39 protein-coding genes and 3 pseudogenes are annotated in these 47,260 nt (G+C 71.4%); 18 read left to right on the forward strand and 24 right to left on the reverse strand.

Features of this window, described 5'->3' with window-relative positions:
- Nucleotides 1-120: 120 nt before the first annotated feature.
- Complete coding sequence (locus tag ABZU74_RS28230) at nt 121-609, reverse strand: hypothetical protein (RefSeq protein WP_355429935.1); 489 nt, start codon at nt 607-609, stop codon at nt 121-123.
- Between the two features lie 281 nt (nt 610-890).
- On the opposite strand from ABZU74_RS28230, the gene ABZU74_RS28235 reads away from it, so the two are divergent.
- Entirely contained in the window at nt 891-3,041 is a 2,151-nt protein-coding gene (locus tag ABZU74_RS28235) for a tetratricopeptide repeat protein (RefSeq protein WP_355429938.1), read from the forward strand.
- Nucleotides 3,042-3,045: 4 nt separating this feature from the next.
- On the opposite strand, the gene ABZU74_RS28240 is transcribed toward ABZU74_RS28235, so the two are convergent.
- Nucleotides 3,046-3,987, reverse strand: a complete 942-nt coding sequence (locus tag ABZU74_RS28240; protein ID WP_355429941.1) for a threonine/serine dehydratase — start codon at nt 3,985-3,987, stop codon at nt 3,046-3,048.
- A 15-nt stretch (nt 3,988-4,002) separates the two neighbouring features.
- Nucleotides 4,003-4,776 carry a proline hydroxylase gene (locus ABZU74_RS28245; RefSeq protein ID WP_355429944.1) on the reverse strand — a complete coding sequence of 258 codons (774 nt, stop codon included), beginning with the start codon at nt 4,774-4,776 and terminating at the stop codon, nt 4,003-4,005.
- Between the two features lie 221 nt (nt 4,777-4,997).
- Here ABZU74_RS28245 and ABZU74_RS28250 point away from each other — a divergent pair, with 221 nt between their 5' ends.
- On the forward strand, nt 4,998-5,246 hold the full coding sequence (locus tag ABZU74_RS28250; protein WP_355429947.1) for a hypothetical protein: 249 nt from the start codon (nt 4,998-5,000) through the stop codon (nt 5,244-5,246).
- Between the two features lie 83 nt (nt 5,247-5,329).
- Nucleotides 5,330-6,013: a hypothetical protein gene (locus tag ABZU74_RS28255; RefSeq protein ID WP_355429949.1), complete on the forward strand. Its 684-nt coding sequence runs from the start codon at nt 5,330-5,332 to the stop codon at nt 6,011-6,013.
- 44 nt (nt 6,014-6,057) lie between these two features.
- Here the strand turns inward: ABZU74_RS28255 and ABZU74_RS28260 are convergent, their stop codons facing one another.
- Together ABZU74_RS28260 and ABZU74_RS28265 are read right to left on the reverse strand one after the other, a co-directional pair.
- Nucleotides 6,058-7,506: an ATP-binding protein gene (locus ABZU74_RS28260; RefSeq protein ID WP_355429952.1), complete on the reverse strand. Its 1,449-nt coding sequence runs from the start codon at nt 7,504-7,506 to the stop codon at nt 6,058-6,060.
- 102 nt (nt 7,507-7,608) lie between these two features.
- A complete protein-coding gene (locus ABZU74_RS28265; protein WP_355429955.1) occupies nt 7,609-8,106 on the reverse strand; it encodes an NUDIX domain-containing protein in 498 nt (165 codons plus the stop codon).
- A 111-nt stretch (nt 8,107-8,217) separates the two neighbouring features.
- Between ABZU74_RS28265 and ABZU74_RS28270 the strand changes: the two are divergent.
- Nucleotides 8,218-8,484: pseudogene (locus ABZU74_RS28270) on the forward strand (DinB family protein); the annotation flags it as partial.
- Between the two features lie 386 nt (nt 8,485-8,870).
- Here the strand turns inward: ABZU74_RS28270 and ABZU74_RS28275 are convergent.
- A pseudogene (locus ABZU74_RS28275) lies at nt 8,871-9,202 on the reverse strand (hypothetical protein).
- A gap of 148 nt (nt 9,203-9,350) precedes the next feature.
- Here ABZU74_RS28275 and ABZU74_RS28280 point away from each other — a divergent pair.
- A pseudogene (locus tag ABZU74_RS28280) lies at nt 9,351-10,761 on the forward strand (helix-turn-helix domain-containing protein).
- Here the strand turns inward: ABZU74_RS28280 and ABZU74_RS28285 are convergent.
- The 4 genes from ABZU74_RS28285 to ABZU74_RS28300 form a co-directional block, all read right to left on the reverse strand.
- Nucleotides 10,762-11,328: an NUDIX hydrolase gene (locus ABZU74_RS28285; RefSeq protein WP_355429958.1), complete on the reverse strand. Its 567-nt coding sequence runs from the start codon at nt 11,326-11,328 to the stop codon at nt 10,762-10,764. It abuts the pseudogene before it with no gap.
- A 135-nt stretch (nt 11,329-11,463) separates the two neighbouring features.
- A complete protein-coding gene (locus tag ABZU74_RS28290) occupies nt 11,464-11,718 on the reverse strand; it encodes a Smr/MutS family protein (protein ID WP_007465523.1) in 255 nt (84 codons plus the stop codon).
- A gap of 119 nt (nt 11,719-11,837) precedes the next feature.
- Nucleotides 11,838-12,206, reverse strand: coding sequence for a tetratricopeptide repeat protein (locus ABZU74_RS28295; protein WP_124771401.1), 369 nt, complete (start codon nt 12,204-12,206; stop codon nt 11,838-11,840).
- Nucleotides 12,207-12,325: 119 nt separating this feature from the next.
- Nucleotides 12,326-13,096 carry an ROK family protein gene (locus ABZU74_RS28300; protein WP_355429961.1) on the reverse strand — a complete coding sequence of 257 codons (771 nt, stop codon included), beginning with the start codon at nt 13,094-13,096 and terminating at the stop codon, nt 12,326-12,328.
- A 62-nt stretch (nt 13,097-13,158) separates the two neighbouring features.
- Between ABZU74_RS28300 and ABZU74_RS28305 the strand changes: the two genes are divergently transcribed.
- The 3 genes from ABZU74_RS28305 (at nt 13,159) to ABZU74_RS28315 (ending at nt 15,953) form a co-directional block, all read left to right on the forward strand.
- Nucleotides 13,159-14,796, forward strand: a complete 1,638-nt coding sequence (locus ABZU74_RS28305) for an ABC-F family ATP-binding cassette domain-containing protein (protein ID WP_355429964.1) — start codon at nt 13,159-13,161, stop codon at nt 14,794-14,796.
- 38 nt (nt 14,797-14,834) lie between these two features.
- The gene (locus tag ABZU74_RS28310) at nt 14,835-15,143 is read left to right on the forward strand and encodes a hypothetical protein (protein WP_112699090.1); all 309 of its coding nucleotides are present in this window, start codon (nt 14,835-14,837) and stop codon (nt 15,141-15,143) included.
- A gap of 84 nt (nt 15,144-15,227) precedes the next feature.
- Entirely contained in the window at nt 15,228-15,953 is a 726-nt protein-coding gene (locus ABZU74_RS28315) for a methyltransferase domain-containing protein (protein ID WP_355429967.1), read from the forward strand.
- An 80-nt stretch (nt 15,954-16,033) separates the two neighbouring features.
- Here the strand turns inward: ABZU74_RS28315 and ABZU74_RS28320 are convergent, their stop codons facing one another.
- Both ABZU74_RS28320 and ABZU74_RS28325 read right to left on the reverse strand, forming a co-directional pair.
- Nucleotides 16,034-17,050 (reverse strand): LacI family DNA-binding transcriptional regulator, encoded by a 1,017-nt coding sequence (locus ABZU74_RS28320; protein ID WP_355429970.1) that lies wholly within the window; start codon nt 17,048-17,050, stop codon nt 16,034-16,036.
- A gap of 125 nt (nt 17,051-17,175) precedes the next feature.
- Complete coding sequence (locus tag ABZU74_RS28325) at nt 17,176-18,678, reverse strand: amino acid permease (RefSeq protein WP_355429973.1); 1,503 nt, start codon at nt 18,676-18,678, stop codon at nt 17,176-17,178.
- Nucleotides 18,679-18,881: 203 nt separating this feature from the next.
- Here ABZU74_RS28325 and ABZU74_RS28330 point away from each other — a divergent pair, with 203 nt between their 5' ends.
- Nucleotides 18,882-20,543, forward strand: a complete 1,662-nt coding sequence (locus ABZU74_RS28330) for a family 10 glycosylhydrolase (RefSeq protein ID WP_355429975.1) — start codon at nt 18,882-18,884, stop codon at nt 20,541-20,543.
- A gap of 179 nt (nt 20,544-20,722) precedes the next feature.
- Nucleotides 20,723-21,262 (forward strand): phospholipase, encoded by a 540-nt coding sequence (locus ABZU74_RS28335; RefSeq protein WP_355429978.1) that lies wholly within the window; start codon nt 20,723-20,725, stop codon nt 21,260-21,262.
- Nucleotides 21,263-21,362: 100 nt separating this feature from the next.
- Here ABZU74_RS28335 and ABZU74_RS28340 read toward each other — a convergent pair whose 3' ends face one another.
- On the reverse strand, nt 21,363-24,203 hold the full coding sequence (locus tag ABZU74_RS28340) for an adenylate/guanylate cyclase domain-containing protein (protein ID WP_355429981.1): 2,841 nt from the start codon (nt 24,201-24,203) through the stop codon (nt 21,363-21,365).
- Nucleotides 24,204-24,355: 152 nt separating this feature from the next.
- Nucleotides 24,356-24,571 (reverse strand): zinc ribbon domain-containing protein, encoded by a 216-nt coding sequence (locus ABZU74_RS28345; RefSeq protein WP_355429984.1) that lies wholly within the window; start codon nt 24,569-24,571, stop codon nt 24,356-24,358.
- Nucleotides 24,572-24,626: 55 nt separating this feature from the next.
- Between ABZU74_RS28345 and ABZU74_RS28350 the strand changes: the two genes are divergently transcribed.
- The 3 genes from ABZU74_RS28350 to ABZU74_RS28360 all read left to right on the forward strand — a co-directional run bounded on the left by ABZU74_RS28350 (nt 24,627) and on the right by ABZU74_RS28360 (nt 30,472).
- Nucleotides 24,627-26,012, forward strand: a complete 1,386-nt coding sequence (locus tag ABZU74_RS28350; protein ID WP_355430033.1) for a lytic murein transglycosylase — start codon at nt 24,627-24,629, stop codon at nt 26,010-26,012.
- 72 nt (nt 26,013-26,084) lie between these two features.
- Nucleotides 26,085-27,101 carry a GNAT family N-acetyltransferase gene (locus tag ABZU74_RS28355; protein WP_355430036.1) on the forward strand — a complete coding sequence of 339 codons (1,017 nt, stop codon included), beginning with the start codon at nt 26,085-26,087 and terminating at the stop codon, nt 27,099-27,101.
- A gap of 92 nt (nt 27,102-27,193) precedes the next feature.
- Nucleotides 27,194-30,472, forward strand: coding sequence for a lamin tail domain-containing protein (locus tag ABZU74_RS28360; RefSeq protein WP_355429987.1), 3,279 nt, complete (start codon nt 27,194-27,196; stop codon nt 30,470-30,472).
- 68 nt (nt 30,473-30,540) lie between these two features.
- On the opposite strand, the gene ABZU74_RS28365 is transcribed toward ABZU74_RS28360, so the two are convergent.
- The 6 genes from ABZU74_RS28365 to ABZU74_RS28390 form a co-directional block, all read right to left on the reverse strand.
- Nucleotides 30,541-31,116 carry a helix-turn-helix transcriptional regulator gene (locus tag ABZU74_RS28365; protein WP_355429989.1) on the reverse strand — a complete coding sequence of 192 codons (576 nt, stop codon included), beginning with the start codon at nt 31,114-31,116 and terminating at the stop codon, nt 30,541-30,543.
- 413 nt (nt 31,117-31,529) lie between these two features.
- Nucleotides 31,530-32,513, reverse strand: coding sequence for a porphobilinogen synthase (hemB, locus tag ABZU74_RS28370; RefSeq protein ID WP_355429992.1), 984 nt, complete (start codon nt 32,511-32,513; stop codon nt 31,530-31,532).
- A gap of 20 nt (nt 32,514-32,533) precedes the next feature.
- On the reverse strand, nt 32,534-34,114 hold the full coding sequence (locus ABZU74_RS28375) for a uroporphyrinogen-III synthase (protein ID WP_355429995.1): 1,581 nt from the start codon (nt 34,112-34,114) through the stop codon (nt 32,534-32,536).
- Nucleotides 34,111-35,079 carry a hydroxymethylbilane synthase gene (gene hemC / locus ABZU74_RS28380; protein WP_355429997.1) on the reverse strand — a complete coding sequence of 323 codons (969 nt, stop codon included), beginning with the start codon at nt 35,077-35,079 and terminating at the stop codon, nt 34,111-34,113. Before hemC ends, ABZU74_RS28375 begins: the two co-directional genes overlap by 4 nt.
- On the reverse strand, nt 35,076-36,473 hold the full coding sequence (locus tag ABZU74_RS28385; RefSeq protein ID WP_355430000.1) for a glutamyl-tRNA reductase: 1,398 nt from the start codon (nt 36,471-36,473) through the stop codon (nt 35,076-35,078). The genes hemC and ABZU74_RS28385 overlap by 4 nt, the downstream gene beginning before the upstream one ends.
- A complete protein-coding gene (locus tag ABZU74_RS28390; protein WP_030329747.1) occupies nt 36,470-37,240 on the reverse strand; it encodes a redox-sensing transcriptional repressor Rex in 771 nt (256 codons plus the stop codon). The genes ABZU74_RS28385 and ABZU74_RS28390 overlap by 4 nt, the downstream gene beginning before the upstream one ends.
- Before the next feature lie 484 nt (nt 37,241-37,724).
- Here ABZU74_RS28390 and ABZU74_RS28395 point away from each other — a divergent pair, with 484 nt between their 5' ends.
- On the forward strand, nt 37,725-39,029 hold the full coding sequence (locus ABZU74_RS28395) for a sensor histidine kinase (RefSeq protein WP_355430003.1): 1,305 nt from the start codon (nt 37,725-37,727) through the stop codon (nt 39,027-39,029).
- Nucleotides 39,030-39,088: 59 nt separating this feature from the next.
- A complete protein-coding gene (locus ABZU74_RS28400) occupies nt 39,089-39,742 on the forward strand; it encodes a response regulator transcription factor (protein ID WP_030329744.1) in 654 nt (217 codons plus the stop codon).
- Here the strand turns inward: ABZU74_RS28400 and ABZU74_RS28405 are convergent.
- The 3 genes from ABZU74_RS28405 to ABZU74_RS28415 are packed head-to-tail and all read right to left on the reverse strand — an operon-like array spanning nt 39,723 to nt 42,362.
- The gene (locus tag ABZU74_RS28405; protein ID WP_355430005.1) at nt 39,723-40,385 is read right to left on the reverse strand and encodes an HAD hydrolase-like protein; all 663 of its coding nucleotides are present in this window, start codon (nt 40,383-40,385) and stop codon (nt 39,723-39,725) included. The genes ABZU74_RS28400 and ABZU74_RS28405 overlap by 20 nt on opposite strands.
- Before the next feature lie 20 nt (nt 40,386-40,405).
- Entirely contained in the window at nt 40,406-40,660 is a 255-nt protein-coding gene (locus tag ABZU74_RS28410) for a glutaredoxin family protein (protein WP_030329740.1), read from the reverse strand.
- On the reverse strand, nt 40,650-42,362 hold the full coding sequence (locus ABZU74_RS28415) for an AMP-binding protein (RefSeq protein WP_355430008.1): 1,713 nt from the start codon (nt 42,360-42,362) through the stop codon (nt 40,650-40,652). The genes ABZU74_RS28410 and ABZU74_RS28415 overlap by 11 nt, the downstream gene beginning before the upstream one ends.
- 498 nt (nt 42,363-42,860) lie before the next feature.
- On the opposite strand from ABZU74_RS28415, the gene ABZU74_RS28420 reads away from it, so the two are divergent.
- From ABZU74_RS28420 to ABZU74_RS28430, 3 genes are all read left to right on the forward strand, one after another.
- Nucleotides 42,861-43,817 (forward strand): ECF subfamily RNA polymerase sigma factor, BldN family, encoded by a 957-nt coding sequence (locus ABZU74_RS28420; RefSeq protein WP_355430011.1) that lies wholly within the window; start codon nt 42,861-42,863, stop codon nt 43,815-43,817.
- Nucleotides 43,818-44,106: 289 nt separating this feature from the next.
- Nucleotides 44,107-44,976, forward strand: a complete 870-nt coding sequence (locus ABZU74_RS28425) for a DUF5667 domain-containing protein (RefSeq protein WP_355430013.1) — start codon at nt 44,107-44,109, stop codon at nt 44,974-44,976.
- 128 nt (nt 44,977-45,104) lie between these two features.
- Nucleotides 45,105-45,974, forward strand: a complete 870-nt coding sequence (locus ABZU74_RS28430; protein ID WP_355430016.1) for an HAD-IB family hydrolase — start codon at nt 45,105-45,107, stop codon at nt 45,972-45,974.
- A 57-nt stretch (nt 45,975-46,031) separates the two neighbouring features.
- Here the strand turns inward: ABZU74_RS28430 and ABZU74_RS28435 are convergent, their stop codons facing one another.
- Complete coding sequence (locus ABZU74_RS28435) at nt 46,032-46,913, reverse strand: lysophospholipid acyltransferase family protein (protein WP_355430039.1); 882 nt, start codon at nt 46,911-46,913, stop codon at nt 46,032-46,034.
- Nucleotides 46,914-47,260: the final 347 nt, after the last annotated feature.

The raw sequence follows: 47,260 nt of genomic DNA on the forward strand, positions 1-47,260 counted from the left end.
CGCTTTTCTCGGTGGGGCCCCCCCTCTGTGCTGCTCTGGCGGCCCCCCCCACGTCCCCCCCCCTATGCACGGCGGGCCCCGGCGGGGCGCCCCGCCGGACCACCGTTTCCCCTCTTCCGGTCAGCCCACCGGTTCGGGTTGGCCGGAACCGATCCGGTGCCAGCGATTACCGTCGTGATCGGTGAAGGTGAGGTCCACCAGGACGGTGTCGCCCGGGCGGAGCCGGTGCTCCGCCGCGACGGTGACGAAAAGGTCGTGTACGTCGCGGCCGGGAATCCGACGGATCTGTTTCGCCGGGGCCAGCCCGACCGGCGGGGCGTCCGGATCGTCGGGCGGGACGAGCCGAGTCAGCACCACCACGTCCAGCACCGGGGCGTCACTCTCGTTGGCCACGGCGATCCGCAGCACCGAGTTGCCGCGGATCTCGACCACCGCCGAGATCAACCGGGCCTGAGTGGCCCGAATCCGCAGTTCGTCGTTGCGACGAGAGCGGATTTCCCGCCGCAATCCGAGGTAGACGAAGAGCACGCTGGCGATGGATCCGACCGCGCCGAACCAGTCCGGCACGGATCCCCAGTCGATGACGTCCTGGATTGGCGACCAGTTCATAGGTCCATCGTGGATGCACCTGTCGAGTGTCGGGCACGGCGGATCGGCCGGAACCGGCTGCGAATTGGGAATTCCGGCACCGATTCCGGTCAGCCGGGCGGCCTAAACGGAGAGTGTGCAACCCGGTACGGGGATGGATACGCTTGCGGTCTACATGGTGCGGGTGGCAATCCCTCCGACTGTCCATCAGATGGACATGATCTTTCGCCGCCGGCCCATTGTGAATTCGCCACCGAAGGGGGACCGCATTGACTGCGGACGTTCCACCCGAGGATGCCGGCGTGCCTCGGCCTGCGTACGACCGGCCGAGTCGGGTCTCCGTCGATCCACCGCTCGGGCGACTGGACAGCCCACTGCACGGGCGCGAGGACCTGATCGACGAAATCGTCCAGCCGGGGGAGATTTCCGGGGGTCGCCCCTCGGTGCACATCCTGTGCGGCATGGGGGGCTCCGGCAAGAGCCACGTCGCGCTGGAGATCGCCCGCCGGGCCCGGGCTGACGGCCGGACGGTCTGGTGGGTGCAGGCCGGGCGGCTCAACTCCGGAATGCGGGAGGTGGTCAGCCAACTCGGCGCGTCGGAGACCCAGGTCGACCAGGCCTGGGCCGGGATGATCAGCGCCACCGACCTGGTGTGGCGCTACCTCAACCAGGCCGCGCAGCCCTGGCTGCTGATCTTCGACAGTGCTGACGAGCCCGCCAGCCTGGGCCCCACCGACGGGGTGCTCGCCGACGGCACCGGCTGGCTGCGCAGCCCGGAAGCCGACGACGGCATGGTCATCGTGACCAGTCGGGACGGCAACCGGGCCACCTGGGGCACCTGGTCGACGTTGCACCAGGTGCGCCCGCTCGACGCCGACGCCGGCGCGCAGGTGCTGATCGACCGGGCCGGCGCCCAGGCCGGGGGGCTGGCCGACGCCCGGGAGCTGGCCCGGGAGCTGGGCGGGCTGCCGCTCGCCCTGCGTGCGGCCGGCAACTACCTGCGGTCGGTAAACGCCAGCCCGGTCTGGCGTGGCTCGTCCACAATCACCACCTTCGCCGACTACCGGACGGCGGTGCAGCGTCGGTTCCGCTCGCCGCGCGACGCCACCGACGTCGACCTCGACGAGTCCCTCGGCCTGGAGATCGTCCGCGAGGTCGACGACATCTCGCTGGACCTGCTGGCCCGCCGCCAGCTCCAACAGAGCCGGCCACTGCTCAACGTGTTGGCCTGCCTGAGCATCTCCCCGGTGCCCTACGAGGTGGTGCTCAAGCCGGCCATCCTGGCCGAGTCGCCACTCTTCAAAGGGCTCACCGCCCGGCAGCGGGTGAAGGTGCTGGAGGGCATCGGCAACCTGGCCCTTGTCGACTTCGACGTCCAGGAGGAGGTCACCGACCCGGCGTTCGCGCACGTGCTCTCGCTGCACCCGCTGGTGCACGCCATGTTCCGCGACCGCGACGAGGTCCGTGAGCAGATCGCCGAATACCACGGCCTGGTCATGAAGCTGCTGCTCGCCGCCACCGAAGGGCAGAACCCGGACGACTCGGCGGCCTGGACCAACTGGGACGTGCTGGTGCCGCACCTGGTCGAGGCCGTGCGGGAATACCTGGTGCCGCAGCAACACAAGCACGACCCCGAGACGGTACGCCGTGCGCTGGAGCTGACCCGACTCACCGCCCGCTACCTCATCGCGGTCGGCCTACCCGGCTCGGCCTTCGACATCCTCGACCCGATCGTGCGCGGTTGCGCCGCGTACGACCACGACCTGGACCGGCCGCAGGTGCTGGCGTTGCGCCACGAGCTGGGCCGCACCTGGCTGGAGCGCAACCAGCCGGAGATGGCCGACCGGGTGCTCCGCGAGGTGATCGCTGACCGCACCAGGGTGCTGGGCAGCGACGACGCCGACACCCTGGCCAGCCGGCACAAGCTCACCAAGGCGATCATGGCGCAGCGCCAGTGGCCGGAGGCCGAGCTGGAGCTGCGGCAGATCGTCGCCGCCGAGGACCAGGTCCGTGGCCCGGAGCACTGGGACACCATGATCGTGCGGCACAGCCTGGCGCTGGCGGTGCTCGCCCAGCAACGGGCGCCCGAGGCCGAGGAGATGCTGCACGCCATCCTGGAGGTCCGCTACCGGTTGTGGCCGCTCAACCAACCGGAGACCTGGCAGGCCCGGCACACGCTGGCCCGCTGCATGCAGGCGCAGGGCCGACTTGCCGAGGCGGAGGCCGAACTCCGGGCCACCCTGGCCACAGTGGAACCCCGGCACGCCGACCGCAGCGAGGTGCTCGCCATCCGGTCCACCCTGGGCCTGGTGCTGCTGCTGGAGGAACAGGTCGACGCGGCGATCGAGGTGTACGAGCAGTTGCTGGCCGACCGCCGGCGCCTACTCGGCGACACCCACCTCGACACCCTGCAGGTGGAGCACGCACTACGCCGCCTGCGTAACGGCGGTTGACCGGTCAGTGCGGCGCGACCGGGCCCAGGTCACTCGGGTCGGTGTTGCCACCGCAGATGATCACTGCCACCCGCTCCCCCGGCTGGGGCACGTAAGCGCCGCCGACCAGCGCGGCCAGCGCGGCGGCGCCGCCCAACTCGGCGGCAACCCGCAGCTCCGACCACAGCAACCGGCGCGCCCGCACCAGATCCTCGTCGCGGACCAGCACCGACACCACCTCGGTCCGCCTGGCGGTGTCAAAGGCGATCTCGCCGATCCGCCGGGCACCCAGCGAATCGGTGGCGATGCCACCCACCTCGATGTCGACCGGCCGACCCGCCTTGAGGGCCGAGTGCAGGGTGGGGATCTGCTCGGGCTCGACAGCTACGACGCGTACCGACCCGTCGAACCAACTGGCGATACCCGAGACCAACCCGCCGCCACCGACCGCCACCAGCACGGTGTCGATCCCGTCCACCTGCCGCTCCAACTCCCGGCCGACGGTCCCCTGACCGGCCACCACCTCCGGCTGGTCGTACGCGTGCACGACAAGCGCGCCGGTCTCCCCGGCGCGCTGGGTGCTCGCCGCCAACGCCTCGGCGTAGTGCTGGCCCACCTGGCGCACCTTGGCCCCCAGCCCGGCCAACCGCTGCACCTTCACCGGGGAGGCGGTCACCGGCACGAAGACCTCCGCCGGCACGCCCAGCGACCGGGCCGCGTACGCGACGGCGAGGCCATGGTTGCCGCCAGACGCGGCGATCACCCCCGCCGAGGGCAACGGCCCCTGGAGCATCCGGTTGAACGCGCCACGCGGCTTGAACGAGCCGGTGTGCTGATGCAGCTCCAACTTGAGGCTGAGCTGCCCGGGCACACCCAGATCGGCACCGTCGACGGCGATCACCGGGGTTTCCCGGACCCGCCCCTCGACCAGGGCCGCAGCCGCCTCGACGTCGCTTCTGTCCACCATGGGGAACGCCCTTCGCTACGACCAGAGGGCCAGTCGACCATCGTCGGTGAGCCCGACGAAACATCCTATGGAGATCCGTCGGCCATCCGACGCGGGACGCACCGTGTGATAGTTCCGCGGATCAAACAGAAAGCCCTCGCCGAGCGTGGGGCGCAACGTCAACGACTGCGTGTCGGCGGCCACCGCCTCCTGGAAGCCGTACCCGCCGGGAATCCGCAGCGGCTCGTCGTCCGGCTGCCAGCGCCGCCGCCACAGCACGGTCTCCCCACCGGCCGGCGGCACCCGGATGTAGATGTTGAACGCCAACTGCGCCACCACCTCGCCGTCGAGCAGCCGACCCTCGTACTCCCGGACCGCGTCGTCGAAGTGCACCTGGAGCCCCGCGTTGATCTCGCGGACGATGCCGACGTGCATCTCCCGCCCCTTCCGCCGCCCCGGTGCGACGTCCGGCCAGGCGCCGCGGAACGCGGCGAGGCACAGCTCCCGGGGCGAGTCCGCCAGGCCCAGCGTGGACCAGCTCTTCTCGGCCGCGTGGGCCGCGTCCCAGTAGTCGTCGCGGAGTTCACCGGCGGCCCGGTGGTCGTTGATCGCCGGGCCGAACTTGGCGACGACGGGAAAGACCCGGCTCTCGTCGTAACGGTCCATCGGCGCGTTCGCGAGGGCCGCAGTGATCGCCTGACAGCGGGCCGCGGAGAGCAGCCCCGGCACCCGGACGGCGGCCAGCCGCCCCGCGACGAGCCCGGCGACATCCGCACGGGTGATCGACTCTGATTCGACGGAAACGAACAAGGGATCGGTTCTGCTCGAATGCTGCACGGCGGTCCTCCCGAAACGAAGATCCCTCACCGGACTTGTCGCGCCCCCCGATCCGCGCACCGTGCAATGTACAAACCGCAGGCAAGGTGAGGTGCCCGCAGTTCCGGGCGAGTTGGCGCGGCCACCGCTACCATCGGCGCAACCGGGGTACGCGACACCGAACCGTACGGCGGAAGGTTTCCACCGATCGGGGAATGGTGACGATTCTCGGCGTGACGCATGATGCGACTAGTTCGAACGCTGACAAGGAGTTCGAGATGGCAGGCGCCGGCCCGACGGATCTTGACATGCACGTCGACCGCCTGGAAATGGCGCGTCGAATAGCCCGGGAAATGATCGAGTCCGACCATCAGGCCCTGGAGCTGGCCGTCCGGCAGCGACCACAGTGCTGGTCCCGACGCCCCGCCGGCCACGGCACCCGCGCCGACGCCCTAGCGGGCTGACCCCCCACACAGCTACCCCCCGACGCCCCGACAGCGCTGCTAGCCTGACGCGTCGCTACAGCTAGCACGGGGGACGGTGCGGCATGAACTGCGCGAACTGCGGGAGCCAGCTCGACCATCCTGGGCAGGGGCACACCTGCCTCGGCGGTGCCACGCCACCACCCCAGCCACCCGCGCACTGGCAAGCGGCCCAGTGGGTCCTGGTGGCGCTCGCGGCGCTCTTCGCCGGGCTCTCGTTGGTCCGAGCTGCGATCACCGCCGACCTGCTGACGCCGCCGAGCGGCGAGGTCATCAGCGCCCTGTCGATCGCCGGGCCGCTGGCCCTCTTCGCCGCCTTCCTCACCTGGTCGAATGTCACCAGGCGCGTCATCGACGCACATTCGATCGCTGCGGCGGCGGTCCGGCACTGGGCGATCGGAGCCGGTGCTCTGCTCCTCTTCCTGTCGTACCTCCTGCCGGTGAAGACCCCGACCGCCTTTCACATCGTCCGGGCGGCCGCCGCGATCCTGCTCGCCGTCGGCGCCCTGATCACCCACCGCAGAGCCACGCGCCGGCTCGCTGACCCGGCCACCCCTGCGGGAGGCATCCCGCCACGAGACATGAACGAAGCTCGGCCGGGACAGGTGCCCCAACAGGTGGGGAGCCAGCCCGCCCGGCCGCCGCTGGACATCGAGACGCAGCCGGAGGACTGGAACGCCTCCCTGTGGGACCCCGAGATCCAGCAGGACATCGATCGCCGGCGCCGCCAGCAGACGCCACCCGCCTGACCCACCCACAGAACCCCGGGCGGCAAGCACATCGCTTGACAGCGTCAGACCGACCACGCCTGGACGATGTCGTCAGCCCCCCAGACCAGGTCCACGGCCCCGGCCGGGAGGTCCGCTCCGGAGCGACTGACCACGACCAGGCCGCTGACCCCGGGCTGAAAACCCGGGATCAGCGGGGCGTGACGCCGCAGTTCGTCGAGATGGTGCCGGTCGAACGGTCCGTCCTGCCATTTGATTGAGCCGGCGAAGGCGATGCGGGAAGCGATCGGGGCGCGATCGGCTCCGACGAGATCGATCTCCGGGTTGGACTGCCGGTTCCACCAGCCGCCGACTTCCCACGTGTCGGTCCAGGGCAAGCCTCCGGCGCCGGCTGAGATGGCGAGCGCATCGCGGATGATCGGCTCGACGGCGTTACCCCGCCAGGAGGACCACCGACTGTCGAGCACGGCCCGAGCGGCCGCCGTCCGATCGCGCAGAACCAGTTGATGCACGTCGCGCAGAATGGCCAGGTACAGACGCAGGTTGCTGTCGGCGATCCGGTACTGGGCCAGTCTGCTCGGCTTGGTGGACAGCGGCTTGTCGACAGCGAGGACTTGTTTCTCCTCGACGAGCCGATGAAGCAGCGGGGACAGGGTGCCGGAGCTGACCGGGCCGCCGCGGTCCCCGGCGGCAGCGGCGATATTGCTGAACGTACGGCTACCTGCCCCGCCCACCGCTTCCAAGATGCGCCGGGCAGTGTCCGGGGCAGGAAACTCCGACGCCAGGGACTGTTCGGGGACGGTGAACAACGCTGAAGTCTTGTTAGAGATCTCCTGACTCAGGAAATCGGTGGGTGGCGTTCCCGGGGACCACTCCAAGGCGACACCGGGCAACCCACCGGTGATCAGGTGCGCGTCGATCGCGTCGGCGCCACTCAACCCGGTGACGGCGGCGGTTTCGGCAAGATTGAACGGGCCGAGGACCATGTTCGTGGCCCTGCCGTAGAACGGCCGGTCGTACTCGGTGAACCGCTGCATCATGTGCAGATCACTGCCGAGCAGCAGTAGTAGTACGGGTTTGCTGGAGATGAGCCGGTCCCAGGCAACCTGAAGGTGCCCGTCGAAGGTCGTGTCCTGCTCGGAGATCCAGGGCAGTTCGTCGAGGACGACCACACTCGGCGTATCGGGCAGCACACCCGCCAAGACCCGCAGTATGTCTCCCCAGCCACCAGCCGGCGGCTGGGACGGCAGAAGGTCACGACCGCCGGAGCTGAGCAGGGACGAGTCGCGCAAGGCACCGAGAAAGTAGTCGACCGCCTCGATGCTCGATGCGCCCTTGACTGCCGTGTAGAAGCAGTACGGCAGATCGACCCGGTCACACAACTCCTGCACCAGCCGCGACTTGCCCACCTGCCTGCGGCCGCGCAAGGCGACCGAGCGACCCTCGCCGGTGCGCCTCACATGATCAAGCTGCTTGGCGAGCAGGTCGAGTTCCGTGCGCCGACCGACGAACATCAACCCTCCCGAAGCTAGATTCAATCTTACTTCGGAGCAGTCTACCTAAAGTCGTAGGTGACTACGGGTGTGCGCCACAACCGGTCAGGCAGGAGGTGTGGTTCACAGGCCGAGCGCGACGGGCTGGGTTGGCACTCCGCTATTGATCAATTCGGTCAACGGCGTGGCGAGATCGCGGGGCGAGAACAGTTCCGGACCGCGGTGTTCCCTGATTTCCGACAGCGACCACCAACGCCAGCCGATGACGTGCTCGGCGGCGAGTTCCTCATCGCTCATCGCACCGCGCGGCGTGAACGACGTGGTCCAAACGAGGAAGTAGTCGTTCAGGACGCCATCGTGGCCGGGTGCGAACCCGGCGGCGACTATCTCCTGGCGCCAGACCTGAGGCGGGTCGACATCGAGAGCAAGACCGACCTCTTCGCGCAGCTCTCGCCGCAGGGCGGTCAGTGGCGTCTCGCCGTCTTCGACGCCACCCCCGGGAGTGATCCAGACGGCGATCGTGCCAGCCGGATCGGGAATGGCGAGTCGGAGCAGCAGAACGCGGTCGTCCTCATCGACGACTACCGCACGCGCCGAACGCCGCAGGTTCACCGTCGACATCAGGACACCCTACGGGTCAGACCGTGCGGGCCGACGGGATCGTGGTGCACCTCCGCACGCTGATCGCTCCCGCCGATCAGTGCGGTCCTTCGCTGTAGGTAACGTGCGGCAATGGCTAGGAGCGAGCGAATCGCGGACCAACTGGACCGGCACTGGCACAAGAACCTGCGGCCGCGGCTGCACGGCCTTGTCGATGAGGAGTACTTCTGGGAGCCGGTGCGTGGCTGCTGGAGCATCCGCCCACGTGGCACGTCGGCCGCACCGGTGTCGGCAGGTTCGGGGAAATGGACGATGGACTCCGCGTCCCCTGACCCGATGCCGGCGCCGGTGACCACGATCGCCTGGCGGCTGGCCCACATCATCGTCTCCTGCCTGGGCGCAGGACCCCCGCCGGCACCCAGGTCAGATCCCGCGAGGCGCAGACCAGTTGAGCACCCATGTAGAGCGTCAGGGAAACGTGTGCGCCCTCGTACTCAGCGCGTAGTTCTTGCTGTCGAGTCCGGCATGGCCAGGCCGCGTTGCAGCCCCCGCAGGTCCAGATCGGCATTACCGGGCCGTGGGTGGTCACCGTGGGCCGCCAATAAGGTGTGCGAAGTGCCCCCGCCTCTGGAGCCACCGCAGTCGCTCTGGGCAGGGATGGGGCCGACCGCATCGGCACAGGTCAAGTCCGACGTCGTCGTGCCGGGTCAGGAGTACGTCGGCAGCGTCGATTTGAGCCTGGGCGTGGTCGATGAGGGCGCGCAGACCGTGAATAGCACCCACCTTCACTCCGTCAGGCCTGCACGGCTACGGTGCCAGCATGCCTCCGCCATGACCGCGGCTAGGTTGATGTCGCCCGTGGCGATGCGGCTCGGCGACATCGAGCCACAGCGGTGACGCGACGGCCTGCTCGCCGTTAGCGGTTCGCATGCCTTCTACGGCGAGGCGGGCCAGGCGGCACGACACGGGTTGGTTGTCGTGCACGCAGCCGACGATGAGGTCATGGCCGGCACGGTCGGGAGTGTCCTTCCCACAGTGCTCGGCACAGACGCCACAGCAGCCGGTGGCGGCAGCCGTCAGGCGGCTCGACCGGTGGGTTCTCGACATCGAACAACATGCCCAAGACAGTCCCGCCGGCTGCGGTCTCGCGGCCATGTCCGCTAGCCATGTCACGGTGACATGAGCGGGCTCGACCTGCCAGGGCACCGGATTTAGGCTCCATGTTGAGCACGATGCGTAGTCACTCGACGACGGTGGGAGCGGCTGTGCTACTCGACCATCTTCGGATTCCGGACAGCTTCTGGGCGCGAGAGGACGTTAAGACCGCGGTGCGTGTCCGCGACATCGGCACTCTGTTCCGGCTGCTCGTCCGGCATACGGGGGCGAGTCAGACGCGCATCGGGGCCGTGGTCGGCCTGGAACAGGGCTGCGTCAGCCGGGTGATCGCCGGCCGGAAGGTGACCTCCATCGACGTGCTGGAGCGGATCGCCGACGGCTGCGGCATGCCTGATGAGACCCGAATGTCGCTCGGCCTTGCACCGCGCCACCAAGCAGGCCACCCCACCCCCGAAAGCCCGCAGGGTGATGTGCCAAACGACCGATCCTGGCGCGAGGACGTTCGCGCCGCCACGCAACTGTGGGAAGGCGACGTGAACCGCCGAGACATGCTCCGTCAGACAGTGTTCAGCTCCGCTGGCTACACCCTGCCCGCGCTGCGCTGGTTCACCCCCCCCCACTACACGACCCGTCACACAGAATGGTCGCCGATCAGTCGGTCAACCCGACATCGACACCATCCGCGAAATGACCTCCACCTACCGGCGACTCGACAACCAGCACGGCGGCGGCCACGCCCGCGAAACCCTCGCCCGCTACCTCAACCGCGAGGTCACGCCCCTGCTAACCGAGGGCCGCTACGATCCGGCGACTGGCCGCAAGCTACTGGTCGCCGTCGCCGAGCTGACTCAGCTCGCCGGCTGGCAGGCGTACGACATGGCCGAACACGGCCTCGCCCAGCGCTACCTCACCCACGCCCTCGACCTCGCCCGAGCCGCCGACGATGCTGGCCTCGGCGCCGAAATTCTCGCCGCGATGAGCCACCAAGCCACCTACCTCGGTCACAATGCTACCGGCGTCGATCTCGCCCGCGCCGCCCGGCAGACGGCACAACACGCCGGCCTCGCGGTGCTGACCGCCGAGGCACTGGTCATGGAAGCTCATGCCCACGCCGCCGCGCGCGATGAACGCGCCTGCACCACGGCACTGCACCAGGCAGAACAGACCCTCGACCGGGCCGACCGCAGTAGCGACCCGCAATGGCTCGGCTACTTCGACGAGGCATACCTGTCAGCCAAGTTCGGCCACTGCTTCCATGCCCTCGGGCACCGCCAGCAGGCCGAACGCTTCACCGTCCGCTCACTGCGGATGGACGAACGCTACATACGAGGCAAGGCCTTCAACCTCACGCTCCTCGCCTCCATCCACGCCCACCACGGCGAGCCCGATCGCGCCAGCGCCATCGGGGCCCAAGCGCTCGCGCTGACCTCTCAACTGCGGTCAGCCCGAGCCGTCCGCTACCTACGCGACCTGCAAACCGAACTCACGGCGTACCGCCGTCGGCCAGCCGTCCGACACTTCATCAACCGTGTCGACGTGGCCCTCGGTCAACGCCGCTGACTACAGCTCACCCCGGGCTTTGCGCGCGACCAGTTCCAACACGGCGATCACCGTGCCGGATCCCACGATCTCCCCCCGGGACACGAGGTCGCGCGCTTCCGCCAACGGCATCCAGGCCACCCGCTCGGCCTCGTTGACGTCCACCGGCGAACCAATATGTGTCGCCTCGCGCGCAAGGAACAACAGATTCTCCGCGTCCGCAGTTGCCACCCACGGCTGGAACGACAGCATCGGTTCGACCGGGCCCGGACGCCATCCGGTCTCCTCCTCAACCTCCCGGACCGCGCAGCTCGCCGGGTGCTCACCGTCGTCGACGTAACCCCCAGGCAGCTCCCACACCCACCTGTCGAACACGAACCGGTGCCGCCGCAGCAGCAGCAGGCGCTCCTGTTCGTCAAGCACCGCGACCATTGCTGACCGGGGCGCCCGGATCACGTACTGCTCGAAACGGACTCCGTCCGGCAGCTCCACGTCGGCAATGCTCAACCGCGCCCGCCGGCTGCCATCCACGACCCGCTCACCGTGAATCGTCCACCGCGTCGGCTCGGTAACCTGCTCCTCCGTCACCTGCCCAGTATCCGACCACTGGCGCAGACGCATCGCCGCGCCTCATCACGAAGATGAGGCTCCTCGCACGTCGCTGCTGCCATGGCTCAAGGGCCCTTCAGCGTTTCCGAGACAGCAGGCGCGAGGCATCCGTCGCTACTTCCAGCGGAAGTGGACAAAGAGTCGGCCGAAGTTCTTCGAGTCCTTCTCCACCCGGTGGTAGAGCTGCTTGACGTCCTTCTGGTCGAGGAACCGCAGCACCCGCTTCTTGAGCTGGCCGGACCCCTTGCCGGGGATGATCTCGACGAGGGTGGCCTTCTTCGCCACCGCCTCGTCCATGATCCCGCGCAACGCCCGGTCGATGTCCTGGCCCTTGTTGAAGATCTCGTGCAGGTCCAGCTTGAGCTTCATGCCGCAGCCCCCGGCCGGTCAGGTCCCATGTCCGCCATCCTAGGCACGTCCGCCAGGTCGTCCGACGACGACGAAGGGGCGGCCCCGGAGGACCGCCCCTGCCATGTCACGCCGCACGTTCAGCGCCGGCCGCCCAGTCGGGTCTCCACCCGCTCCAGCGCGGTCCGGTAGTCGTCGTTGGCCGCGTACATCGCGGCGGCGATCCGCAGGTGCCGCAGCGCGTCGGTGTGCCGGTTCAGCCGTTCCAACGTCCGACCGAGCACGTGGTGCGCGTAGTGGTCGCTCGGGTCCCGCTCGATCAGCTCGCGCAGGTGCTCCTCGGCCCGGTTGAGCTGGGCCGACTGGAAGTACGCCCGGGCCAGCAGTTGCCGGACCGCCGCGTTGCCGGGTTCGACGTCGATGATCGGCTCCAGCAGTCGGGCTGCCCCGCTGGGGTCACCGGTTTCGAAGAACATGGTCGCCCGCCGGTAGTCCGCCAGAAGATCCATCTGCCACCTCCTCGGGTCGCACCGTCACCTGTTCCGACGCTGGCACAACACCAGGAGTTTGGCGACTGTTCCCGGGGTCGAGATCGGGTCAGTTCGGGCCCCCGACGGCCGCCGAAGGGTCAGGTGCGGGCGTCCCGGCGTCCGACGGAGAGCTCCCAGGCGCGGACGCCGCCGACGATTCCGGCCGTGTTCGGCACCACCACCACGTCGTCACCCATCCGGGCCAGCTGCTCGGGCCGGATCAGCCGGGAGTTGCCCCCGCCCAGGTAGAGCCGGTCCCAGCGGAACACCGGGCGGAGCCCGTCCACCACCTGCCGGATTCGACGGGACCAGAAGGCGTCGCCGAGCCGCCGCCGTTCCGGCTCGCCGACGTACGTGTCGTAGGTGGTGCCCCAGCGCACCGGCGCGTGCGACAGCTCCAGGTGCGGTGCGAGCACCCCGCCGTCGAAGAGCGCGCTGCCCAGCCCCGTCCCCAGGGTCAGCACCAGCTCGCAGCCGGTGCCGGCGACCACTCCGGCGCCGTGCACCTCGGCGTCGTTGAGCACCAGCGCCGGCACCCCGAACGCGTCGGCCAGCGCGCCGCGCGCGTCCCAGCCGGACCACTCCGCGAGCAGGTCCGGGTCGACCCGGCTGCGCGGGCCGCTGCGGGTCACGTAGTGCGGCGTGCTCACCACCACTCCGTGCCGGATCATCCCGGGTACGCCGACCGTGAGCCGGTCCGCAGTCGGCAGGCGCCCGCCCAGATCCACCAGGGTCCGGACAAACAGCGCAGGCGGCAACGGGTACGGGGTGGGCACCCGCAACGGCCGGGCCCGCATCGTTCCCGCCTCGTCGAGCACGGACGCCTTGATGCCCCCGCCGCCGCAGTCGATCGCCAGTGTGGTCACCACGTCGTTGAGTCTGCCCGCTGCCGGCCGGTCGTATGCGGGCGGCCGGATAGGCTGCCGTCCTGATGAGCGCCACGATGATCGTCAAGGACCTGGCCGCCGGGCACGGCGACCGCCCGCTCTTCGCCGGATTGGACCTGGTGGTCGCTCCCGGCGACGTGGTCGGGCTGGTCGGGCCGAACGGGGCCGGCAAGTCGACGCTGCTGCGTACCCTCGCCGGATTGTTGCCGGTCGAGGCCGGCAGCGTGCGGCTCAGCCCGCCCACCGCGAGCGTCGGCCACCTGCCGCAGGAGCCGGAACGGCGACCGGGCGAGACGGTACGGGACTTCCTGGCCCGCCGGACCGGGGTGACCGCCGCGCAGGCGGCGTTGGACGCGGCGACCGAGGCGCTGACCGCCGGAACGGCCGGCGCCGACGACGCGTACGGCGACGCGCTGGAGCGCTGGCTCGCCCTGGGCGGCGCGGACCTGGACGAACGCGCCGAGCAGGTGAGCGCCGACCTGGGGCTCGCTGTCGACCTGGACCACCCGACGACCGGGCTCTCCGGCGGCCAGGCGGCCCGGGCCGGGCTCGCGTCGCTGCTGCTCAGCCGGTACGACGTGTTCCTGCTCGACGAGCCGACCAACGACCTGGACCTGGCCGGCCTGGAACGGCTGGAGGAGTTCGTCACCGGGCTACGGGCCGGCACCGTGCTGGTCAGCCACGACCGGGAGTTCCTCACCCGCACGGTGACCCGGGTCCTGGAGCTGGACCTGCCTCAGCAGCAGGTGCACCACTACGGCGGCGGCTACGCGGCCTACCTGGAGGAGCGCGAGGTGGCCCGCCGGCACGCCCGCGCGGACTTCGAGGAGTACGCCGACACCAAGGCCGGGCTGGAGGCTCGGGCCCGCACCCAGCGTGGCTGGATGGAGAAGGGCGTGAAGAACGCCCGCCGCAAGGCCACCGACAACGACAAGATCGGCCGTAAGTTCCGCAGCGAGTCGAGCGAGAAGCAGGCCGCCAAGGCCAAGCAGACCGAACGGCTGATCGAACGACTCGACGTGGTCGAGGAGCCCCGCAAGGAGTGGGAGCTGCGGATGGAGATCGCCGCCGCGCCCCGCGCCGGCGCCGTGGTGGCCACGCTTCGAGGTGCGGTGGTACGCCGGGGCGGCTTCACTCTCGGCCCGGTCGACCTCCAGATCGACTGGGCGGACCGGGTCGCGGTCACCGGGGCGAACGGCTCCGGCAAGTCGACGCTGTTGGCCGCATTGCTGGGCCGGCTGCCGCTGGACGCCGGCACCGCCTCGCTCGGCCCGGGCGTGGTCGTCGGTGAGGTCGACCAGGCCCGAGGGCTGTTCCTCGGCGACGCCCCGCTGATCGACGCGTTCCAGGCTGCCGTACCCCACATGTCGCCGGCGGACGCGCGGACCCTGCTGGCCAAGTTCGGCCTGCGGGCGGCGCACGTGCCCCGACCGGCGGCCACCCTCTCCCCCGGCGAGCGGACCCGGGCGGCGCTGGCTCTGCTCCAGGGTCGTGGGGTCAACCTTCTGGTGCTGGACGAGCCCACGAACCACCTGGACCTGCCCGCCATCGAGCAGCTCGAATCGGCGCTGGCCAGCTACCCCGGAACGCTGCTGCTGGTCACCCACGACCGGCGGATGCTGGCCGCCATCGAGACCAACCGGCGACTGCGGGTCGACGCCGGGCGGATCGCCGAGGATTGATCCATGCCGACGGGCCGACGCGGGGTGAGAATGACGCCATGCTCAAGTGGGAGTACGCCCTGTTGGTCCGCCGCCGTCAGGCCGCGACCAACGACCTCGGCTGGGAGGTCGTCTTCGTCTGGTACGGCCCGGACGGCTCAATGGTCGACGTGACGCCGTACGGCGACACCGCGCTGGCCCACCTGAACCGGGCCGGCGACCAGGGCTGGGAGCTGGTCGCGATGAGCGAGGACCCGTCCCTGCCCGGCAACCACGAACTGCACCGCTACCACCTCAAGCGGCCGAAGCCCGCCGACCCGCCGCCCCGCCAGAGGATGCGCGGGGGCCGCCGCACCCTTTCCGGCTGACCGTGCGCGGGCCGCGCCGACCAGGTGGACGAGCGGGGCATAACGGGCACGATTGCGGGTAACGCGCGGCGGGAGGTGGCCCGAATGGTCGCTTTGGCACAGACTCCGCCCTCGGCCGACCGGCTGCGGGCGATCGACGAATTCCTCGCCCAGGCGTGGGCGGACCAGGTCCGCCACGATGATCGGTTGCGGCACCTGGCGGTCGAGGTGCGGTTCGACCGGGGGGTGGCCCATCTGAGCGGCGACGTGGCCGAGCCCGCCCAGCTACGGCTGGTGCGGGACCTGGTGGGGCGGCTGGCCGGTGTCTACGGCGTCTGGTGCCGGGTCGGCATCGGCGGGCGGGCGCCCGTGGTCGTGGACCTCGGTTGCGGGCCGAGCAAGCAGTGGTCGAGCAACCTGGGGCTGGACATCTACCCGGCGCCCGGCGTGGACGCCGTCGCGGACCTGTCCGGCTCCCTGCCGCTCGCCGACAACTCGGTGGACGTTCTCTTCGCGGTGCACATCCTGGAGCACCTGATCGACTTCCTGCCGCTGGTCGACGAGTGTCATCGGGTGCTCCGCCCCGGAGGCGTGCTGCACGTGATGAGCCCCTGGTGGGGGCATGTGAACGCGGTGGCCGACCCGACCCACGTCCGGCTGATGGACGTGCAGACGTTCAAGGGGATCTGCCAGCTCCGGCCACCGGGCGCCCCGCGGTGGTACCCCCTGCACGCCGGCTGCGACGGCGCCTCGATCTTCGCCGACCTGACCCCCCTCCGCCCGGACGCCGACCCGGCACCCCAATCCCACCTGGCCCGCTTCTTCGACTGACCACTGACCACCCACCCACCCACCGTTGATCATGAAGTTATTGCGGCGACACGCCGTCATGCATGGCAACAACTTCATGATCAACGCGAGGGCTGGGTGGTGGTGGACTCGCGGAGTTGCAGGCGGTACGGGGCCGTGAGTTGCTGGGCGGGGACGGTGCGGTCGCCATCCAGGCGGTCGGCGAGGAGGCGGATGGCCAGGCGGGCGATCTGCTCCTTGTCCGGGGCGACGGTGCTCAGGGTCGGGATGGCGAACCTGCCGTCCTCGATGTCGTCGAAGCCGACCACCGCCACATCCTCGGGCACCCGCAGGCCGGCCTCGTGCAGAGCGCGCACTGCCCCCAGGGCGAGGGTGTCGTTGAAGCAGAAGACGGCGTCGGGGCGTACCCCGGAGGTGAGCAGGCCGCGCATCGCGGCCGAGCCGTCGGCGCGGTGCCAGCCCGGCGCGGACGCCACCAGGGCCTGGTCGTAGTCGAGCCCGGCGGCGCGCAGCGCGTCGCGGTAGCCGGCCAGGCGCAGCCGGGCGCTGGTGCCCTCGTCGGTGTGCTGCGCGCCGACGGCCGCGATCCGGCGGCGACCCACCTGGATCAGGTGGCTGGTGATCTCCCGGGCCGCAGCCACGTTGTCGATCACCACGCGATCCGCCGGGCAGTGTTCGATCCGTTCGCCGAGCAGCACCATCGGGGTGCCGTCCAGACCGGCCAGGTCCGCCGCGGTGAGCGCCAACGGGCTGAGGATGAGCCCGTCGATCAGGTGGTCGGTGATACCGGAGGCGAGCGCCCGTTCCTGGTCCCGCCGGCCGCCGGTCTGATCGATGAGCACCGTCCAGCGGTGCTCGGCGGCGGCGGTGACCACGTGGCGGGCCAACTCGGCGAAGTACGGGATGTCCAGTTCCGGAACGGCCAACGCGATCACGCCGGTGCGCCCCTTGCGGAGGTGACGGGCGGACAGGTTGGGCCGGTAGTTGAGCTCGGCGATCGCCTCCTCGACCCGGGCCCGGGTGTGCGGCCGCACGTGCAGGTGGCCGTTCACGACGTTCGAGACGGTCTTGACGGAGACGCCGGCCCGTTCGGCCACGTCCTTGAGTCTGTGTCGCACGCCGCAACCTCCCCGAGGTGACCGGCGCACCATACCGTCACCGATCCCGCTGCGACGGCGCACAAGCGCTGGGGGGAAAGGAGCCCCTTGCGGGTCGCAGGGGGCCCCTTCCACATCCCGTCGGATCAGCTGTCGGCGCTCGGCTCACGCGGCGTCGGGGCGACGGCGGGCTCGTGCCGGGCCAGCCGGTTGCGGCGGTAGCCGTAGCCGAAGTAGATCAACGCGCCGAGCAGCATCCAGGCCAGGAACCGCAGCCAGGTCTCCACCGACAGGTTGAGCATCAGGTAGAAGCAGGCCAGCGCCGAGACGATCGGCAGCACCGGCGAGAACGGCACCCGGAACGGCCGCTCCAGGTCCGGCCGCTTGCGGCGCAGGATCGGCACCGCCACCGACACGAGGACGAACGCGCAGAGCGCGCCAATGCTGACCAGGTCGGCCAGCGCGGACAGCGGCAGGAAGCCGGCCAGCAGCGCGACCGCGACCGTCATGATCGCCGAGATCCGGTACGGGGTGCCCCAGCGCGGGTGCACCTTGGCGATCGAGGGCGGGATCAACCCGTCCCGGGCGATGGCGAAGCCGATCCGGCCCATCGCCACCAGGTCGACCAGGATGACGCTGGTCAGGCCCGCGACCGCGGCGATGGAGACCAGCACGGCGGCCCAGCCCGCGCCGACCGACTCGAAGGCCGACGCGATCGGGGCGCCCCGGTCGATCTCGGTGTACGGCACCATCCCGACCACCACCAGCGAGACGCCGATGTAGAGCACTGTGGAGATCAGCAGCGTGCCGAGCAGACCCAGGGTGAGGTCCCGCTTGGGCTTCCTCGTCTCCTCGCCCAGGTTGGCCACGGCCTCGAAGCCGGTGTACGCGAAGAAGACCACGGCGGCGGCGCTGAGCACCCCGACGAAGCCGAAGACCGACGGTTCCAGCCCGAAGAGCGCCTGCGTGACAGGTTGCTTGATGCCGTCGTCGCCGCTACCGGCGGGCTCGGCCGGCGGGATGAACGGGGTGAGGTTGGCGGCCCTGACGAAGAACAGCCCGGCGACCACCACGAAGACGCAGATGGCCACCTTGACCAGCACCAGCAGGTTGGTGATCCGGGCGGATTCCCGGATGCCGACGATCGCCACGATGCCGAGGATCAGCACGATGGCGATGGCGCCCACGTTGACAGTGCTGCCCTCCTCGCCGAACCACCGGGTCGGTAGGTCGAGCAGTTCGGCGAGGTATCCGGACCAGCCTCGGGCCACCACGGCGGCGCCGAGCGCGAACTCCAGCAGCAGGTCCCAGCCGATGATCCAGGCGACGATCTCGCCCATGGTGGCGTACGCGTAGGTGTAGGCGCTGCCGGCGGTCGGCACGCTGGATGCGAGCTCGGCGTAGCAGAGGGCGGCGAGCAGGGCCACCACGCCGGCGATGGCGAAGGAGATCACCACGCCCGGACCGGCGCTGTCGCGGGCCTCGATCCCGGTGAGCGTGAAGATGCCGGTGCCGATCACGATGCCGATGCCGAAGCCGGTGAGGTCGATCGCGCCGAGCCGCCTCTTCAGCCCCAGCTGGCCGTCGCTGCCGTCCGCCTCACCCTGGGCTATCACGTCCTTGATTGGTTTTGTGCGCAGCACGGACACCCGGTCACCCCTCCCCACCGTGCGACCACCTCCGTGGCGGCCGGTGACCGGCGTTGCTACCCAGCGAGGCGATTGGTCAACCACGAACCCTTGCGGCGATGGCCAGACTGTGAAAATTTCCTACCAGCAATGCGGACATCAGCGGCGAATCTTGCCGCGCACCGCGCGAAGCATCCGGGAGCCCCAACGAAGGGACACACCGCATGAAAGCCGCACGACTCGGAGTCGCCGGGCTGGTCGCAGCCCTGCTCGGCACGTTCGTCACCGCCACCCCCGCGAGCGCCGCACCCAGCGCGGCCGACACCACCAGCACCGCCACCTGCGCCACCGACCCGGCCACCCCGAAGCGGCAGTTCCGGGCCATGTGGATCTCGTCGGTCGTCAACATCGACTGGCCCAGCAAGGCGTCCCAGACCAACCCGGACCGGATCGCGGCCCAGCAGGCCGAGTACCGCGAACTGCTCGACCTGGCCGAGCGGCTCAACCACAACGCCGTAGTGGTGCAGGTCCGGCCCACCGCCGACGCGCTCTGGCCCTCACCGTACGAGCCCTGGTCGGAATACCTGACCGGGGTACGCGGCCAGGACCCGGGCTGGGACCCACTGGCCTTCCTGGTCGACGAGTCGCACAAGCGGAACCTGGAGTTCCACGCCTGGTTCAACCCGTACCGCGTCTCCATGCCGGCCCCCGGCGGCGCCGGCGCGGACCTCAGCCTGCTCGCCCCCGGCCACCCGGCCCGGCAGCACCCCGACTGGACCTTCGCCTACCCGCCGGCCGGCGTGGCCGGCAGCCGGCTCTACTACAACCCCGGGATTCCCGAGGTCCGCGAGTTCGTCCAGACCGCCATGATGGACGCGGTCAAGCGGTACGACATCGACGGCGTCCACTTCGACGACTACTTCTACCCCTACCCCAGCGGCACCTACCAGGTGCCCGACGACGCCACCTTCGCCGCGTACAACAGGGGCTTCACCGACCGGGCCGACTGGCGGCGGGACAACATCAACCTGCTGATCCAGGAAATGAACGGCAAGATCAAGGCGGCGAAGCCGTGGGTGAAGTTCGGCGTCAGCCCGTTCGGCATCTGGCGCAACAAGACCGCCGACCCGCTCGGTTCGGACACCACCGGCAGCCAGTCGTACGACATCATCTCCGCCGACACCCGCAAGTGGGTCAAGCAGGAGTGGATCGACTACGTGGTGCCGCAGCTCTACTGGTACATCGGCCAGTACCCGGCCGCCGACTACGCGCGCCTGGTGCCGTGGTGGGCCGAGACGGTGCGCGGCACCCGCGTGCAGCTCTACATCGGCCAGGCCGACTACAAGAGCGGCGACCCGGCGTACGGGCCGTACTGGCAGAACCCGCGTGAGCTGTCCGACCACCTGACGCTCAACCGGTCGTACCCGGAGGTGCAGGGCAACGTGCACTTCTCCGCGGTGCAGGTGCGGGCCAACCGGCTCGGCGCCACCGACATCTACGCGGCCGAGCACTACTCCCGCCCGGCGCTGGTGCCGGCCATGCCCCACCTGCCGGCGAAGCCGTTGCTGCTCCCGGTGGTCACCAGGGTCGCCCGGCAGGCCGACGGGGTGCGGCTCACCTGGCGACAGCCCGCCGACGGCGTCGGCCCGCTCGGCACCGCCACCTCGTACGCGATCTACCGCTTCGACGGCACCACGCTGCCCGGCCGGTGCGCCACTGCCGACGCCGCGCACCTGGTCGACACCGTCCGGGCCACGCCCGGTGCCGTCCAGTCCTGGGTGGACACCTCAGCCGAACCCGGTCGGCGCTACACCTACCAGCTGACCGCGCTGGACCGATTGGCCAACGAGAGCCCCGCGAGCCCACCGGCATTCGTCCTGCACTGACCCGCTTTCCTGAATGCCCCGGACGCCTCACGCGTCCGGGGCATTCGTCTGTTTCAACGTATGTCACCAATAGTTGGCGACGCGCATACCGCCTAGTTGATCAGCTGATCGACACTCATCGACATCCGGTGACCCGCCGGTAACTTCCGTCCCACCCGCTCACCCCGCGGAGGTAACCCGTGCCCCGACGTCTCGCCACCCTGCTCGCCTCGGGCGCGTTAGCGCTGCTCGCCACCCTCGCCATCGCCTCCCCCGCCGCCGCCGCCGTCACCCCCGCCGAACGACTCTCCGTGCTGTCCAGCTGGACCCAGACCAGCGCGTCCAGCTACAACTCCTGGAACAGCGCCCGGGTCAACCGGGCCCCCTGGGCCGAGTACAACTTCAACTGGTCCACCGACTACTGCTCGTCCAGCCCGGACAACCCGCTCGGATTCACCTTCAACCTGGGCTGCTACCGACACGACTTCGGCTACCGCAACTACAAGGCGGTCGGCCAGTTCTCCGCCAACAAGTCCCGCCTCGACAGCGCCTTCTACGCGGACCTGAAGCGCGTCTGCGCCACGTACAACACGGTCGTGCGGCCGGCCTGCTACAGCCTGGCCTGGACCTACTACCAGGCGGTCAACATCTTCGGTTCGGTAGCGGCCGTCCAGCAGGCCGACATCGACCGCGCCGCCCGAATGAAGGCCCAAGCCGAAGCCAAGGCCGCAACCCACTAACCCACCCCCCTTTTAGCCCCGTTGATCATGAGGTTGTTGCCCATCGACACGGCGTGTCGCAGCAGTAACTTCATGATCAACAACGGGGGTGGGGTGAGGATTAGGCGCGTTCGGTTCGGGTGGCTGGATGGCGGTCAGGGTCGACCGGACGGCGGGGGGTCGGTTGGGACAGACCCGTGCTGAAGCGGGTCGAGTCCGCCGCCAGGTCCGGGTGTTCCACGTCGAGCGCCAGCGCCGCAGCCTCGTCCAACCCCAGCTCGGCACCCTCGCCGTACGCGTCGTCGAAGGCCGCGTCGCCCAGCACCGCACGCAACTCCGCCTGCTGTTCGGCCCAGTAACCGCCGAAGATGCCGGGAGTGGCACGCATGCTCGCCCGGGTGGCCTGCGCGGCCCCGAACAGGCGGGCGGCCGTCAACCGCTCCCCGCCGATCGCGCAGCGCACCGCGACCGCGTTCAAGGTGTCGCACGCCCGGCCGTGATAGCCGTGACCCATCCGGGAGCGCAACGCCACCAGCAGATGCTCGTGCGCGGCGATCACGTCGCCCCGAGCCAGCGCGACCATGCCGAGCAGCATGTCCACCGACCGCCGGCCCCGCTCCACCGGCCGGGCCGCCTCCACCGGACGTACCGCACCCAGCAACTCGGCCGCCTCCTCCAGGGCACCCCGCCGCCACAGCAACTCGGCCAGGCTGAACACCGCGAACAGCGCCTCGCCGACGACGTCCTGCCCGTGCGCCCAGTCGATGACCTCCCGACACACCCGCTCGGCCTCGACGAACTGCCCCATGTCCACCAGCGGCGCTGCCCGTCCGGCGAGCACCCGGGCCAGCAACCCGGCGTCGCCGGCCTGCCGGGCCGCCGCCTCCGCCCGCTGGGAGTAGCGCAGTTCCTCGGCGAACTCGCCGTCGGCGCTGGCATGCAGCGAATGCATGTGGTACGCCGCCGCCAGCTCCGCCTCCGGGATGCGCTCCCCCGTCTCGGCGATCCGCCCGTAGAGCCGGAACAGCCACAGCCGGCCCTCCCGGGCCAGGCCCCGCTCCAGCCACCACTGGTCCAGCCCACCCGCCAGACCGAGACCGGCACGGGCGCTGCCGCCGGTGGCGCACCAGCGCAGCGCGGCGCGCAGCTCTCCGGCCAGTGGATCGAGGGCATACAGCGACAGGGTCACCGGCCGGCCGTCCTGGCCCAGGTGGGCCCGGTCCAACGCGTGCGCCGACCAGGCCACGTGCCGGTCCCGAGCCGCCTGCTCCTCACCCGCCTCGGCCAACCGCCGCGCCGCGTACGCCCGGATGGGGTCGAGCATCCGGTAGGTGCTGCCGGCGGCACGCGGCTCGGCCAACACCATCGACTTGTCCACCAGGACCGACAGCGGGTCCAGCGGATCGTCACCCAGCAGCCACTCCACAGTCGCCAGATCCACCGGGCCGGCGAAGACCGCCAGCCACCGCAGCAGACGGGCGGCCCGGGGGCCCAGCGTCCGGTACGACCAGGTGACGGTGGCCTGCATGGTCAGATGCCGCTCGGTGGCCGAACGCTGCACCGCCCGGCTCGCCGGTGTGGGCGGCGACGCGCCGGCCGCCGCCGCGACCAGGTCCACGGTGTCCTGCTGGTTGCCGGACCAGCCCCGCTCCACCGGCGGCGGATCCGGGTCCTCGCGGCCGGCGTCCAGGGTGCCGAGGACATCGTCCAGCCGCTCCGCGAGCTGGCCGACGGAGAGCACCCGCAGCCGGGCGGCGGCCAACTCGATGGCGAGCGGCAGTCCGTCCAGCCGCTGCACGACGCGACGCAGGTCGGCGGACTCGGCCGGGTCCGGCTGCCGACCACCGCGCGCCGCCGCCGTACGGTCCAGCAGCAGGGCCACCGCGTCGCTCTCCGCACCGTCCGCGCGCGGGTCGACCGAGAGGGGCGGAATCCGCCACACCACCTCGCCGGGCAGGCTGAACGACTCACGACTGGTGGCCAGCACCCGTACGCCGCCCCCGCCGGACAGCAGACGCGCGATCACCTCCGCGCAGGCGGCCGGTTGGGTGTCGCAGGTGTCCAGTACCACCAGCATCCGGCGGCCGGCAGCGTACTCGACGAGGGTGTCCAGCATCGGCCGGCCGGGCTCGGGTCGCAGGCCGAGCACGGCGGCGATGGCGAACGCCACCAGCCCCGGGTCGGTCACCGAGGCGATGTCGACGAACCAGACCCCATCCGGGTACGCCTCGACAACTCCGCTGGCCAGCTCCACCGCGAGCCGGGTCTTGCCGGCGCCGCCGGCACCGAGCACGGTGACCAGGCGGTGCTGTCGCACCAGGAGGCCCAACTCGATGCGCTCGGCTTGGCGGCCGACGAACGAGGTCACCTGGGTCGGCAGGTTGTGCGCCACCGCGTCGGCGGTGCGGGGCCGGGGGAACTGCCGCTCCAGACCCGGGGCGACCAGTTGGAACAGTCGTTCCCGGTCGTCGAAGCCGCGCAGGCGGTGCAGGCCCAGGTCGAGCAGGGTCGCACCCGGCGGCATCGGCTCGGCCCGGCGGGCCGTGGACGCCGTGCAGAGCACCTGCCCGCCGTGCGCTGCCGCGGCCACCCGGGCGGCCCGGTGCACCTCGGCGCTGGCGTACTCGCCGTCGCGTGGCTCGGCATAGCCGGTGTGCAGGCCCATCCGCACCCGGGGCGCGGCCTCGGGGGTGGGCCAGTCGTGGCTGGACAGTGCCCGCTGGGCGGTCAGACACGCGGTCATCGCCGCGGTCGCTTCCTCGAAGGCCAGGAAGAACGAGTCGCCCTCGGTCAGCAGCTCCGCGCCACCCGTGCTGGCCAGCGTGCGGCGCAGCAACCGTCGATGCTCGGCGAGCACCGGCCGGTAGTCCGGGCCGAGCAGCTGGGCCAGCCGGGTCGAGCCCTCGATATCGGTGAATACGAAGGTCACCCAACCGCTCGGGAGCTGGATCCGTGGCGACATGCGAGGAACCTCCGCCCGTGACGTCGGGTTCATGCTGCCTGAGTCCGGACGATCACGCATCGTGAGAACGGCCGGGCAGGTGCCGCCTCAACGTGCCACTCGGACCCACTCCCGGCAAGGCCAGCCGACCAGGCGGCGGGGAATTGGCCCGATCAGCAGCCGCAGGCACCGCCGCAGCAGCCACCGGCGGCGGGTGCCGGAGCACCACCGGAGGCACCACCCCGGCCGGTGACCGCGACTGCGGAAAGAAGCTTGACCGTGTCGGCGTGTCCCTGTGGGCAACTGGCCGGCTCACCGGCCGCCGCCATCGAACGGTTGACCTCGAAGGTGTCGCCGCAGGCGCGGCAGCGGAACTCGTACCGGGGCATGCCATCCAGGGTACGTGGATCTGGCGGTTCGCGGAGCATGGGTGATACTCGACAGGTGGTGGACGGCGAGGACGACACGCGTGTGCAACCGTTACGACCGGCCGCGCCGCTGGACGGGCCACTCGAAGGCTCGGGAGCCGCGCCCGATCCGGGGCGCAAGGTGCCCCGTCCCCGCCGCCCCTGGCTGAGCGGGCGTTCGGCGGAGGCGCCGACCACATCACCGGCCACCGCGCCGACCCCGCCAGCGGCCAGGCCCGCCGCGACCGACCTCGCCGCGTCCGACGCGGACGCGAGCGCCACCGGTACGAAGGTCCCGGTCGAGCCCGCCGCGCAGGCCGAGACACCCAAGGCCGCGAAAACCGAGGACCTGAAGGCCGAGGCCTCCAAGACCGAGACCGCGACGGCCGACGCCGCCAAGACCGACTCCGCGAAGACCGGTGCCGCGGATTTGGCCAAGACCACTGTGGATGAGCTGCCGGCCGTGCCGGCGTCCGACCCGGCCCGCCGGCGGCGGGTGCAGTTCGCCCACGCGGTACGTCTGCCGCCACGCCAGGCAGCAGCCGCCGCGGCCCGGGCGACAGGTGCCTGGGCCCGCCGGCCGAGCGGTCGGCTGACCCTGCCCGGCGTCTTCCTACTGGCGCTGGTGGCCGCGACCGCCGCGGCGGGAGCGCTGCTCGTACCGGCCGCCATCCGCGCACCGCGCCCGGTCGCGGTCGACGCCTCGACCACGCCGACCGGGGTCGCACCGCCGGTGGGGCCGTCCGGCCTGCCCACCGGCCCGCTGCCCACCGGGCCACTGCCGACCCTCCCGCTGCCCAGCGGCGGGTTGCCCGGCAACGGGCTGCCGACCGGGTCGGTGATCGGGGGTCGACCGTCGGATGCCCTCGCCGGCTGGGCGCAGCAGGTAGGCACCAAGGTCGGTGTCCCCGCGATCGCCATGCAGGCGTACGGCTACGCCGAGTTGGTCCTCGCCCAGACCAACCGCAGCTGCGCGCTGAGCTGGACCACGTTGGCCGCGATCGGTCAGGTCGAATCGGGGCACGGCTCGGCAAACGGCGCGCGGTTGGGGCAGGACGGCAAGGCGGTGCCCAACATCATCGGGCTGCCGCTGGACGGGAAGGAGGGTCGGATGCGGATCATCGACACCGACCGTGGCGCGCTCGACGGGGACGTCACCCTCGACAGGGCCATCGGGCCGATGCAGTTCATCCCGACCACCTGGCAGGAGATCGGCGCGGACGCGGACAACGACGGCCGCAAGGACCCGCACGACCTGGACGACGCCGCCCTGGCAGCGGGAAACTACCTCTGCAAGGGTGGCCGAAACCTGAGCATTCCGGGCGACTGGTGGAACGCGATCCTCTCCTACAACGATGTACGGCGGTACGCCCAGGACGTCTACGACACCGCGAACCGGTACGGACGGGCCAGTCGGTCATGAAGTGATCGTCTCGATACGTTGGAGAACTGGACACTTCCCCCGGGCCTCTGTTAGCGGCAAGCTAGACGGGTGATGGTGCGCGAGTGGGACCCCAGGACCGCGTCGTCCGCCGAGATCGCGTCGCTGTTGGCCACGCTGAACGCGGTCCTGGCGGCCGACCTGCCGCAGGACCCGCCCTGGCGGGAGAATTCGATGCGGGAATACCTCGCCGAGGTGATGCCCGGCGAGCGGCGGATCTCCTGGATCGCCCAGGCCGAGCCGACCGACCCGGGCGACCCGGGCGCGGTGCTCGGCCAGGTGCACGTACTCCTTCTGGGTGACATCGGTGTGCTCGAGGTGCTGGTGCACCCGTCCGCGCGGCGCACCGGCCTCGGCCGTGACCTGGTGTTGCGCGCCGCGCGCCGGGTCTACCAGGAGGGCTTCCAGTCGATCGGGGTCGAGGTCGTCGGCGACACCCCGGCGGTCGGGTTCTACGAGGCGCTCGGCTTCAACCGGGAGTACGTGGAGACGCGCAGCGTGCTCGACCTGACTGCGGTGGACTGGGCCGAGCTGGCCGAGATGGCCACCGGCATCGGGGCGGGCTACCAGCTGGAGTTCTTCCCGGGCGGTCCGCCGGACGACCTGATCGAGGCGTACGCGCGGGCCAAGGCCGAGGTGCGCGACGTCGACGACGGTGAACTGCGGCCCAGCTCCTACGACCCGGAGCGGCTGCGCGACAGCCTCGACACGCTGCACCGGCGGGGCATGAAGCCGTACATCGTGCTCGCCCGGCACGAGCAGAGTGGCGAGGTGGCCGGCCTGACCGAGGTGGTGGTGCCGGCGCAGCACCCGACCCGCGCCGACCAGTACGACACGATCGTCGCGCAGGATCACCGGGGCTACGGCATCGATCGGGCGATCAAGGCCCGGATGCTGTTGGAGCTGCGCTCCGCCGAGCCGGAGCTGATTGAGGTGCAGACCTGGAACGCGCAGGCCAACGAGGCGATGCTCAAGGTCAACGCGGAGCTGGGCTACCGCCCCGACCGGGACTGGTGCGAATACAGCGTCGACGTCGCTGAGCTGGTGCACCGCCTCGACCCGCCGCGCTGAGGAATTCACGAAACTGTCCATTAGGGGATGGACGGTGGACAGTCGCGCACCTTAACGTGCGTTGACCCCCATCCACCCATCGTGGAGGCCCTATGCGCCCGCGCCGCTCAATTGCCGCGCTCGCGACCGCCACCGCCGCCGTGACAGTCACGGCGCTCGGCGTCGCACCAACCGCGGCCAGCGCCGCGCCCACCGACCTGTTCATCTCGGAGTACGTCGAGGGTTCGTCGAACAACAAGGCGATCGAGCTGTTCAACGGCACGGGTGCCGCCGTGGACCTGACGGCCGGCGGCTACCAGTTGCAGCTCTACTTCAACGGTGCCACCACGGCCACCACCATCGCCCTGACCGGCAGCGTGGCGGCCGGCGACGCGTTCGTGTTCGCCAGCGCCTCGGCCGGGGCCGCCATCCTCGCCCAGGCCGACCAGACCACCGGGGCGAGCCTCTTCAACGGTGACGACGCGATCGTGCTGCGCCGGGGCACCACAGTCCTCGACTCGATCGGTCAGGTGGGCGTCGACCCGGGCACCGAGTGGGGTGCCGGCGTCACCAGCACCGCGGACAACACTCTGCGCCGGTCGCCGAGCGTGGCCGCCGGTGACACCGACCCGTCGGACGCGTTCGACCCCGCCGCGCAGTGGGCCGGCTTCCCCGTCGACACGTTCGACGGGTTGGGCGCGCACACCGTGGACGGCGGTGGCCCGGTCGACGTGCCGGCCACGCTGACCTGTGGTGGGCCGCTGGTCACCGCCGCCGGCACGGCCGCGAGCCGCGAGGTGACCGCCGCCGACCCCGACGACACGATCGTCGACCTGGCGGTGACCGCGATCAGCCCGACCCCGACCTCCGACTCGATCACCCGTACCGCGTTCACCCCGGCCGACGGGGTGGGCGGCACCGCCCGTGCCACGGTCGGCGTGAGCGCCGACCTCGCCGCCGGGGCGTACACCGTCACCCTCACCGCGACCGACGCGGACGGTGGCACCGCCAGTTGCGCGCTGGCCGTGCAGGTGACCCGGGAGCTGACCGTCGGCGAGGTGCAGGGTCCGACCACCGACGCCGAGTCCGGTCCGGGCGACAGGTCACCGCTCGCACCGGCGAGCGGCAACGGCACGAGCAGCACGCTGTACGACGTCCGCGGCGTGATCACCCAGTTGACCCTGGCCCGCACCTCGGCCGGCGCGGAGCAGCACGGGTTCTTCCTGCAGAGCCGTGTTGGTGACACCGACGGCGACCCGACCAGCTCCGACGGCATCTTCGTGTTCATGGGCACGTTCACCTCGCTGATCGGCGGTTACGTCCCGACGGTCGGCGACGAGGTCGTGCTGCGGGCCCGGGTGTCGGAGTACTACAACTTCACCCAGCTGTCCGGCGCGTCGCTGGTCCGCCGGATCGGCGGCGGCCTGGCCGTGGACACCGCGGTGACGGTGACCGACGCGGTGCCGCCGACCGTGCTGACCGACGCGCAGCGGTTCTGGGAGCGGCACGAGGGCTCCCGGATGCGGGTACGCGCGGGCAGCGGCGCGGTGAGCGGCCGCGACGTCTTCTCCTCCACCGCCGACGCGGAGCTGTGGGTGGTCGACCGCGACGACCCGCTGCTGGACCGCGTTGACCCGTACTCCCGGCGGGTCTTCCGGGATTCGCACCCGCTGGACAACGACCCGACCCGCCGCTTCGACGACGGCAACGGCCAGCGGACGCTGCTCGGCAGCATGGGCGTGAAGGCCACCGCCGGGGACAGCGCCGCGCTGCTTCCGCCGGTGCACACCTTCGACACGCTGCGGTCGGACGCGGTGGGCGGCGTCTACTACTCGTTCGAGAAGTACGGCGTCCAGGTCGAGCGGGCGGAGTTCGCCGCCGGGGCGGACCCGTCGAAGAACAACCCGCCCAAGCCGGCCGACCGGTCGCAGGAGGTGGCCGTGGCCACCTACAACGTGGAGAACCTGTACGACTACCGCGACGACCCGTTCGACGGCTGCGACTTCGCCGGTAACGCCGGCTGTGTGGGCGTCGACCCGCCGTTCGACTACGTCCCGGGCAGCGAGGCGGTATACCGCGAGCAGCTGACGGCGCTCGCCGACCAGATCGTGAAGGACCTGCACGCACCGGACCTGATCCTGGTGCAGGAGGCCGAGGACCAGGACATCTGCACGGTCTCCGGGGCGACGCTGAGCTGTGGCGACACCAACAACGCCGATGGCGCTCCGGACAGCATCCAGGAGTTGGCGCTGACGGTGGCAGCGTCCGGTGGGCCCGCGTACGCCGCCGCCTATGACCGGACCGGCGCGGACGCCCGCGGTATCACCGCCGCGTTCCTGTACCGCACGGACCGGGTGTCGCTGGCGGCCGCGACGGCGAACGACCCGCTGCTGGGCTCGGCGCCGACAGTTCAGTACCGGGCTCCGGGGTTGCCGGCCAACGCGGACGTGCAGAACCCGAAGGCCCTCAACGCGGTGTTGCCGGCGGATGTGGACACCTCGACCGGTCGGGACGGGAACAACGTCTTCACCCGTGCTCCGCAGCTGGGCAAGTTCAGCGTGGCCGCGGCACCCGGCTCGACCGAACGGTTCACCCTGTACGCGCTCAGCAACCACTACTCCTCCGGCCCGGACAGCCGGGTCGGGCAGCGGCGGGAGCAGGCCCGTTACGGCGCGGCGATCGTCACCGCGATCGAGGCGGCCGACCAGACCGCCCGGGTGGTCTACGGCGGGGACCTGAACGTCTTCCCCCGCCCGGACGATCCCATCGCCACCGGTGACCAGCCCACGCCGTCGGACCAGCTCGCGCCGCTCTACGAGGCGGGCCTGCACAACCTGTGGGACAACCTCGTCGCGGACGTGCCGGCGTCGGCCTACTCGTACAGTTTCGAGGGGCAGGCGCAGACTCTCGACCACCTGTTCGTCAACGACGCGTTCTACGGCGACCTGGTGCAGGTGCGGGCGGCGCACATCAACGCCGACTGGCCGGCGGAGTTCGCCGGTGACGGGTCACGGGGTTCCAGTGACCACGACCCGCAGGTGGCCCGGTTCCGCTCCCGGGCGTCGTTGACCGTGGCCGACGCGACGGTGGCCGAGGGCAACCAGGGCACCAGGCAGCTCACCTTCACCGCCACCGTGTCTCGGCCGCTGTCCCAGTCGGTGCTGCTCTGTGCCGCCACCGTCGGCCTCACGGCGCAGCCGGGATCGGACTTCGACCCGTACGCCGGGTGCAAGGTGTTGACCGCCGGGCAGACGTCGGTGGCGTTCCCGGTGCCGGTGCGCGGTGACCGCAAGCGTGAGGCGGACGAGAAGTTGACGCTGCTGGTGGCCGGCGTGCCCGGCCTGCGGCTGGCCGACCCACTCGCGACTGGAACGATCACCAACGACGACTGATCGTGCAAGGTGGTCGACGACGGCCCGCCGTCCCGAATGGGGTTCGGCGGGCCGTCGTTCATTCTGCGTCACCCGTACCGCCATTGCTGTGGCGGCGGCGGGTCACCGCGGTGCCTGGCTACCCGCACCTCCCATTGGCTGCGCCGACGCATCGCGTCCCGGACCTCCCGGTTGCGGTGGAACGTCTCGGGCGGGCGGGCCAGCCCGTAGATGTCCGCCCACCACTCCCCCGGCTCCGGGTCGAGAATGGTGTCCAGGTGCGACGGGTAGCGGCGGCCCGCACCGTCACGTGTGTCTTCCCAGTCCCGCATCGGTCTGAGCACCCGGCCGAACTCGTCGACGACGGCCAGCCGACATCCGACGACCCCGACGATCCGGCGGAGCAGCTCAATGCTCGGAACCGTCCGACCGGCTTCGATGCGGCCAATGGTCGCGTGGTGCACCCCCGCCCACCGGGCCAGCTCACGTTGGCTCAGGTCGGCGTGACGACGGACCGCCCGAACGATGCCAACGACCGGCCACGGGGTGTCGGAGGGCTCGCTGAGTATGACTTTCCGCTGCGCGCCGCAGGGGTTCGAACCAACGGAGATCCAGTTGGCGGCGCTGGTGGCTCCTGCATCCGGGGGTGTCGGTGAGTCGTCCATGCCGCCACCGTCCCGGCTCGCTCCGTTCCTCGCAGTCCCGTTTGGCGGGCCTGTGGACAACGAAAGGACCTGTGGACAACCGGACGCCCGTCGTCGCAGGGTGGTAGGCCGCGCAGGGCCGGCGCCGACGAGGAACGCCACGGCGCCGGCGCGGAAGCCGTGGGCATCGAGCAGCACGTCCTCACCGCAAGGGAGTAGAGACCAAACCTCTAACCCTTCGCCTTTGCTCTGCACCCCGATAAGCACCGGTCACGGTCCGTAGCCGTCGCGTCCGCGGGTGCAGAGCAAAGGTAGGCAGGGAGACGTCAAGGCCCGGGATCTGTCAGACGAGACGGCGTCGGGACCAGCGATCTGCCAGACGAGAGGGCGTCCGGACCAGCGATCCGCCGGACGAGACCGCGTCGGCGGGCCGCTCAGTAACGCTGGCGGAGCAGGCCGGCGGCCTCGACGGCCCAGTAGGTGAGGATGACCTGCGCGCCGGCCCGCTTGATCGAGGTGAGCGTCTCCAGCATCACCCGCTCCCGGTCGATCCAGCCGTTCGCGGCGGCCGCCTCGACCATCGCGTACTCGCCGGAGACCTGGTAGGCGGCGACCGGGACGTCAACAGCGGCCCGCACCGCCGACACCACGTCGAGGTAGGGCAACGCCGGCTTGACCATCACCAGGTCGGCGCCCTCGGCGACGTCGAGCGCGACCTCGCGCAGCGACTCACGCAGATTGGCCGGGTCCTGCTGGTAGGTGCGCCGGTCGCCCTCCAGCGCCGACTCCACCGCCTCGCGGAACGGGCCGTAGAAGGCGGAGGCGTACTTCACGGCGTACGCCAGCACGGAGACGTCCTGGTACCCGGCGGCGTCGAGCGCCCGGCGTACCACGCCGACCTGGCCGTCCATCATTCCGGACGGCCCGACCATGCCGACCCCGGCGGCGGCCTGGGCCACCGCCATCTCGGCGTACGCGGCCAGGGTGGAGTCGTTGTCGACCTCGCCGTCGGGGGTGAGCAGCCCACAGTGCCCGTGCGAGGTGAACTCGTCCAGGCACAGGTCGCTCATCACCACCGTGGCGTCGCCCACCTCGGCCACCACGTCGCGGATGGCGACGTTGAGGATGCCGTTCGGGTCGATGCCGCCGGAGCCGGTCGGGTCCCGCTGTTCCGGCACGCCGAACAGCATGATCCCGCCGACACCGGCCTGGACGGCCTCGGCCGCGGCCTTGCGCAGCGAGTCCCGGGAGTGCTGGAGCACCCCCGGGAGCGACGAGATGGCCCGGGGCTCGGTGAGCCCTTCCTTGACGAACATCGGCATGACCAGCTCTGCCGGGTCGACCCGGGTCTCGGACACCAGCCGGCGGACCGCCGGGTTGCGGCGCAGCCGCCGGGGCCGGATCTCGGGGTACGACATGGCAGGGCCTCCTCGAACGACTACCGGAAGCGCAGGGCGGTAGGGCCCTGCACCTTCGAGCCACGGCGCTGCTTGGCCGGCATGGCGGCCAGCTTCTCGCGCAGCTCGACGGCGTAGGCGGCGAGCGCCTCCACCAGGTCGGGCACCGAGGCGTGCGGCGGCTGGACGTCGACCCGCAGACCGAACTCCGTCGCGGTCTCCGCAGTCTTGGGCCCAATGACCGCAACAACGGTCCGGGCGTGTGGCTTCCCGGCGATGCCGACCAGGTTGCGCACTGTGGAGGACGAGGTGAAGAGCACCGCGTCGAAGCCGCCCGACTTGATCGCGTCGCGGATCTCGGCGGGCGGCGGGGCTGCCCGCACCGTCCGGTACGCGGTCACGTCGTCGACCTCCCAGCCGCGCTCGGTGAGCCCGGCGGCGAGCGTCTCGGTGGCGATGTCGGCGCGTGGCAGCAGCACCCGGCCCACCGGGTCGAGGATCTCGTCGTGCGGCGAGAACTCGGCCAGCAGGCCCTCCGAGGACTGCTCCCCGGCGGGGATCAGCTCCGGCTGGATGCCGAACGCGCGGACCGCGTCCGCCGTGGCCTCACCGATGCAGGCGATCTTGACGCCGCCAAAGTGCCGGGCGTCGAGGCCGTGCTCGGCGAACTTCTCCCAGACGGCGCGGACCGCGTTCACCGACGTGAAGATCACCCAGGCGTACCGGCCGTCGACCAGGCCCTTGACTGCCCGCTCCATCTGCGCCGGGGTGCGCGGCGGCTCGACCGCGATGGTCGGCACCTCGCACGGGATCGCCCCGTACGCGCGCAGCCGGGCGCTCATCGCGCCGGCCTGCTCCTTGGTCCGGGGTACGAGCACCTTCCAGCCGTACAGCGGGCGGTTCTCCCACCAGCTCAGCTTGTCGCGCTGCCCCACCCCGACACCGACGGTGAGCACCACCCGGCCGGTGAAGCCGAGCGCGGCGGCCACGAAGCTGTCCACTGTCGACGTGGTCGTGTACTGGGTCTCGCCGGTGCCGTCGCCGGTCACCCCGACGCCGGTGGTGCCGTCGATCCCGGCGGCGAGCAGCCCGTCCCGGACGGCGGCGAGGTCACCGGCGTCCACGGCGAGCGCGAGCGAACCCCGGCCGACGGCCGTGGCCAGCGCCTCGAAGTCCAGCGCGCTGACGTCCTCGACGTCGGCTGCCGTACGCACACCCGGCAGCGGGACCCCGGCGTAGGTGGCCACACCCTCGGCCTGGCCGACGCCGGGCACCACCTCGAAGTGGGCGGCGGTGCGGGCCACCGCCTGCACCTCCTTGACCACCGAGTCGTGCCCGAACGGGTCGCCGGCGACCAGGTGCACCGCGTTCAGCCCGGAACGGGCCGCGGAGATCAGCACCTTCGCCACGTCCCCCGGCGCGCCCTCGGCCGGGGTGAACTCGGCATCGTCCCTGGCCTCGGCGCGAACGACGCTGAGCAACGACTCCGGGACTCCCCGGTCGTAGATCACCTGGTCGGCGTCGACCAGGGCGTCGTGGGCCCGACGGGTCAGCAGGCCCGGGTCACCGGGGCCAGCCCCGACGAACGCGATACGGCCGACGGGCTTACGGGTGCGGGTCATTCTGTGCTCCCAAATTGCTGGGTCCCCGGGCCGGTGTGTCCTTCGTGGCCGAGGATCGAGTCGGCGCCGAGGTCGAGGAGTTCGGCGGCGAGTGCCTTACCGATCTCCGTCGCGTCGGCGGGCGTTCCGGTGCGGGACAGCCGGAGGTCACGAGTGCCGTCCGGGCTGATCACCGCCCCGCGCAGGTAGATCTCATCGCCGGTCTCGCCTTCGGCGAGTTCGGCATAGGCGGCGACGGGTGCACTGCACCCGGCCTCCAGGGTTGCCAAAAACGCGCGTTCCGCGGTGACCGCGGCACGCGACGGTGCGTGGTCGAGCACCGCGAGCAGCTCGACCAGGTTCTGGTCGTCGACCCGGCACTCCACGGCCAACGCACCCTGAGCGGGCGCGGGCAGCATCAGCATCGGGTCCAGCGACTCGGTGATCACGTCGAGCCGGCCGAGTCGGGCCAGACCGGCCCGGGCCAGGACGACGGCGTCGAGGTCGGCCTCGGTGCCGAGCACCCGTGCCAGGCGGGTGTCGACGTTGCCGCGGACCGGTGTGACCTCCAGTTGCAGGCCGAGGGCGTGCAGTTGGGCGATCCGGCGCAGCGCGCCGGTGCCCACGGTGGCACCGGGCGGCAGCTCGGCGAGCGTCCGGCCGTCGCGGGCCACCAACGCGTCGCGTGGGTCCTGCCGGGCCGGCACCGCGGCGATGTGCAGCCCACCGGCGGCAGCCGTGGGCAGATCCTTGTACGAGTGCACCGCGAAGTCGATCGTCCCGGCGGTCAGCGCGTCGCGCAGGGCGGAGACGAACACCCCGACGCCCAGCCGGTGCACCGGCGCGTTGGAGCGGTCGCCCGCGGTGACCACCTCGACCAGCTCAACGGGACGGCCGGTGGCGGCGGTCACCGCCTCGGCGACCTGGCCGGACTGGGCCATCGCCAGGGCGCTGCCCCGGGTGCCGAGGCGCAGGGGGGCGTTCATCGCGCACCTCCGGTGGGTGGGGTCCGCTCGGCGGCGTCGGCTCCGGACACCGGGTCGATGCCGGGGAGCGTCATACCGAGCTCGGGGGTCAACACGTCCGGGACGGTGTCCACCGGCGAGGTCTGCGGCACCTCCAGGTCGAACAGCTCGCGCAGCAGTGCCGCGTACTGGTCGCCGCCGGGCTCCGCTGCCAACTGGCGAACCTTGACGGTGGGCTGGTGCAGCAGCCGCTGCACGACCCGGTGCACGGTGCGGGCCACCTCGGCCCGCAGGTCGTCACCGAGGTCGGGGCGACGCTGGGCCAGTCGGCGCAGTTCGGCGGTGACCACGTCGTCGGCCCGGCCACGCAGCGCGGCCACTGTGGGTGCCACGTCGGTGCCGCGCAGCCAGGTGAGGAATCCCTCCACCTCGCCGAGCACGATGCGTTCGACGGCGGCGGCGTCGGCAGCCGCCGGACCGTCGGCGAGCAGCGCCGCCATCCGGTCGATGTCGATCACCTCGACGCCGGGCAGTTCGGCGACGCCCTCCTCCACGTCACGCGGGACGGCCAGGTCGAGCAGGACCAGCGGGCCCCGGGCCGGGTCGCGCTCGGCCAGCGCCGCGGCTACCACCGCCCTGGTGAGGACCGGTTCGGTGGACGCGGTGGCGGCCACTACGATGTCCACTGTGGAGAGGGTGTCGGCCAGCTCGGTCATCGGCGCGGCACTCGCCCCGTACGACTCCGCGAGCCGGACGGCCCGGTCGGCGCCCCGGTTGCTGACGGTGAGCGGCCCGGCGCCCAGCCGGGACAGCGTGGCCACCCCGAGCGAACCCATCGCGCCGGCGCCGACCACCAGGGCCGGGCGGCCGACGAGGTCACCGTCGAGGTGCCCGGCGGCCAATTCCAGTGCGGCGGTGACGACGCTCTGGCCGGCCCGGTCGATGCCGGTCTCGGAGTGGGCCCGCTTGCCGACCCGCAACGCCTGCTGCATCAGCTCGTGCAGCAGGCGGCCGGCGGAGTCGGCGCCGGTGGCCCAGTGGTACGCGTCGCGTAGCTGGCCGAGGATCTGCGCCTCGCCCACCACCATCGAGTCAAGACCGGTGGCGACCCGGAAGACGTGGTCCACGGCGGCGGTGTCGTAGTGCACGTACAGGTGGCTGGCGAGCGCGGTCGGGGAGCTGCCGGCCTGCTCGGCCAGCACGGCGCAGACGTCGCCGAGCCCGCCGTGGAAACCGGACACGGCGGCGTATACCTCCACCCGGTTGCAGGTGGAGACGATGACCGCCTCGGCCACGTACGGCTGGGCGACCAGGCGGTCGAGTGTGCGGGTCAGGTCGGCAGGGGGCACGGCCAGCTGCTCCAGCGTGGCGACCGGGGCGGTCCGATAGGACGCGCCGACGACGAGCAGTTTCACGTGCCGATCGCCTCCTGGGTGTCGGTGGCCGCGAACCCGCCCGGCAGGGCGGTGAGCGCGGACCCGCCGGTGGCGGGCAGCGCGGTCAGCGACGCCTTGCGGTGTTCGTGGAAGGACAGAATCTGCAGCTCGATGGCGAGGTCGACCTTGCGCACGTCGACCCCCTCCGGAACCGAGAGTACGCACGGCGCGAAGTTGAGGATGCTCGTCACGCCGACGGCGACCAGTTGGTCGGCGACCTGCTGGGCGGCGGCGGCCGGGGTGGCGATCACGCCGATCGCGAGGGATTCCTCCGCGGCGACCGTCGGCAGGTCGTCGACATGCCGGACTACCAGGCCGTTGATCTCCTCGCCGACCCGGGAGGGATCGGCGTCGAGCAGTGCGGCGATCCGGAAGCCCCGGCTGGCGAAGCCGTCGTAGCCGGCCAGAGCGTGACCGAGATTACCCACGCCGACCAAGGCGACCGCCCGGCGTTGGGTGAGCCCGAGCACATACTCGATCTGCTCGATCAGCAGCGCGACGTCGTAGCCGACGCCCCGGGTGCCGTACGAGCCGAGGTGCGAGAGGTCCTTGCGGAGCTTGGCGGAGTTGACCCCGGCGGCGGCGGAGAGGCCCTCGCTGGAAACCGTCTCGTGCCCGGTGTCGGCGAGGTTGTGCAGCGCGCGCAGGTACTCCGGGAGCCGAGCGACGGTCGCCTCGGGCAGATCCGGGAGCGCCGGTACGGCACCGGCGCGGCCGGGCGCGCCTGGGTGACGGTGCTGACTCATGAGACTCCGTGCGGTGCGATCCTCGGCCAACTCCGCTGGTCGGCCGTTTGTGGACTCCCGCTGGCGACCGAGGTTGCCGGCTGTGCTAGCAGGGCGCGTCGGAGTCACAGCGTAGGCGCTTGTGAAGACGTGCACAAATCGCGATCTTGCCGCTGCGTGGCGCGACCCCACCAGCACCTCCATTCCACAAGATCGATTGAACGCCCAGGTCCACCTGCGGCCCCGGGCGATTATTACTCAATCCCGACTTCTCTGACCAATCCCGCGCCGACCCCCGCCCACCTCCATCACCACGCCCGCGATCTTGCACATGCTGTCCCCGCCTTACGCCCGTAACGGGACAATTCACCAACCACAAGTGCAAGATCGACGCAGTCAGGGAGGGCGGCGGAGGGGCGGCGGGGTTGGGGGTAGGGGCAGCACTACGGAGGAGAGGCGGGGTTTCGGGATGGGGACACCGAGCCCAGCTGCCTAGCCTTTGAGCATGACCGCCGTTGCCGCCACCAGCGACCGACCGACGCTGGCACCGAGCATTCCCCGCCAGCTCTTCGTCGACTCCGGGTACGTGGTGCTCGGCCTGCCCCTGGCGGTGGCCAGCTTCGTCGTCCTCATCGTGGGCCTCGCGGTCGGCATCGGCCTGGTGGTCACGGTGATCGGCCTGCCGATCCTCAGCGGCACCCTGTACGCCGCCCGTGGGCTGGCCGACGTCGAGCGGCTGCGGCTGCCCGCGGTGCTCCACCAACCCCGGATCCGGCCGCACTATCGGCTGCCCGAGGCGGGCGCAAACGCCTGGCGGCGGATCTTCGTGCCGATGCGGGACGCCCAGTCCTGGCTCGACCTGGCACACGGCATCCTGCGGCTGATCGCCGCGGTGGGCACCTTCGTGGTGACGCTTGCCTGGTGGGCCGCCGCGATCGCCGGCTCGCTCTACTGGGCCTACGACTGGGCCCTGCCCCGCGCCGACGGCGAGGGTGACCAGGACCTGGCGCAGCTGCTCGGCCTGGGCGACTCGACCACCGCCCGGATCGGTCTGTACACCGCGCTCGGGGTGTTCTTCCTGATCACCCTGCCGATCGTGGTGCGGGGCTGCGCACTGCTCCAGGCCAGCTTCGCCAAGGCCATGCTGACCGGGGTGGCCGAGATGCGCGACCGGATCACAGTGCTGGAGGAGCAGAAGCGGGCCGCCGTGTCCGCCGAGGCCTCCGCGCTACGCCGGTTGGAACGTGACATCCACGACGGCCCCCAGCAGCGCCTGGTCCGGCTGGCGATGGACCTCAGCCGGGCCCGGATGCAGCTCGCCTCGGATCCGGACGCGGCCGGCCGCACCATCGACGAGGCGGTCACCCAGACCCGGGACACGCTGGCCGAGCTGCGGGCGCTGTCCCGGGGCATCGCCCCGCCGATCCTGGTCGACCGGGGCCTGCCCAGCGCGCTGGCCGCGATCGCCGGCCGCGGGCTGATCCCAATCGAGCTCCAGGTGGACCCGCAGCTCGGCACCCCGGCCGGACGGCTCGACCCGGCGGTGGAGAACACCGCGTACTTCGTGGTGTCCGAGGCGCTCACCAACGTCGCCAAGCACAGCCGGGCCACCGAGGCCACGGTGGCCGTGGTCCGGCAGGGCACCCACCTGCAGGTACGGGTGGGCGACGACGGGCAGGGCGGCGCGCACCTGGCGAAGGGGCACGGACTGGCCGGCATCGCCGACCGGGTCCGGGCCGCCGGCGGCGAACTGCTGGTGGTCAGCCCGACCGGCGGCCCCACCGAGATCCGCGCCGAGCTGCCGCTGTGAGCGGGTCCGGCGCCGCGCCGAGCCCGCCCGACGGGCCGGACGTGGTAGACAACACAGCCATGCGCATCGTGATCGCCGACGACGCCGTTCTGCTCCGGGAGGGGCTGGTCCGGCTGCTGACCGAGAGCGGGCACCAGGTGGTGGCCGCCGTCGGGGACGGTGACGCCCTGGTCGAGGCGGTGGTCGAGCACCGGCCCGACGTGTCGATCGTCGACGTCCGGATGCCGCCGTCGCACACCGACGAGGGGCTGCGAGCTGCGGTGGAGGCGCGCCGGCTGGTGCCGCGTACCCCGATCCTGGTGCTCTCCCAGTACGTCGAGGTCTCGTACGCCGATGATCTGCTCGCCACCACCGGCGGCGCCGGCGGCGGGATTGGCTACCTGCTCAAGGACCGGGTGGCCGCGATCGACGAGTTCCTGGACGCGCTGCGGCGGGTCGCGGGCGGTGGCACGGTGCTCGACCCGGAGGTGGTCGGGCAGCTCTTCGCCCGGCGTCGCCGGGACGACCCGCTGCGCGAGCTGACCCCCCGTGAGCGCGAGGTGCTCGCCCTGATGGCCGAGGGGCGCTCGAACACCGCCATCGCGCGCGCCCTGGTGGTCAGCGACGGAGCGGTGGAGAAGCACGTGCGCAACATCTTCACCAAGCTCACACTGCCGCCGGACACCGAACAGCACCGGCGGGTGCTGGCCGTCCTCACCTATCTGCGGAACTGACCTCCCGGGCCAGGGCCACCGCCTCGGTGAGGGTGTCGGCCACCGGGTGACCGGAGGCGCGCAGCCGGGCCGGGTCGGTGAACCCGCCGGTGTAGAGCACGGCACGGCCGCCCACGGCGAGCGCCGCGTCCGCGTCGTCGATGGAGTCGCCGATCAGCACCACCGAGGCGCCGTCCAGGCCCAGCTCGGCCAGGTGCAGCTGGAGCGGTTCGGCCTTGCTGCCGCCGCCGACAGTGGCCCGCAGCCCGTCGACCCGGGCGAAGTGACTGGTCAACCCGTACGTGTGCACGGTCGGGACCAGCTCCTCGTGGAACCACATGGACAGCAGGCTCTGACTGCCGGGCCAGGCGGCCATCGCGGCGCGCGCGTCGGCGGCCAGCTCACAGGTGGTCAACCCGGTGCAGTACGCGTCGTGGAAGATCTTGTCCAGTCGGCCGAACTCTTCGTCGTCCACGGCCTGCCCGAGCACCTCGGCGTAGTACTCGGCGATCGGCCTGCGGAACCGCACCCGGTGCTCGTCGGGGGTGACCGTCGGCCCGCCCAGGCTCGTGAACACGACGTTGGTGGCGGACACCACCAGGCTGAGGTCGTTGAGCAGGGTGCCGTTCCAGTCCCAGACGAGGTGCGGGGGCGCAGTGGTCATCAGAGCACCTTAGGCACTCCTCAAAGCTGCGGCGTGGTCAGGTCCCGCAGCAGCCGGTCCTCCTCGACCCGCCAGTAGCCGTGCTCCTTGCCGTCGAGCATCACCACCGGCAGCCGGTCCCCGTACTCCCGCTCCAGCCCCTCGTCGCCGGTGACATCCCACTCGACCCACTTGTCGCCGGTGACCGCGACCACCCGGTCGAGCGCCGCTTTGGCGTCGTCGCACAGGTGGCAGCCGGGTCGGGTGATCAGCGCGAGTCGGGCGTCAGTTGCCATCGGTTACCTCCGTGCGGTCGGTCGGCGTCGCCGACCGGAGCTGGGTCTTGCGTACCTTGCCGATCGCCGAGTGTGGCAGGGCCTCGACGAACTCGACGGCGGTCGGGCACTTGAACCGGGCCAGGTTCCGCGCGCAGTGGGCGATCAGCTCCTCGCTGGTCACCGGTCGGCCCTGCGCCGGCACCACGTACGCCCGCACAGTCTCGCCGGTCCGCGGGTGCGGCACACCCAGTACCGCCGACTCGGCCACGCCGGGGTGCCCGGCGAGCACCAGCTCGACCTCGTGCGGATAGACGTTGAACCCGTTGACCAGGATCAACTCGCCGAGCCGGTCGACCAGGAAGAGGTCGCCGTCCTCGTCGGCGTACGCGATGTCACCGGTGCCCCACCAACCGTCGGCGTCCGGGCCGCCCCGACCGTCGGGCCAGTAGCCGGTGAAGAGGTTGGGGCCGAACACCACGATCTGCCCCGGGTCGGTGCCCGGCGCCACGTCGGAGATGTCCAGCTCATCCGGGTCGTCGTCGGGAACGGCCAGCCCGTCGCGCCACAGATCCACCCCGTCCGCGCCGACCAGGCGTAGCCGCACCCCGGGCAGCGGCCGGCCGATCGAGCCCGACTTGGCCACGCCGCCGACCAGGGTGGAGGTGAGGACCGGCGCGGTCTCGGTGAGGCCGTACCCGATGTGCACCTGATGCCCGGTGACCGCCGTGAAGCGCGCCGCGACCGCGGGTTCGAGCGGCGCCGCGCCGCAGACCGCCACTCGCACCGACGCGGTCGCCGCGCGGGCCGCCTCCACGCCGGCCCAGGTCAGGAACATCGACGGTACGCCGACAAGCACGCTGACCCGGTGCCGCGCGATCTCGTCCAGCCCCGCCGTCGGGCCCGGCTCGTCGAGCAGCACGCCTGTCGCTCCGTGGTGCACGACGGCGCCGAGCACGGAGTTCAGCCCGTACGCGTGGAACAGCGGCAACGCGAGCAGAACGGTGTCCGTCGGCCCGACCACCGGCGGCTCGATCTCCGCGACCTGTTCGTGGTTGGCGAGCAGCGCCCGGTGCGAGAGCATCGCCCCCTTGGGCCGTCCCTCGGTGCCGGAGGTATAGAGCAGTACAGCCAGGTCGGTGCCGCCTCGTCGGGGGCGGGGTGCCGGTCCGGGCGCCTCGGCGGTCGGTGGCGTGCCGTACACGGAGGTGAGCGCGGGCAGTTCGGCGGCAACGTCGACGACCAGGCCCCGGACGCGGTCGGTGGCGATGAGCACCGACGCGCCGGAGTCGGCCAGCACGTGCCGTAGCTCCGGGGCGGTGAAGCCGGGGTTGACCGGCACGGTGACCAGCCCGGCGCGGAGGGCGCCGAGCCAGGCGATCACGAAGTCCGGCGTGTTGGGCAGTGCGATGGCGACGCGTGGCGGCGTACCGCCCGGGTCGGTGGGTGGCAGGGCGGCGGACAGGCCGCGGGCGGCGGCGTCCACAGCGGCGTCCAGTTCGGACCAGCTGAAGGTGTGCTCACGCCAGTGCAGGGCGGGTCGGTCGGCGTGGTCGAGAGCCGCCCGGCGGACCCGGTCGGCGAGGTTCGGCGCGCGGCTTTCCGAGGCGTCCTGCACGGTGATCGAGTCTGGCACAGCGGGCGGCGACGGGCCACGCCCGGCGGTCGGGGCCACGCCCGGCGGTCGGGGCCACGCCCGGCGGACGACACCGGACAGTCCCATGTACGGGACTGTCCGGTGTGCCACCGGCGCTCCGATAGAGTCCTGTCGATGGGACGTGCGACGCTTTCCGCGGACGGCACTGCCGCCCCGTCCGACCGGCCGGCGCGCCGGGCCAGCCGAACGGGCGGTACGCCTCCGACCTGGGCATCCATCCTGGATCACCGGGTCGACGGAAAGTCAATCGCACACGACGGACAACCGGTCCGCCGTCGGTACGAGAGAGCGGGAAATACTTCCGCCTTGTGTAACGGACTTGCCACGCGCGGGTGACGTTGGCCCTATCATCACTCGGGTCGGGTCACCCCATTTGCCGTGAGTCGACACCCCTCAGCCCGAGGAGGCCCCCGTGCCTGTGAGCGCATTGGACCAGCACCTCCAAGAGAGTTGCCGCCCGTCGGCAACTCCCGCGACCGTCCTGCCCGACCGGTCACCCGGTCGGTCCGCCCCAACGAAACCAAGACCGGCCCGCCCGGCGACCGACGGGACGGGGGCAACACGGTGACCGCCTTCGGTTACGCGGAACGCCCGGTCGGCCTGACCGGCCAGCCGGCCCGCTCCCACGTCAACGAACGGCCAGCGGCCCGTGCCCCACTGGACGAGCAGCACGGCGGCGTGGTGCGGGGTGACGGCGCGGCGCAACGGATCCGCAGTCGGCCACACCACAACGAGCCACCGCCACGGCCAGCGGTGCCCGGTGGAAACGCGAAGCCGGCCGGCGGTCGGGTCGCCGTACCGTCCCGACCCACAATGCCCGTGCAAGGCCGTCGGATAAGCGACACACCGGCGGTCACCACCGACCCGGCGGCGGGTGAGACAGCGGTGATCCCAGTGGTGCCGGCCACCACCGCCACCACCCCGACCGGTTTCCCGAGCCGCCCGGACCCGTCCGACCCGGCAACCGAGGTCTGGACGTTGATCGAGCGGGCCCAGGCCGGCGAGTCCGAGGCGTTCGGCCTGATCTACGACAGGTACGTCGACACCGTCTTCCGGTTCGTCTACTTCCGGGTCGGCAACCGACAACTCGCCGAGGATCTCACCTCGGACACCTTCCTGCGCGCGCTCAAGCGGATCGGCAGCTTCACCTGGCAGGGCCGCGACCTCGGCGCCTGGTTGGTGACGATCGCCCGCAACCTCGTCGCCGACCACTTCAAGTCGGGCCGGTACCGGCTGGAGGTCACCACCGGCGACGTTCTCGACGCCGACCGGGAGGACCGGGGCCCGGAGGGCAGCCCGGAGGCGGCGGTGGTGGAGCACATCACGAACGTCGCGCTCCTCACCGCCGTGAAGCAGCTCAACCCGGAGCAGCAGGAGTGCATCGTGCTCCGCTTCCTCCAGGGCTTCTCGGTCGCCGAGACGGCCCGCGCGATGGGCAAGAACGAGGGCGCCATCAAGGCCCTTCAGTACCGCGCCGTCCGCGCCCTGGCCCGCCTGCTGCCCGACGGCTTCCAGCCGTAGCTTGTTACGGCGGGACCGACGGGCGTCGATCAGCGTCCGCGCAGCTCAGAGTCGGTCCCGCCTGGTGATGACCATCACTTTCTGTAATTTCCGCTCCGCCAGGCCCGTAACCCGTGCCCGGTCCGCCGCGTTTCTCCGGGTGCGACTGGTGGATGTCCCGGCAGGCCCGGGTCACCGAGGTCCGACCGGCACGCCGGCGGCACCTCACCTCCGTGGTGTCACACTGCCGCCCAGTCGCTGGCAACGACGGCGGCCGACCGGCCGTGACCAGCGAGAGGAGGTGCCTGCGGTGGACAACACCCTCTTCTCCCGCCGGCGCGCGGAGCGCTTCGCGCAGCTTCTCGACGAGGCCAACGGCGCTCGACGACACCACGTGCGATCCCGGGTGGACGGCCAACTCGCGCCGCTCGTCGCAGTGGGTCAGCGGCTCAGCGTCGACCCCCCGGCTGTCGAGGTGGACCAGGACTTCCGCACCGGCCTGCGGGCGATGCTGCTCGCCACCGCCGAGCGGGAAGGGATGGGGACCACACCAGCGGCGGTCAGCGAACCGGCCGCCACGACCGCCCGCGGGCGGCTACTCCCGGCGGCCACCGCCCGGCGGGCCCGAGCCCGGGGCGCGATCCTGGTCGGCATCGCCGCCGGGGCCATCGCCGTCTCCGGGATCTCCGCCGCCAGCGAGAACGCGGTGCCCGGTGACGCGCTGTACGGCATGAAGCGCTCGACCGAACGGGCGCAGCTCGCCCTGGCCAGCTCGGACATCAGCCGAGGCCAACTCTTCCTGGACTTCGCCCGGACCAGAGTCGGCGAAGCCGCCAAGCTGCGCGGTGACCGGATCGGCTACAGCGCGGTCCTCGACGACATGGACGCCGACAGCCGGCAAGGGGTTCGCCTGCTGACCTCGGCCGCGGTCCAGCGAGCCGAGCCGGGCAGCCTGGACACCCTCAACACCTTCGTGTCGAGTCAGCGCCGGGCGGTGCGCGGCCTGCTCGACGGGAGCACCCGCGTCGACCGGGACCGGACCCACCGGTCGCTGCTGCTGCTGGACAGCATCCGGGAACGCTCGGACGACCTGCGCGCGGCGATCGCCTGCGGCCTGCCGGCACCGACCGCCAGCGACGCCCTCGGCCCGGCCCCGAGCAGTTGCCCCGGGGCTCGCTGACCCCCCGTTCCTATACCGCACATCCGACCGGCCGCGCCACAGTTCGCTGTGTGCTCGGCCGGTCGACCGGCTGCGGCGGATACCCTCGCCAGGGAGTATTCCGTCGTACCGGCGAGGAAGGGAATCGCGTGGCGCGTAGCCGTAAGGTGACGGTCAGCACCGACGCCGAGGGGCACACCGCGGGCTGGGCGGAGACCGACCTGGCCCCGGTCAGCGCACCCGACCCGACGTCCGCGGCGTTCTTCGACGTGGACAACACGATGATGCAGGGCGCGTCGATCTACTGGTTCGCCCGTGGGCTCGCCTCCCGGAACTACGTGACCACCGCCGACCTGGCCCGATTCGCCTGGCAGCAGCTCCGCTTCCGGCTGCTGGCCCGGGAGCACGCCGGTGACATGTCAGTGGCCAAGGAGGCGGCGCTGGCCTTCGTCGAGGGCTGGCGGGTCAACGAGGTCGAGCACCTCGCCGAGGAGATCTTCGACGAGCTGATGGCCCCCCGGATCTGGGCCGGCACCCACCAGCTCGCTCAGCGTCACCTGGACGCCGGTCAGCGGGTCTGGCTGGTCAGCGCCGCTCCTGTCGAGATCGGCCGGGTGATCGCCGCCCGGCTCGGCCTGACCGGCGCCATCGGCACGGTGGCCGAGGTGGTCGACGGGGCGTACACCGGGCGGTTGGTGGGTGACCTGATGCACGGGCCGGCCAAGGCCGAGGCGGTCACCCAACTCGCCGCTGTGGAAGGGCTCGACCTGACCCGCTGCGCGGCCTACAGCGACTCGGCGAACGACCTGCCGCTGCTCGGCGTGGTGGGCCGGGCGGTGGCCGTCAACCCGGACGGCGCTCTGCTGCGGCAGGCCCGCCAGCACGGCTGGGAGGTGCGAGACTTCCGCACCGGCCGTCGAGCGGTCAAGATCGCCGTACCGTCGACAGCGGCGGCCGGCCTGGTCGCCGGTGCCGTCACCGCCGGCCTGGCCCTGCAGCGCCGCCGCCGCGCCGGCTGAGACGCCCGCTCAGGGCGCCTGGACCCCCTGCGGGCCGGCAAGGGCCTGACACACGCGCTAGGGGCCGAACGGGTCGGGTCGTCGCTCCAGCAGCGTGTGCAGGGTCTGCTGGATGGTCTCCCGCACCTGGTCAGCGAGATTGAAGACCACCAGCGGGTCGTCCGCCGAGTCGGTCAGGTGGGCGGTGGGGATCGGCGGGCAGAACTCGATCAGCCACTTGCTGGGCAGCGGCACCATGCCCAGCGGGCCGAGCAGCGGGAACGTCGGCGTGACCGGAAAATAGGGCAGCTTGAGCAGCCGCGCCAGGGGCTTGATGTCGGCGAGCATCGGGTAGATCTCCTCGCCGCCGACGATGGCGACGGGCACGATCGGGGTGCCGGTGCGCAGCGCCGCCGAGACGAACCCGCCCCGCCCGAAGCGTTGCAGCTTGTACCGGTCGGCATAGAGCTTGCCGATGCCCTTGAAGCCCTCGGGGAACACCCCGACCAGATCGCCGCCGCCGAGCAGCCGCTCGGCGTCCGGGTTGCAGGCCACAGTGCCGCCGGTCTTGCGGGCCAGCTCGGAGACCACCGGCATCCGGAAGACCAGGTCGGCGCCGAGCAGCCGCAGGTAGCGGTGGGCGGGATGCTTGTCGTGCAGCGCCGCGGAGAGGATCAGGGCGTCCAGCGCCACCGTCCCGGAATGGTTTCCGACCACCAGGGCAGGCCCGTCCACGGGGACGTGCTCCACCCCGCTGACCTCGGTGCGGAACCAGTCCCGGTAGAGCAACCGCAGCAACGGGTGGAAGACCGCGTCGGTCAACTCCGGGTCGAACCCGAACTCGTCGACCTCGTAGTCACCGGAAAGCCGCCGACGCAGAAACGCCAACCCGTTCGCGACCTTGCGGTCCCAGTGGTCACCGGGCCGGTCCGACACCGCCGGCTCGGTGCCCCCGGGCATCCCGGCGTCGGCCTCGTCGGCCGACGGCGGCATTGCGGCCTCGTCGGCCGACGACGGCGTTGCGGGCGGGGTCGGCGCGGCCTGCGCGGCCGGTCGATGTCCGTTGCGCCGCGCCGGCTCCGCATCCGGCGTGGGCACGTGCTGGGGTACGTCGAAACGCCCGACCGACTGCGGGTCGCGCCCCTCCTCCGGTGCGCTCACGGCAACACCTCGGTTCGCGACTGCGGGGCTCGCAAACCCGGCTCACTCCTCGCGCTCACGGCAACACCTCGGTTCGCGACTGCGGGGCTCGCAAACCCGGCTCACTCCTCGCGCTCACGGCAACACCTCGGTTCGCGACTGCGGGG

Source organism: Micromonospora sp. NPDC005171, assembly GCF_040608575.1.
Classification (GTDB): domain Bacteria; phylum Actinomycetota; class Actinomycetes; order Mycobacteriales; family Micromonosporaceae; genus Micromonospora.

Bases quoted from the DNA above. Each gene is read 5' to 3' on its own strand.
- ABZU74_RS28405 (WP_355430005.1), bottom strand. From the start codon at position 40,385: ATGACCACTGCGCCCCCGCACCTCGTCTGGGACTGGAACGGCACCCTG.
- ABZU74_RS28410 (WP_030329740.1), bottom strand. From the start codon at position 40,660: ATGGCAACTGACGCCCGACTCGCGCTGATCACCCGACCCGGCTGCCAC.
- ABZU74_RS28355 (WP_355430036.1), top strand. From the start codon at position 26,085: ATGGTGCGCGAGTGGGACCCCAGGACCGCGTCGTCCGCCGAGATCGCG.
- ABZU74_RS28265 (WP_355429955.1), bottom strand. From the start codon at position 8,106: ATGTCGACGGTGAACCTGCGGCGTTCGGCGCGTGCGGTAGTCGTCGAT.
- ABZU74_RS28435 (WP_355430039.1), bottom strand. From the start codon at position 46,913: ATGCCCGGGGGCACCGAGCCGGCGGTGTCGGACCGGCCCGGTGACCAC.
- ABZU74_RS28310 (WP_112699090.1), top strand. From the start codon at position 14,835: ATGCTCAAGTGGGAGTACGCCCTGTTGGTCCGCCGCCGTCAGGCCGCG.
- hemB (WP_355429992.1), bottom strand. From the start codon at position 32,513: ATGTCGTACCCCGAGATCCGGCCCCGGCGGCTGCGCCGCAACCCGGCG.
- ABZU74_RS28360 (WP_355429987.1), top strand. From the start codon at position 27,194: ATGCGCCCGCGCCGCTCAATTGCCGCGCTCGCGACCGCCACCGCCGCC.
- ABZU74_RS28340 (WP_355429981.1), bottom strand. From the start codon at position 24,203: ATGTCGCCACGGATCCAGCTCCCGAGCGGTTGGGTGACCTTCGTATTC.
- ABZU74_RS28330 (WP_355429975.1), top strand. From the start codon at position 18,882: ATGAAAGCCGCACGACTCGGAGTCGCCGGGCTGGTCGCAGCCCTGCTC.
- ABZU74_RS28315 (WP_355429967.1), top strand. From the start codon at position 15,228: ATGGTCGCTTTGGCACAGACTCCGCCCTCGGCCGACCGGCTGCGGGCG.
- ABZU74_RS28240 (WP_355429941.1), bottom strand. From the start codon at position 3,987: ATGGTGGACAGAAGCGACGTCGAGGCGGCTGCGGCCCTGGTCGAGGGG.
- ABZU74_RS28390 (WP_030329747.1), bottom strand. From the start codon at position 37,240: ATGAGTCAGCACCGTCACCCAGGCGCGCCCGGCCGCGCCGGTGCCGTA.
- ABZU74_RS28305 (WP_355429964.1), top strand. From the start codon at position 13,159: ATGAGCGCCACGATGATCGTCAAGGACCTGGCCGCCGGGCACGGCGAC.
- ABZU74_RS28415 (WP_355430008.1), bottom strand. From the start codon at position 42,362: ATGGGACTGTCCGGTGTCGTCCGCCGGGCGTGGCCCCGACCGCCGGGC.
- ABZU74_RS28295 (WP_124771401.1), bottom strand. From the start codon at position 12,206: ATGGATCTTCTGGCGGACTACCGGCGGGCGACCATGTTCTTCGAAACC.
- ABZU74_RS28345 (WP_355429984.1), bottom strand. From the start codon at position 24,571: ATGCCCCGGTACGAGTTCCGCTGCCGCGCCTGCGGCGACACCTTCGAG.
- ABZU74_RS28400 (WP_030329744.1), top strand. From the start codon at position 39,089: ATGCGCATCGTGATCGCCGACGACGCCGTTCTGCTCCGGGAGGGGCTG.
- ABZU74_RS28255 (WP_355429949.1), top strand. From the start codon at position 5,330: ATGAACTGCGCGAACTGCGGGAGCCAGCTCGACCATCCTGGGCAGGGG.
- ABZU74_RS28290 (WP_007465523.1), bottom strand. From the start codon at position 11,718: ATGAAGCTCAAGCTGGACCTGCACGAGATCTTCAACAAGGGCCAGGAC.
- ABZU74_RS28250 (WP_355429947.1), top strand. From the start codon at position 4,998: ATGGTGACGATTCTCGGCGTGACGCATGATGCGACTAGTTCGAACGCT.
- ABZU74_RS28230 (WP_355429935.1), bottom strand. From the start codon at position 609: ATGAACTGGTCGCCAATCCAGGACGTCATCGACTGGGGATCCGTGCCG.
- hemC (WP_355429997.1), bottom strand. From the start codon at position 35,079: ATGAACGCCCCCCTGCGCCTCGGCACCCGGGGCAGCGCCCTGGCGATG.
- ABZU74_RS28260 (WP_355429952.1), bottom strand. From the start codon at position 7,506: ATGTTCGTCGGTCGGCGCACGGAACTCGACCTGCTCGCCAAGCAGCTT.
- ABZU74_RS28365 (WP_355429989.1), bottom strand. From the start codon at position 31,116: ATGGACGACTCACCGACACCCCCGGATGCAGGAGCCACCAGCGCCGCC.
- ABZU74_RS28375 (WP_355429995.1), bottom strand. From the start codon at position 34,114: ATGACCCGCACCCGTAAGCCCGTCGGCCGTATCGCGTTCGTCGGGGCT.
- ABZU74_RS28395 (WP_355430003.1), top strand. From the start codon at position 37,725: ATGACCGCCGTTGCCGCCACCAGCGACCGACCGACGCTGGCACCGAGC.